General features: G+C 43.3%; 54 protein-coding genes and 1 pseudogene (2 of these 55 cut by a window edge). 30 read left to right on the top strand and 25 right to left on the bottom strand.

Going from position 1 to position 57,671, the window contains the following annotated elements:
• Positions 1–858: the start of a transcription-repair coupling factor gene (gene mfd, locus IDJ76_RS10455; protein ID WP_191163267.1), read on the bottom strand. Its footprint begins 2,493 nt before the window's first position; the window shows 858 of its 3,351 coding nt (coding positions 1–858); the start codon lies at positions 856–858; its stop codon lies beyond the left edge, outside the window.
• 140 nt (positions 859–998) lie between these two features.
• Between mfd and IDJ76_RS10450 the strand changes: the two genes are divergently transcribed.
• From IDJ76_RS10450 to IDJ76_RS10420, 7 genes are all read left to right on the top strand, one after another.
• Entirely contained in the window at positions 999–1,412 is a 414-nt protein-coding gene (locus IDJ76_RS10450; RefSeq protein WP_191163266.1) for a DUF4199 domain-containing protein, read from the top strand.
• Entirely contained in the window at positions 1,405–1,719 is a 315-nt protein-coding gene (locus IDJ76_RS10445; protein WP_224746283.1) for a DUF2752 domain-containing protein, read from the top strand. Before IDJ76_RS10450 ends, IDJ76_RS10445 begins: the two co-directional genes overlap by 8 nt.
• 148 nt (positions 1,720–1,867) lie before the next feature.
• Complete coding sequence (locus IDJ76_RS10440) at positions 1,868–2,227, top strand: TM2 domain-containing protein (RefSeq protein ID WP_191163265.1); 360 nt, start codon at positions 1,868–1,870, stop codon at positions 2,225–2,227.
• A 474-nt stretch (positions 2,228–2,701) separates the two neighbouring features.
• Positions 2,702–3,799 (top strand): Nif3-like dinuclear metal center hexameric protein, encoded by a 1,098-nt coding sequence (locus IDJ76_RS10435; RefSeq protein WP_191163264.1) that lies wholly within the window; start codon positions 2,702–2,704, stop codon positions 3,797–3,799.
• Positions 3,799–4,542, top strand: a complete 744-nt coding sequence (locus tag IDJ76_RS10430) for a zinc ribbon domain-containing protein (RefSeq protein ID WP_191163263.1) — start codon at positions 3,799–3,801, stop codon at positions 4,540–4,542. The genes IDJ76_RS10435 and IDJ76_RS10430 overlap by 1 nt, the downstream gene beginning before the upstream one ends.
• Positions 4,543–4,722: 180 nt before the next feature.
• The gene (locus IDJ76_RS10425) at positions 4,723–4,953 is read left to right on the top strand and encodes a hypothetical protein (protein ID WP_191163262.1); all 231 of its coding nucleotides are present in this window, start codon (positions 4,723–4,725) and stop codon (positions 4,951–4,953) included.
• A gap of 107 nt (positions 4,954–5,060) precedes the next feature.
• Entirely contained in the window at positions 5,061–5,369 is a 309-nt protein-coding gene (locus IDJ76_RS10420; protein WP_224746282.1) for a GIY-YIG nuclease family protein, read from the top strand.
• 96 nt (positions 5,370–5,465) lie between these two features.
• Here IDJ76_RS10420 and IDJ76_RS10415 read toward each other — a convergent pair whose 3' ends face one another.
• The 5 genes from IDJ76_RS10415 to IDJ76_RS10395 all read right to left on the bottom strand — a co-directional run bounded on the left by IDJ76_RS10415 (position 5,466) and on the right by IDJ76_RS10395 (position 9,230).
• Entirely contained in the window at positions 5,466–6,536 is a 1,071-nt protein-coding gene (locus IDJ76_RS10415) for a PA0069 family radical SAM protein (RefSeq protein WP_191163261.1), read from the bottom strand.
• Positions 6,537–6,565: 29 nt separating this feature from the next.
• Positions 6,566–7,207, bottom strand: a complete 642-nt coding sequence (locus tag IDJ76_RS10410; protein WP_191163260.1) for a response regulator transcription factor — start codon at positions 7,205–7,207, stop codon at positions 6,566–6,568.
• Positions 7,173–8,024: a sensor histidine kinase gene (locus tag IDJ76_RS10405; protein WP_224746303.1), complete on the bottom strand. Its 852-nt coding sequence runs from the start codon at positions 8,022–8,024 to the stop codon at positions 7,173–7,175. Before IDJ76_RS10405 ends, IDJ76_RS10410 begins: the two co-directional genes overlap by 35 nt.
• Positions 7,999–8,484 (bottom strand): hypothetical protein, encoded by a 486-nt coding sequence (locus IDJ76_RS10400; protein ID WP_191163258.1) that lies wholly within the window; start codon positions 8,482–8,484, stop codon positions 7,999–8,001. The genes IDJ76_RS10405 and IDJ76_RS10400 overlap by 26 nt, the downstream gene beginning before the upstream one ends.
• Positions 8,485–8,654: 170 nt before the next feature.
• On the bottom strand, positions 8,655–9,230 hold the full coding sequence (locus IDJ76_RS10395; RefSeq protein ID WP_191163257.1) for a hypothetical protein: 576 nt from the start codon (positions 9,228–9,230) through the stop codon (positions 8,655–8,657).
• Positions 9,231–9,442: 212 nt separating this feature from the next.
• On the opposite strand from IDJ76_RS10395, the gene IDJ76_RS10390 reads away from it, so the two are divergent.
• The 4 genes from IDJ76_RS10390 to IDJ76_RS10375 all read left to right on the top strand — a co-directional run bounded on the left by IDJ76_RS10390 (position 9,443) and on the right by IDJ76_RS10375 (position 13,656).
• On the top strand, positions 9,443–10,039 hold the full coding sequence (locus tag IDJ76_RS10390; protein ID WP_191163256.1) for a hypothetical protein: 597 nt from the start codon (positions 9,443–9,445) through the stop codon (positions 10,037–10,039).
• Positions 10,040–10,103: 64 nt separating this feature from the next.
• On the top strand, positions 10,104–10,889 hold the full coding sequence (locus IDJ76_RS10385) for a C1 family peptidase (RefSeq protein WP_191163255.1): 786 nt from the start codon (positions 10,104–10,106) through the stop codon (positions 10,887–10,889).
• Between the two features lie 64 nt (positions 10,890–10,953).
• Positions 10,954–12,438, top strand: a complete 1,485-nt coding sequence (locus IDJ76_RS10380) for a hypothetical protein (protein WP_191163254.1) — start codon at positions 10,954–10,956, stop codon at positions 12,436–12,438.
• A gap of 129 nt (positions 12,439–12,567) precedes the next feature.
• Positions 12,568–13,656 (top strand): metallophosphoesterase, encoded by a 1,089-nt coding sequence (locus tag IDJ76_RS10375; protein WP_191163253.1) that lies wholly within the window; start codon positions 12,568–12,570, stop codon positions 13,654–13,656.
• Between the two features lie 90 nt (positions 13,657–13,746).
• On the opposite strand, the gene IDJ76_RS10370 is transcribed toward IDJ76_RS10375, so the two are convergent.
• The 3 genes from IDJ76_RS10370 to rsfS form a co-directional block, all read right to left on the bottom strand.
• Positions 13,747–14,385, bottom strand: coding sequence for a LutC/YkgG family protein (locus tag IDJ76_RS10370; RefSeq protein ID WP_191163252.1), 639 nt, complete (start codon positions 14,383–14,385; stop codon positions 13,747–13,749).
• A gap of 91 nt (positions 14,386–14,476) precedes the next feature.
• A complete protein-coding gene (gene ftsH, locus IDJ76_RS10365) occupies positions 14,477–16,579 on the bottom strand; it encodes an ATP-dependent zinc metalloprotease FtsH (RefSeq protein WP_191163251.1) in 2,103 nt (700 codons plus the stop codon).
• Between the two features lie 58 nt (positions 16,580–16,637).
• On the bottom strand, positions 16,638–17,012 hold the full coding sequence (gene rsfS, locus IDJ76_RS10360) for a ribosome silencing factor (protein ID WP_191163250.1): 375 nt from the start codon (positions 17,010–17,012) through the stop codon (positions 16,638–16,640).
• A gap of 92 nt (positions 17,013–17,104) precedes the next feature.
• Between rsfS and IDJ76_RS10355 the strand changes: the two genes are divergently transcribed.
• The 4 genes from IDJ76_RS10355 (at position 17,105) to pfkA (ending at position 21,110) form a co-directional block, all read left to right on the top strand.
• Positions 17,105–17,830, top strand: coding sequence for a biotin--[acetyl-CoA-carboxylase] ligase (locus IDJ76_RS10355; RefSeq protein WP_317173961.1), 726 nt, complete (start codon positions 17,105–17,107; stop codon positions 17,828–17,830).
• 2 nt (positions 17,831–17,832) lie between these two features.
• Positions 17,833–18,285 (top strand): protein-disulfide reductase DsbD N-terminal domain-containing protein, encoded by a 453-nt coding sequence (locus IDJ76_RS10350; RefSeq protein ID WP_191163248.1) that lies wholly within the window; start codon positions 17,833–17,835, stop codon positions 18,283–18,285.
• Positions 18,286–18,301: 16 nt separating this feature from the next.
• Positions 18,302–20,008 (top strand): protein-disulfide reductase DsbD family protein, encoded by a 1,707-nt coding sequence (locus tag IDJ76_RS10345; RefSeq protein WP_191163247.1) that lies wholly within the window; start codon positions 18,302–18,304, stop codon positions 20,006–20,008.
• A gap of 124 nt (positions 20,009–20,132) precedes the next feature.
• Entirely contained in the window at positions 20,133–21,110 is a 978-nt protein-coding gene (gene pfkA, locus IDJ76_RS10340; protein WP_191163246.1) for a 6-phosphofructokinase, read from the top strand.
• Positions 21,111–21,268: 158 nt separating this feature from the next.
• Here pfkA and IDJ76_RS10335 read toward each other — a convergent pair whose 3' ends face one another.
• A complete protein-coding gene (locus IDJ76_RS10335; RefSeq protein ID WP_191163245.1) occupies positions 21,269–23,158 on the bottom strand; it encodes an SPFH domain-containing protein in 1,890 nt (629 codons plus the stop codon).
• Positions 23,159–23,450: 292 nt separating this feature from the next.
• On the opposite strand from IDJ76_RS10335, the gene IDJ76_RS10330 reads away from it, so the two are divergent.
• The 3 genes from IDJ76_RS10330 (at position 23,451) to trmD (ending at position 25,392) form a co-directional block, all read left to right on the top strand.
• Positions 23,451–23,981 (top strand): 30S ribosomal protein S16, encoded by a 531-nt coding sequence (locus tag IDJ76_RS10330; protein ID WP_191163244.1) that lies wholly within the window; start codon positions 23,451–23,453, stop codon positions 23,979–23,981.
• Positions 23,982–24,121: 140 nt separating this feature from the next.
• Positions 24,122–24,649 carry a ribosome maturation factor RimM gene (gene rimM, locus IDJ76_RS10325; protein WP_191163243.1) on the top strand — a complete coding sequence of 176 codons (528 nt, stop codon included), beginning with the start codon at positions 24,122–24,124 and terminating at the stop codon, positions 24,647–24,649.
• 68 nt (positions 24,650–24,717) lie between these two features.
• Positions 24,718–25,392, top strand: coding sequence for a tRNA (guanosine(37)-N1)-methyltransferase TrmD (gene trmD / locus IDJ76_RS10320; protein ID WP_191163242.1), 675 nt, complete (start codon positions 24,718–24,720; stop codon positions 25,390–25,392).
• 12 nt (positions 25,393–25,404) lie between these two features.
• Here trmD and IDJ76_RS10315 read toward each other — a convergent pair whose 3' ends face one another.
• Positions 25,405–26,550, bottom strand: coding sequence for a glycosyltransferase family 39 protein (locus tag IDJ76_RS10315; RefSeq protein ID WP_191163241.1), 1,146 nt, complete (start codon positions 26,548–26,550; stop codon positions 25,405–25,407).
• Positions 26,551–26,912: 362 nt separating this feature from the next.
• Here IDJ76_RS10315 and rplS point away from each other — a divergent pair, with 362 nt between their 5' ends.
• Positions 26,913–27,260 carry a 50S ribosomal protein L19 gene (gene rplS / locus IDJ76_RS10310; RefSeq protein ID WP_191163240.1) on the top strand — a complete coding sequence of 116 codons (348 nt, stop codon included), beginning with the start codon at positions 26,913–26,915 and terminating at the stop codon, positions 27,258–27,260.
• Positions 27,261–27,331: 71 nt separating this feature from the next.
• The gene (porN, locus tag IDJ76_RS10305) at positions 27,332–28,555 is read left to right on the top strand and encodes a type IX secretion system ring subunit PorN/GldN (RefSeq protein ID WP_224746281.1); all 1,224 of its coding nucleotides are present in this window, start codon (positions 27,332–27,334) and stop codon (positions 28,553–28,555) included.
• Between the two features lie 311 nt (positions 28,556–28,866).
• Here the strand turns inward: porN and IDJ76_RS10300 are convergent.
• The 4 genes and pseudogenes from IDJ76_RS10300 to IDJ76_RS10285 form a co-directional block, all read right to left on the bottom strand.
• Positions 28,867–29,520, bottom strand: a pseudogene (locus IDJ76_RS10300) (phosphatidylserine decarboxylase family protein); the annotation flags it as partial.
• A 27-nt stretch (positions 29,521–29,547) separates the two neighbouring features.
• Entirely contained in the window at positions 29,548–30,360 is an 813-nt protein-coding gene (locus tag IDJ76_RS10295) for a phosphatidate cytidylyltransferase (RefSeq protein ID WP_191163239.1), read from the bottom strand.
• Positions 30,357–30,569 (bottom strand): putative signal transducing protein, encoded by a 213-nt coding sequence (locus IDJ76_RS10290; RefSeq protein WP_191163238.1) that lies wholly within the window; start codon positions 30,567–30,569, stop codon positions 30,357–30,359. The genes IDJ76_RS10295 and IDJ76_RS10290 overlap by 4 nt, the downstream gene beginning before the upstream one ends.
• On the bottom strand, positions 30,550–31,491 hold the full coding sequence (locus IDJ76_RS10285; protein ID WP_191163237.1) for a CPBP family intramembrane glutamic endopeptidase: 942 nt from the start codon (positions 31,489–31,491) through the stop codon (positions 30,550–30,552). Before IDJ76_RS10285 ends, IDJ76_RS10290 begins: the two co-directional genes overlap by 20 nt.
• Positions 31,492–31,528: 37 nt before the next feature.
• Here IDJ76_RS10285 and dusB point away from each other — a divergent pair, with 37 nt between their 5' ends.
• The 4 genes from dusB to IDJ76_RS10265 all read left to right on the top strand — a co-directional run bounded on the left by dusB (position 31,529) and on the right by IDJ76_RS10265 (position 34,558).
• Entirely contained in the window at positions 31,529–32,521 is a 993-nt protein-coding gene (dusB, locus tag IDJ76_RS10280) for a tRNA dihydrouridine synthase DusB (protein ID WP_191163236.1), read from the top strand.
• 43 nt (positions 32,522–32,564) lie between these two features.
• Positions 32,565–32,951: a Co2+/Mg2+ efflux protein ApaG gene (gene apaG / locus IDJ76_RS10275; protein WP_191163235.1), complete on the top strand. Its 387-nt coding sequence runs from the start codon at positions 32,565–32,567 to the stop codon at positions 32,949–32,951.
• A gap of 73 nt (positions 32,952–33,024) precedes the next feature.
• The gene (locus IDJ76_RS10270) at positions 33,025–34,008 is read left to right on the top strand and encodes a DNA cytosine methyltransferase (protein ID WP_191163234.1); all 984 of its coding nucleotides are present in this window, start codon (positions 33,025–33,027) and stop codon (positions 34,006–34,008) included.
• Positions 33,959–34,558: an HNH endonuclease gene (locus IDJ76_RS10265; protein WP_191163233.1), complete on the top strand. Its 600-nt coding sequence runs from the start codon at positions 33,959–33,961 to the stop codon at positions 34,556–34,558. The genes IDJ76_RS10270 and IDJ76_RS10265 overlap by 50 nt, the downstream gene beginning before the upstream one ends.
• A 297-nt stretch (positions 34,559–34,855) precedes the next feature.
• Here IDJ76_RS10265 and IDJ76_RS10260 read toward each other — a convergent pair whose 3' ends face one another.
• The gene (locus IDJ76_RS10260; protein WP_191163232.1) at positions 34,856–35,572 is read right to left on the bottom strand and encodes a zinc metallopeptidase; all 717 of its coding nucleotides are present in this window, start codon (positions 35,570–35,572) and stop codon (positions 34,856–34,858) included.
• 86 nt (positions 35,573–35,658) lie between these two features.
• Between IDJ76_RS10260 and IDJ76_RS10255 the strand changes: the two genes are divergently transcribed.
• A complete protein-coding gene (locus IDJ76_RS10255; protein ID WP_191163231.1) occupies positions 35,659–36,798 on the top strand; it encodes an NAD(P)/FAD-dependent oxidoreductase in 1,140 nt (379 codons plus the stop codon).
• Here the strand turns inward: IDJ76_RS10255 and IDJ76_RS10250 are convergent.
• The 3 genes from IDJ76_RS10250 to recQ are packed head-to-tail and all read right to left on the bottom strand — an operon-like array spanning position 36,795 to position 41,418.
• Entirely contained in the window at positions 36,795–37,895 is a 1,101-nt protein-coding gene (locus IDJ76_RS10250; RefSeq protein WP_191163230.1) for a TlpA disulfide reductase family protein, read from the bottom strand. The genes IDJ76_RS10255 and IDJ76_RS10250 overlap by 4 nt on opposite strands.
• Before the next feature lie 10 nt (positions 37,896–37,905).
• Positions 37,906–39,228, bottom strand: a complete 1,323-nt coding sequence (locus IDJ76_RS10245; protein WP_191163229.1) for a UDP-N-acetylmuramoyl-tripeptide--D-alanyl-D-alanine ligase — start codon at positions 39,226–39,228, stop codon at positions 37,906–37,908.
• 33 nt (positions 39,229–39,261) lie between these two features.
• Positions 39,262–41,418: a DNA helicase RecQ gene (recQ, locus tag IDJ76_RS10240; protein ID WP_191163228.1), complete on the bottom strand. Its 2,157-nt coding sequence runs from the start codon at positions 41,416–41,418 to the stop codon at positions 39,262–39,264.
• Positions 41,419–41,719: 301 nt separating this feature from the next.
• On the opposite strand from recQ, the gene IDJ76_RS10235 reads away from it, so the two are divergent.
• Positions 41,720–44,221: a M14 metallopeptidase family protein gene (locus tag IDJ76_RS10235; protein WP_191163227.1), complete on the top strand. Its 2,502-nt coding sequence runs from the start codon at positions 41,720–41,722 to the stop codon at positions 44,219–44,221.
• Positions 44,222–44,358: 137 nt separating this feature from the next.
• Here IDJ76_RS10235 and IDJ76_RS10230 read toward each other — a convergent pair whose 3' ends face one another.
• The 3 genes from IDJ76_RS10230 to IDJ76_RS10220 form a co-directional block, all read right to left on the bottom strand.
• On the bottom strand, positions 44,359–46,821 hold the full coding sequence (locus IDJ76_RS10230) for an outer membrane beta-barrel family protein (protein WP_191163226.1): 2,463 nt from the start codon (positions 46,819–46,821) through the stop codon (positions 44,359–44,361).
• Between the two features lie 350 nt (positions 46,822–47,171).
• Positions 47,172–48,863, bottom strand: a complete 1,692-nt coding sequence (locus tag IDJ76_RS10225) for a PspC domain-containing protein (protein ID WP_191163225.1) — start codon at positions 48,861–48,863, stop codon at positions 47,172–47,174.
• Positions 48,864–48,886: 23 nt separating this feature from the next.
• On the bottom strand, positions 48,887–49,222 hold the full coding sequence (locus IDJ76_RS10220; protein ID WP_191163224.1) for a PadR family transcriptional regulator: 336 nt from the start codon (positions 49,220–49,222) through the stop codon (positions 48,887–48,889).
• A 185-nt stretch (positions 49,223–49,407) separates the two neighbouring features.
• Here IDJ76_RS10220 and IDJ76_RS10215 point away from each other — a divergent pair, with 185 nt between their 5' ends.
• The 4 genes from IDJ76_RS10215 (at position 49,408) to IDJ76_RS10200 (ending at position 56,108) form a co-directional block, all read left to right on the top strand.
• On the top strand, positions 49,408–52,626 hold the full coding sequence (locus IDJ76_RS10215; protein WP_191163223.1) for a SusC/RagA family TonB-linked outer membrane protein: 3,219 nt from the start codon (positions 49,408–49,410) through the stop codon (positions 52,624–52,626).
• Between the two features lie 13 nt (positions 52,627–52,639).
• Positions 52,640–54,115, top strand: a complete 1,476-nt coding sequence (locus IDJ76_RS10210) for a SusD/RagB family nutrient-binding outer membrane lipoprotein (protein WP_191163222.1) — start codon at positions 52,640–52,642, stop codon at positions 54,113–54,115.
• Between the two features lie 19 nt (positions 54,116–54,134).
• Entirely contained in the window at positions 54,135–55,001 is an 867-nt protein-coding gene (locus tag IDJ76_RS10205) for a BT_3987 domain-containing protein (protein WP_191163221.1), read from the top strand.
• 156 nt (positions 55,002–55,157) lie between these two features.
• A complete protein-coding gene (locus tag IDJ76_RS10200; protein WP_191163220.1) occupies positions 55,158–56,108 on the top strand; it encodes a carboxypeptidase-like regulatory domain-containing protein in 951 nt (316 codons plus the stop codon).
• A 60-nt stretch (positions 56,109–56,168) separates the two neighbouring features.
• On the opposite strand, the gene IDJ76_RS10195 is transcribed toward IDJ76_RS10200, so the two are convergent.
• From IDJ76_RS10195 to IDJ76_RS10185, 3 genes are all read right to left on the bottom strand, one after another.
• The gene (locus IDJ76_RS10195) at positions 56,169–57,062 is read right to left on the bottom strand and encodes a hypothetical protein (protein WP_191163219.1); all 894 of its coding nucleotides are present in this window, start codon (positions 57,060–57,062) and stop codon (positions 56,169–56,171) included.
• Positions 57,063–57,166: 104 nt separating this feature from the next.
• Positions 57,167–57,574, bottom strand: a complete 408-nt coding sequence (locus IDJ76_RS10190) for a DoxX family protein (RefSeq protein ID WP_191163218.1) — start codon at positions 57,572–57,574, stop codon at positions 57,167–57,169.
• Positions 57,575–57,596: 22 nt separating this feature from the next.
• Positions 57,597–57,671: the final stretch of a S66 peptidase family protein gene (locus IDJ76_RS10185; RefSeq protein WP_191163217.1), read on the bottom strand. 840 nt of this gene lie beyond the right edge of the window; the window shows 75 of its 915 coding nt (coding positions 841–915); its start codon lies off the right edge, out of view; its stop codon occupies positions 57,597–57,599.

The following is a 57,671-nucleotide window of genomic DNA, read 5'->3' as shown; positions in this document are numbered from 1 at the left end:
TTGGTTTTTATCCTCGGCAGATAAAGCCTTCCATAACTGGGTTGCCTTTTTGTGGCCCGTTTGGATAATGTCCAGCGTAAACTGTACATCCTTTATCCATACGCAGGTGTCTGGCTCTACATATTCCAGCAGGGAAATATTGTTCTCTGTTAAAAATTTAGATTGTACGTTAGGGACTATGGTGATATTCTTCACCTGCTCAACAGAAAGTTGGCTCTCTATCTCGAATGTACGGATCGACTCGATAAAATCGCCGAAGAACTCTACCCGGTAGGGCAGGTCATGCGAGAATGAAAAGATATCAACGATACCCCCACGGACAGAGAATTGTCCCGGCTCATAAACAAAATCAACCCGGTCAAAATCATAATCAACTAAAAACTCGCTGATGAATTCGATATTGAGTTTATTGCCTACAGAAATTTCTAAAGTGTTTTTTTCTAATGATGCCCGGTCTATCACCTTTTCGGCAATGGCTTCCGGGTAAGTTACGATCAGCTGACCGTACTCGGTAGAATGGTTCAGCTCGTTCAATACCTCGGCACGTGCCAGTACATTGGCGCTATCGGGCTGGGTAAATTCAAATGGTTTGCGGTACGATGAGGGGAAGAGCAAAACATCCTTGCCGGTAAGGCTCTCCAGGTCGGCCAGAAAGTAAGAGGCTTCTTCGCGCTCGGGCAGCACAAAAATCATGTGCTTGTGCTGCAAAAAATACAATGCTGCCGCCATGGCCGCATCCCCCGACCCGACTAAACCACGCAGTTGTATCCTTGGATTTTTACCGGAATTTAGCGCTTGCGCCAATGCCTTAACCCGCTCGTCTGCCTTGTATCGCTCTAATATATCACGGATGTTCAAATCGGTACAAATATAGATAAAAAAGGGTTTTTAAAGCCCGCAGGTTAATTATCAGATTTTATAGCAAACAATTTGGGGTATTGTTTACTTTTAAATGATATTTCCAAACCACACGCAATTTTAACCAAACTTTATACAATATGAAGAATTCAGTAATTTTCGGGCTATTAATAGGTGTTTTAAGTATCATATGGCTATTTGTGATGCGCTCAACAGAACACAACATAGTTGACAGCCAGGTAGCACCAATAGAATATGCATCGGCATTGATCCCGCTGATAGGCTTATACTTTGGCGTTAAACAATTTAGGGATGGCGAATTAGAAGGCAAAATGGGCTTTTTAGAAGCATTGGTCCAAGCCTTTAAGATTTTGCTGGTAGGCGGTGTAGTAACCATTTTTGCAGGTATTTTATATATTAACTACATGGTATCGGGTAACGATACCAGTTTCCAGAGCTTTAGCGGCCGTATTTTTGGCGCATTGCTGGTTGGTGTAATTATGGCATTTGGTGTATCTTTATTGCTTACCACCAAGAGCAATAAGGTTGATTAAAAAGCTTTTCAGCAGATACTTCGAACTAACATTTTGGATAGTGGCCCTGATATGCCTGGCGTTTATGAACCCGGCAGATCAGGGCCATTTTAGTTTATGCCCCTTAAAACTCATGGGCTTTAAATGGTGCCCCGGCTGCGGGTTGGGACATGCTATTTCTTACCTCTTCCATGGCGACATCAGAAAATCTTTCCGGGCACACTGGCTGGGCATACCCATCGTAGTCGGGTTGCTATACCGCATTTATACGCTTATCTTTTTGAGGCACAGGTATGATATCCCGCATACGGCTTCAAAACCTCTTTAAATCATCTTCGGTGAAAATGTATTACCCGTTTCGCCGAATAAACCGCCGCATTTACCGATAGTTTATTACAGGCTGCCTATATTCTATTGGCGTACGTGCTATTACGCCGTAGTTTTACATCATCAATCACAAACAAAACACTACGACAATGGAAACTTACAATCCTTATATGTCATTACCCGGCATCACTACCGAAGAGATGGCATTTTTACACCAGGCAACAAATGAGTTGAATGATACCCAGAAACAAAGTTTTTTTATGGCCTACTCTGGTAAAAGGAAAAGCGCACAGGATATTTTAATATTTACGCTGCTGGGTTTCGTTGGCATAGCCGGTGTGCAACGGTTCATTACCGGGCAGATATTGATGGGGATCTTCTACTTTTTTACTGCAGGCTTTTGCTTTATCGGTACCATAGTAGATTTAATTAACCATGAAGCTATCGCCACAGATTATAACAAAAAAATGGCTTACGAAAGCTTCCAGATAGCTAAAATGAGCTTCTAATAAATACGCTTAAACCTTATCACATTATATCACTACCATGAAAACGCTAAAAAAATCGACCAGCAAATTAACAGCGCGCTTTGATAAAGAATTGATGAACCTGTTAATGAGCGACCTGAAAGCCGCAAAAGCCAAAAGCCGCTTAAAAGCATAAGTAGCCAGGCTCTACAATATCCAAAGATCAAAACGAGGTAAGAATTGGAAGGTTATGCCATTAATCCGCGCCAAAGAAAATATTACCACCCGTTTTGATCTTTGTTGCGTTGAAATGTTTTGGCTATCGCATAGTTACTCACCCCGCGACCCTTTCTTCGACTGCGGCGAAAAGAGGGTGAGAACAAATTCTACATTACCCTCTTTGCGAAGCAGAGAGGGTCGGCCAGCGAAGCGTAGCCGGGGTGAGTCAACTCGCCGCCAAATAAAATTCCTTTCCAACCTTTCAATCTGCTTAATCGTGTACTATCTTCGGGTTATATGAAATTAGCACAGCTAACCGCTTACCTGGAAAGCCTGGCCCCGCTGGCCTACCAGGAAGATTATGATAATAGTGGCCTTATCGTCGGCCGGCCCGACCAGGAAGTTACCCAAGCCCTGATCTCTTTAGATTGTACAGAGGCCGTGGTTGATGAGGCTATTACCACCGGATGTGAGGTCATCGTTTCGCACCACCCTATTGTTTTTAAGGGGCTAAAAAAATTTAACGGTAAAACCTATGTAGAGCGCGTAGTGGAGAAGGCCATCCGCAACAACATTGCGCTTTATGCCATCCACACCAACCTGGATAATGTAATGGTGGGGGTTAACGCCCGCATTTGCGAAACATTGGGCCTGGTTAATTACCATACGCTGGCACCCAAGCACGGCATCCTGAAAAAACTGGTTACCTATGTGCCCACCGCGCAGGCCGACCAGGTGCGCAACGCCCTGTTCCATGCCGGGGCGGGCAACATTGGCAATTACAGCGAGGTGAGTTTTAACGCAGAAGGTGCCGGCACTTTTAAAGCGGGAGAGGGCACCGACCCTTATATAGGCGAGCCGGGCATCCGACATTGGGGAGAAGAGGTTCGCATTGAGACCATTTATCCGGCCAATTTGGAGAGCAAGATTTTGATGGCGCTGGTATTAGCGCACCCCTATGAAGAGGTAGCCTATGATCTATATAACCTAACCAACCAGCACCAGCAGGTAGGCAGTGGAATGATAGGCGAACTGGACGTGCCCATGAGCGAAGAAGAGTTTTTGCGTGAGGTAAAGCAAAATATGCAGGCCGAAGTGATCAGGCATACGGCTTTTACCGGGAAGCAGATCAGGAAAGTGGCGGTATGTGGCGGCTCTGGAGGGTTTTTATTGAAACACGCTATTGCAGCAGGTGCCGACGTTTTTATTACAGCCGATTACAAATACCATGAGTTTTTTGACGCAGAGGGAAAGATACTTATTGCTGACATCGGACATTTTGAAAGTGAGCAATTTACGCAGCAATTATTGTATGAATTAATTCAAAATAAATTTGTTAACTTTGCCATCCGTTTAACAAAAGTGAATACAAACCCCGTCAAATATTTTATTTAATGGAACAAACCATAGAACAAAAGCTTAAAGCTTTATACGACCTGCAACTTATCCACACAAAAATTGATAAAATACGCCAGGTAAGAGGTGAACTGCCTATGGAAGTTGCCGACCTGGAAGATGACGTTGCCGGCTTAGAAACCCGTATACAGAAAATAAAGAATGAGCTTGATGATCTGGAAGACGAAATTGTTACCCGCAAAAATCTGATCAAAGATTCACAAGCGAACACTAAAAAATACGAAACGCAACTTAACGAGGTTAAAAATAACCGTGAGTATGATGCAATTTCAAAAGAAATCGAGATCCAGGGCTTAGATATACAAGTGAGCGAAAAGAAGATTAGGGAATTTGGTTTTGAGATTGCATCAAAGACCACCGTTTACGAAAAAGCCCTTGCCGATCTGGAAGCCCGCCGCAGCGACCTTGACGCTAAAAAAGATGAGTTAGGCACTATTACTGCCGAAACTGAAAAAGAAGAGAACGAGTTAACTACCCAGGCCGAAGCGTCGACCGGTGGTATTGACGAGCGTTTGTTAATTGCTTACAACCGTTTGCGTAAAAACGCTAAAAATGGTTTAGCAGTAGTTACCATTCAGCGCGATTCATGTTCAGGTTGCTTTAATCAAATCCCGCCACAACGGCAGTCGGATATCCGTCAACGCAAAAAAATTATCGTTTGCGAACACTGCGGCCGTATTTTGGTTGATGAGCAAATGGCTTTGGAAGAAGAGAACGTTTAATCAAGAAACCACGTATAAATTTAATATCGAAAGGCTCCGTTTACGGGGCCTTTCTTGTTTTTAAAACGATCTTGATATTGTTGTAAGGACTTAGTAATCCTATGAGCAATTTATATTTTTTCAAATAAAACGCTACAACCCGCGTTAACGTTTATCTTTACAACCGAAGAGATAAGCGACATGGGACTACCACTACGAATAACATTTAACGACCGGGATTACGTTTACCAGATTATAAATAGCAACCTGATCAACCAAAATACAGTTGAACTGGAGTTGCTGCTCAACGGTGAAAAACTACAACTGATAAAAGAGAAAACCATCTGGATCCAAAAAGACGGCGACCAAACACTCGACCCTAATTTTGTGCAGGCCCTGGGCAGGTCGGTATCGTTACGGTTGCGGATGTAATCAGGAAAATAGAACTTAAAGATCAAACCACTACACACGTCTTTGCGAGGTACGAAGCAATCCCCGCCAGGACGGTAACGAATTATTAAAGATCTTTTCTAATTTGCATGATGGTATTTCAAAGAGGTGGCTGTGTTTACATAATGACCAATCAGCAGCACCTGGTACTATATATCGGCGTTACGTCAGATCTCATCACCAGGATTTGGCAGCACAAAAACAAAATTCATCCAAACAGCTTTTCTGCCAAATACAACTGTAATAAGCTTGTTTACTATGAGGCTTATTCACATATCGAAGAAGCGATTGCCGTTGAGAAAATAATTAAAGGCGGAAATAGGGCAAGTAAAATTAAATTGATCAACGCAATGAATCCAAATTGGAATGATTTGTATGAGGAATTAATGGAACAATAGACTTCATGTCGGCGATAAGCGTATCGGGGATTGCTTCGTACCTCGCAAAGACGTGCGTGATGGGTAACGTGCGCAGAGTTCCACCAAAATCAACGGTCAAAACAAATCCATCTGCTTCCCGCCCCTTGGCGTAAACAAACTCAGGTCATACCCCGGCATTTCGCGGCCGGAGAGGAAGCGGACGCAGGCCATACGGTATAATTGATGAATGGAGCTGGCTACGTGCCCCTCGCCGCTCATCCGGCGGCCAAAATCGCTGTCGTTTAGCTTCCCGTCATGACAGGCCTTTATCATGTTAAGTACCTTCTCGGCACGATCTGGGAATGCTTTGTAGATCCAGTCGGTAAAGATCTCCGCGATGCTGCCGTTCAGCCGAACAATAGTAAACCCGGCAGATAGCGCCCCGCGGTCGGCAGCGGCTTTAATAATATCCGGGATCTCGTTACTGTTTAAGCCCGGTATAATGGGTGCTACCATCACCCGGCAGGGGATGCCTTTGTCTGACAGTTTTTCTATTACCCGCAGGCGGCTCATGCCGGTTACCGTTCGTGGTTCCAGCTTTTGCCGTAGCGACTCGCTGAGTGTAGTTACAGACATGTTTACGTGCGCGAGTTTCATGGCTGCCAGCTCGCTCAAAATATCCATATCGCGCAGTATCACATTGTTTTTAGTGATGATGCTCACCGGGTGTTTGTATTTCAAAAAAACCTGCAACAGCCCGCGGGTAATTTTTAGTTTGCGTTCTATCGGCTGGTAACAATCGGTATTGCCGGATAGTACGATAGGGATGGGCTGATAACCGCGTTTATTAAAATACTTTTCCAGCAGTTCGGGTGCGTTGCGTTTAACGATGATCTTACGCTCAAAATCAAGGCCGGCGCTAAAGCCATAATATTCGTGGCTGTTACGGGCGTAGCAATAAATACAGCCGTGCTCGCAACCCTGGTAGGGGTTAATGGAATGGAAATGGCTCAGGTCCGGGCTGTTAGATTCACTTACGATCTTTTTGGGGTTCTCTTCAAAAAGCTGGGTATGCGTGTTTTCAAGCAACTGCTCATCCAATCCCTCTATATGCTCCTGCACATATTTATTTTTTAAAAACTTGTTGTGGGTGTTAACCTGGGCCCCCCGCCCTTTAAAAAACTCCTCATTCTGCTCATGCGACATAGAGCAAATTTGCTAAAATAATTAGCAAATTACAATTGTACCAAGTTGTTTTTTATGGCATATAAAACCAGGCCCACCCGGCTTTTTATCTGTAATTTTTCAAAAAGCTGGTCGCGGTAGCCATCAACGGTGCGGGCGCTGATGCACATTTGGTCGGCAATTTCTTTATAGGTGAGTTCGGTGCCGGCCAATTTTAAAAACTCCAGCTCGCGGTTGTTGAGTTTAATTGGGTCAACGCCGCGGTTAAAGTTATTCACTAAGTGTCGGGTTACAAATTCGGGATAATATAATTCGCCCTGTGCTACTTTTTTAAGGGCTTGTTCAAATTCATGGGGTTCGGCATCTTTTAACAAATAGCCTTTAACGCCTAACTTCACCATATTTAACACCTTATCGGCATCCTCAAACATAGATAGGATGATGATACAGATATCCGGGTAGTTTGCCCGCAGCCACTGTGCAGTTTGGGTGCCAGCCATCACCGGCATGTTAAGATCAAGCAAGATAATATCGGGTTTAAATTTTGGCGATAGCTTGCGGGAAAGTTCTTCGCCGTTGGCGGCCTCCAGCATAATTGTGTAACCGCTAAAACTGTTGATCAATGATACCAGCCCGCTTCTAAAAAGGCGATGATCATCAACCAGTGCTATCTGGATGTTTTGGGTCGGCATAGGGTTGTTGTAATAAGGGGTCAATAGTTATTTTAACACAACAACCCTTGCCCGGTTCGCTATCAATTGTAGCGGTAGCGCCAATCAAGGTTGCCCTATCCGTAATGTTTTTTAACCCCGAGCCGTTGCCCGTTAAATCGCCGGTTAAAAAACCTATCCCGTCATCTGCGATGGTTAAGTTAAATAATTGCTCAGAATATTGCAAGCTGATTTTCAAATGTTTAGCACCCGAGTGTTTGAGTGAATTATTTAATGCCTCCTGAAAAATGCGGAACAGCACCAGTTCGCGCTCGTCGCCTAAAGACAGTGCATCGCCCGCTACAATAAACATTGCCTTAAGCAGGCCACTTTTATTGATCCGGTCAACATCAAAAGCAATAGTTTTGGCAAGGCCTAAGTTTGCGATGTGTTCAAAGCTCATGCTTTTAGACAAGTCGCGAAGATCGGTAATTACTTGTGCTACCAATTTGCGGCTCTCATTTATTTTATCAGCTTTATCGGTCTCATTCAGGTCGCCAGTCATGGCCAGGTTCAATTTTACAAAAGAGAGCACCTGCGTAATGTTGTCATGAATTTCGCGGCTTACATGGGTGAGTGTTTGCTCCTGAATTTCATTCTGGGTTTTAAGCAGCTCCTGCTGAAAAGCCGCCTGCAGGGAAGCTTGCTCCTGTTTATTCTGAATTTGCTTTTTATTGTAAATAGCTACAAAGTAAACTACAAAGCCCACCAGGCAAATAAAAACCAAAAATGCAGATAGTATCAGTATTTGCATTTCAAGCTCTTCGTTATTATTAATTATGTGGGCTGTTTTCACCATCAAACTTATTGTTTATAAATAACGCATAGCCAAAGAGCCCGTAAAAGGATAGGCTGATGATATAGATAATGCTATCCAGCAGGCTGGTATCTATGTTGTGTTTGTTAAAATAGTTGATCATCCCCAAGTTAAAAAGGGTTACTGCCGAAAAGATAAGCATCGCAATATTAAACCAGAATACACTTTGTTTGTAAAGAGGTATTAACACGGGGTTTAATAACATTTGCCTGAAAAGCAGCAATGTATAAAAAATGTAAACGGCCTCAGATAACAACACACTGTTAGAAGGGAACGATAACAGGAACGATTGGTTGTAAAAGGTATTTACTACTGAAAATGCAATAAACGGGATAATTAAGAGAAGTATTATCTTCCTAAGCGTTGGATCTTTAATGAGGTGATAATATATGATAGAGAACAAAACAAAATGTACAATGGCGATAATGTGATATGCCGGCATGCTGGAGTGAATCGTTTTTATTAAAAGCCTTGTAGCACACTCGCTTACAAAGGAATAAGTTGCCAAAACCGCCAAAAACCTAAAAGGAACGGTTAGCTTTTTAAAGCGAACCATTCCGATTGTGGACGATGTCAATAAAACAAGCAGGTAGATCAAGAAGTGAGGCCGCATTAGTTGCAATTTTTCGGGCAGGTATCAACATAGTCAAATTGCAATCCGGATGTATCACGCCTTGATGTGGCAAGCGGGCCGTATGGCTTTGCGCGGTCGCCCATATAGCTGCCGGATATAACAAAAGTAAAGATCTTTTTATTATCCGCCCTTTTTTTAGCCATTGTTAACCGGATGCCGTCAGGGTCTTTTTTATGCGCGAATAAGGTATCGATGAGCACCTTAGAAATGAAAAAAGATTTGAGGTGGTCATTTCCGTTAGAGTCAGCTTCATTTGTGTGGAGCGATGCGTTATACCATTTTTTATCATACTCCAGATAGTTGTTTTGCATGCTATCGGCTTTACTATACCAAATACGGTGGGCTTTAAAAATGCTGTCTTTCACGGATTGCAGTGCTTTTAACGTATCCTGGTACGTGCGCGGCATAAACTTGTTGTATGCTATTTCGTATTGTATCCTGTCGTTATTCCCGGCGAAGGATTGCTCTTTTGGGGAAACGGCATACACTCCTATCAAAAGGCCACCCATAAGGCCTGTTAATAAGGTTAAGGAAGTTTTAAATAAATTTTTCATGATCAAATTGTTTAAGGTTGTATCACCAAAAATACCTCAGATACAAATCATCTGCACCCCGTGTTTTCACGGTATTTCAAAGTTAAAATAACGCTTAAATCGGGTTTTTCCCTCATTGCCGATCTTGATGCTCCTTTGCAATTTTGTGATGGCAGCCGGATGATCGGTTGTTCCCGTTTAGCCGAAAAGGGGTTAGAGTAAGCACAAATAAAATGAAACAAATTTATATTTTTTTGATCATCAGCTGCTCCGTAACAGGTTCGTATGCGCAGGCCCACTTTTCTGATGCAGCAGTTGGGTCTATTGTAGCATCGGTGCTTGATTATAGCACGTTTTCAAAAGCGAATAAGCAGCCCATCATTTTTAACATCACTAAAAGCAAATGGGCTCCTGCCGACGGCCGGAAAGTTAACGGATCTAAATACGGTGCTTACGCAGGTACAGTGCCTGATTTAAGGGGCGTTTTTTTAAGAGGGTTGAACAAATTTTATGTTGGGATGCCGGATAATATACCCCAAGCCGACCCGGACATCAGAACCGCAGGAAGTTTTCAGCCCGACACCATAAAAAGCCATAAGCATGTATTAAATGATCCGGGTCATACCCATCCGGTGGCCAGCGGATATTCTACCGCTGGTGGGTCGAACGGCAAGCCTGGCGGCGAATTAACCAATGGGGGGAATGGCAACGGCGATAGAAACGTTCATCCGGCATTGCAAAACACTACCGGGATAACTATGAATGAATACGGGGGGGCCGAAACGAGACCTAAAAATGTGGCGGTCTATTGTTACATCAGGATTAATTGATACATACTATAAGTTACCGGGTAAGCCGAAAACGGATTTAGAGTAGGCAAACAATCTTAAAATTATGAACCGCTCAAATGTATACTACGGCTGGAAGCCCGATCTGCCCGATTTTCGCGATTTTAGGTATGCCGCACCGGCACCGGTTTTAGAAGCACTGCCCGCTAAGGCAGACCTTAGAGAAAAATGCCCGCCTGTATATAACCAGGCCCAACTGGGCAGCTGTACGGCCAACGCCATTGCCGGGGCATTTGAGTTCGACCTCATGAAACAGGCCGCCCCGGTATTTACCCCGTCAAGGCTATTTATATATTACAATACAAGGGTAATTGAAAACACGGTGAATACCGATGCCGGCGCTTATTTGAGGGATGGTATGAGCAGTATAAGTAACATTGGCGTATGCAACGAGCAAATATGGCCTTACAACATCAGTGAATTTGCAACCAAACCGTTTGAAAGCTGCTATAAAAAAGCGGCAGGGCATAAAGCCTTGAGTTTTTACAGGGTTGACCGCAGCTTAGATCAAATGAAGGGCTGTTTGGCCGATGGGTATCCCTTTGTTTTTGGGTTTAGCGTTTATGAACAGTTTGAAAGCCAGGAAGCGGCTGCAACCGGCACCGTAAACCTGCCATTACAAACCGACAAATTTAAGGGCGGTCATGCCGTGGTTGCTGTTGGTTATAATGACGCTGCAGAAAGGTTTTTGGTAAGAAATAGCTGGGGCGAAGGTTGGGGGATGCATGGATATTTTACCCTGCCGTATGCTTATTTACTGAACGAGCACCTTTCAGATGATTTCTGGACTTTGAGGCTCGTTAGCGAAGCCCCGGCACTACAACCGGCATAATTTAATTATGTAAACAGTGCTAACCCAGTGCGTTTAGCGGGCCCGGCATTTAAAAAACCATCAAATGAAAAAAGTATTTACCCTAACTGCTATAGCAGCATTTTTTATGAGCGCCGGGCCAGCTTTGGCGCAGCAGGCAACCGGCGATAAATCGGCCATTTTTGAAATTAACCCGGTTGGGCAAGATGTATTTAGTAACAAAGCAAAGTTCAGGAGTTTTTATAAATTCCGTATTACCCATGTAAATGCCATAAAGCTAATTGGCTATACTACATCAAAGCCGGTTAATTTTGAAAGCACAGTGCCAAACATATTTGCCGATACAAATTTACCGGCACTGCCTGCCGGCACCCCGGCCGTTGTGCCCGCCGCCCCGCCAGCACTTGCCTGGGCTGCTATACCAAAACCAAAAGGGCCTAAACCAGAGTTGACTCAGAAACAACTGGACGCTTTAAAAAATACTTTTGCCGACAAATACAATGATTTTACGCATGATTACCGAAACGTGCAATTATATATCGCTGCCGAAGATTCGTTATATAAAATGCTGCCCGATATCATTGTGCCAGACCCTGCAGGCTTACAGCGTAATGTTGAAATGTACATGTTAAACATATACGATGCTGATCATGAATACGAACTTGAAGCAAAGCTTAAAGTCACGTTATCAAATATTTATGACAATTACATCGCACTTAAACAAGCTTATGAGTCGCTTAATAAAATAACCAATACCAGCAATACGGTTTTAACCGGGGCATTAAAAGACAAAACCGGATCGATCACAGTAACTGTTGATAAAGCCAGCGTATTGATAAAAACCGACCCTTTTTTTCTGGATCAATACACCGCAGCCACCAAAATATATGATGAACTTAATAAAGGCGACGCACAAGCTAAGATATTTAACAAAGCTTTTAAAGGGATCAGCCTTTTCAGGCGTATTATACAACCGCATGCCTTTGAACTGTTCACAAATTCATCGCAGATTATGGATGATGAGAATTTGGAAACACCCGTGCTAAAGGATGAAAAGGGCACAATTGTTAAAACGTTTAACCCGGTTAGCATTAGGGCTTACGGGGGTAGCAAGGTTGATTTTTCTACCGGATACCTCGTAACTTTCAGGGGCGACGATAATTACGCCTATTACTATGCAGATGGCAAGATTAAAGGCGTTGCAAAACAATCGCATAATTCAATAACGAACTCCATTGGGGCTCTTGCGCACTGGTACCGCAGAAATGCTACAGGGGCCTCTGTAGCATTAAGCGGTGGATTTAGTTTAACAACAGATGGCGTTATAGGGTTTTACGCAGGCGGCAGCGGCCTTTTCCTTGAAAAGAACAGGCTGGCACTATCGGCAGGGTTATCGTTTGTTAAAGTGAAGGTATTAAACACCGGTAATCTGGATAAGGTGACAGACACTAATAAATACACCTTTAATTCTACCGAAACCACTATAAATTACGATGCGCTTTACAAACCTGGTTTCTTTGTTGGCATAACCTATAACATATTCGGCACCAATAAGTCCGCAGCAAAGTAACCCTAATTCGGGGGGATTAGGGGGTTAGAAAGATTTAGTGGAGGAGTTTACCTTTTCCACTATCTTTCTTAACAGCATTAGGGTAACGGTAATGATAACACAAAAGGGTACCTTGCCTGTTTACCAGCCATGCGCAGATTTTTGCAACGCTTATTATATAAACCGGTATCGCGCCTGGCCGATAAATACTCGTCGCGGCCAAATAAGGCGCGGGTAAACAAAGCGCTGAATGCGCTCCACAAAAGCATTATTACCAAGCCCGGTAAAAAGGGTTTGGTGATCCCGTTCGATAACGCCACCGACAAATTTATCATCCTGTCTGATCAGCATAAGGGGGCTCGTGACGGCGCGGATATCTTCGCTAAATCCGCCAAGAATTACCTTGCGGCATTAGCGCATTATAATCTGGAAAAGTTCATTTACATTAACCTGGGCGACAGCGAGGAGCTTTGGGAAAACCTTTTTATAACTGTTAAGCGGCACAACAAAGCAACTTTTGAAAAGGAAAAGCTTTTTTTAGAGGAGGACAGGTTTGTAAAGATCTTTGGCAACCATGACCTGTATTGGGGTAATGACCCTTTGGCCGCGGTTAGTTTGATGCAAATTTACGGCAAGGCTATCAAAGTTTATGAAGGGGCTATTTTACAAACTACCGTTAACGGCAAGCCTTTAGAGGTCTTCCTCACACACGGCCACCAGGGCGATCTGCAGAGCGATGGCAACTGGTTTAGCAAATGGTTTGTAAGCGAAGTTTGGGGCAAGCTGCAGGGCTATCTGCGCATCAACCCCAATACGCCGGCCTACAACAATCAACTGAAAACAGATCATAACCGGATTATGTATGAATGGAGCAGTAAGCGAAAAAATTTGGTGCTGATAACCGGGCACACCCATCAGCCGGTGTTTAGGTCCATGACGCAATTAGAAAATCTGTATAATTCTTTAGAGATCGCTAAAAAGCAAAATAAGTTAGAGAAAATTAAAGATTTTGAGAAGAAAATAACCGATTTGCACCTGAAAGGCAACGCCCAGCCCAATTTTAACGGCTACCTGGACACTTACTTTAATAGCGGCTGTTGCTGCTTTAACGACGGCGATATTACCGGGATTGAAATAGAAAATGGTTGCATCCGACTCATCAAATGGAGCTACCTAAAAAAGGTAAGCGTACGCACGGTTTTAGAAGAAAGCAAGCTGGAAGATTTAAGGCTGGAGTAGTTAGGATATGAGAATCAAGACTTGAGAGTCAAGACAAAAAGCGTAATTGCCTGTCTTTAATCTTGTCTCTATCAGTCTTATGTCTTTTGACTACCCGTCCAACAAAAATACAAACAGTTCTTTCGGGCCATGTGCACCTAAAACGAGCGTTTTTTCAATATCGGCGGTGCGGCTGGGGCCGGTTACAGTAGTGATCATTGAAGGGATTTGGCTGCCATATTTATGCTTCATTAGTTTAAAGGCGTCCTTCAGATCGGGTACCAGCTGTGAGGTGTAGGCCAGCACAATATGCACCGGCGGATAAATGCTTAACCTGCGGCCTGCGGCGTTAGCATTGGAAAGCATGATGCTGCCGTTACGCGCAATTAAAGCTTCGCAAAGGGTAAAGCCAACATCAGCCTGATCAAAGTCTTTGTCTGTTTCAAAAAAAGGATATTCGTAGGTTTTCAGTACCTCTTGCAGGGCAGTTTCCCAACAGTAAATTTTATGCCATTTACGTTCCTCGGCCAATTCTAATAAATTCTCTATGAATTGTACCTCGTCTTCACAAAAAACAAACTGCCCGCTTACAGCTGTAAATTGTTCGGCAAATGTAACCTCCAATATCTCATCATCGGGCGGGTATAGCGGCAAGTCCTCCAGGTTGGGGTAGGGATTATCCCGCTTCTCTAAAAGTGCCTTACGCACTTTTTTAAGCAGCTTTTCTTTTGATGTGGTATTATCCCTCATGGCAGGTTAAAAGTAAAAAGTCTAAAGTTAAAAGTATAACCCTTGCAGGTTTATCTTTCAACTTTAGACTTTTATTCTGTCTAAAACTATTTTAAATATTAGTATCGGCCGATCCTTCTATCCTCGATAACTCCGGATTGATCAGGTTGTCAGGAATAGCATTATTGTCAGGTACAAGTGCTGCGGGCTCACCATTTACAAATTTATCATAAGCAGTACGGTGTTCAAACGGACGTTTACCCAATATCTCTTCCAGATCTGATTGGAACAACACCTCTTTTTCTAACAATTTAGCAGCTACATTCTCCAACCCTTCGCGGTGTTTGATCAAAAGCTCTTTCGTGCGGCTGTAAACAGAGTCTATCAGGTTACGCACCTCGGCATCAATTAGCTCTGCAGTTGCATCAGAGTAGGGCTTTACAAACTGGTTATCGCCCTGCGGGTCGTAGAAGGAAAGGTTACCTACCTTTTCGTTCATCCCGTAGATCTTCACCATACCGTAAGCAAGGCGGGTAATCCGCTCCAGATCGCTCAGTGCACCGGTTGTAATTTTACCGAATACGATATCCTCGGCAACACGGCCACCCATAGAGAGTGTCATGTCGTCAATCAGTTCCTCTTTGGCAACTAAAAACCGCTCATTTGGCAGGTATTGGGCGTAACCCAATGCTGCAACTCCACGCGGAACGATAGAAACCTTCACCAAAGGATCTGTATGTTCCAGGAACCAGCCTGCAATAGCGTGGCCTGCTTCGTGATAAGCAACAACCTTTTTCTCTTCTGGCGTGATCAATGTATTTTTCTTTTCCAAACCGCCGATCACACGATCGATAGCGTCTTGAAAATCCTTCATATCAACAGCTTCCTTATTTTGGCGAGCTGCTATCAAAGCGGCTTCGTTGCAAACGTTAGCAATTTCAGCACCTGCAAAACCGGGGGTTTGTGCTGATAACTTCTTAGGGTCAACACCTTCGGCCAGTTTAAGGGGCTTTAAATGTACCTTAAATATCTGCTCACGTCCGTTCAAATCCGGTTTATCTATAGATACCTGCCTGTCAAAACGTCCCGGGCGCATTAAAGCACTGTCAAGAACGTCAGGACGGTTAGTTGCCGCCAAGATGATAATACCTGAATCGGTACCGAATCCATCCATTTCTACCAGTAACTGGTTCAGGGTGTTTTCGCGTTCGTCGTTACCACCCATCATATTGTTTTTACCACGGGCACGGCCAATAGCATCAATCTCGTCAATAAAGATAATACACGGCGCCTTATCCTTTGCCTGGCGGAACAAATCACGCACACGTGAAGCGCCCACACCCACAAACATCTCTACAAAGTCTGAACCCGAAAGGGAGAAGAACGGCACCTGAGCTTCGCCGGCAACGGCTTTAGCTAAAAGCGTTTTACCAGTACCCGGCGAGCCAACTAATAGCGCACCTTTAGGGATCTTACCACCAAGGTTGGTGTATTTTTTAGGGTTTTTCAGGAAATCAACAATCTCCATCACCTCTTGCTTGGCTTCTTCCAAACCGGCAACATCGTTAAACGTTACAGAAACCTGCGCCTCTTTATCAAACAGGGTAGCCTTTGATTTACCGATGTTGAAGATCTGGCCGCCGGGTCCACCACCTGCACCGCCACTCATGCGGCGCATAATAAATAGCCAAACACCAACCAGCAACACAGCCATTATAATGCATTGCACCAACCAGTTGCTTAACAGGTTTTCTTTACCTTGCTCATATTTGATGGGCGTTTTGTCAGCATCGGCCAGGTCTTTCTCGGCATTGTTGATAGATTGCTTTAAACTTTCATAGCTGGCATCAGTGAAAAAATACTGAGGGCCATCTGCCGGCATGCCAAAACCGCGCTGTGGTTTAGCTACCTTTTCAAATTTGGGTTTGGTAAGGCTATCTTTTTTAATATAAACCTCGGCCATTACCAGGTCGCCGTTTTTGTAAGCGGTAATATGGTCAACATCATGCGTTTTAAGCATAGTGTTACTAAACGTCTGGAAATCTATTTGGGTGCCGTTGTTACCACCCAACAGTGTAGGTACAACCAATAACCCAATAATTGCTATGGCATAAAGCCACATTAAGTTAAATTTAGGCGGTTTTGGCGTTATTTTTTTATTCGGAACCTTACGGGAAGGCTTAGTGCTTTCAATCTTATTATCGTTATCTTTCATTTTTATAGCAACTCAACTTATCAATAATTAAATTTATGGGGATTTGTTTTGAGCCTGCTTAAGCGCTTTTGTAGCTTTTTATCTCAGCATCACCCCAAAGGTCTTCAACACCATAAAACTCGCGTTTATCTGTCCTGAAGATATGTACAACAACATCTACGTAATCAAGTAATATCCATTCGCCATGCTCTAAGCCCTCTTTTCTCCAGGGATCTTGCTGTATGGCTTTGTAAATCTCTTCTTCTACGCTACCGGCTATGGCTTTAACCTGCGTGGTCGAATCGGCATGGCAAATTACAAAGTAATCTGCCACAGAACTGTTAACACTTCGCAGATCGAGCCTTACCAGTTCATTCCCCTTTTTTTCCTGCATGCCGTGTATGGCCAGTTCGGAAATGTAAGCGGATTCATTTAACACTTTGCTTTTTACCATCAAAAAGAATTAGTTTTGAACGATTTTGGGTTAAAAAATATTATACGTTGCAAAATAACATATTTTCAGGATTATTTGTCGGACAAAATTTAGTGACACTGAAACAGGTCGACTCTACCAACACATACCTCAAAGATATGTTGTCAAAATCCAAGCCAGTACCCGAAGGAACGGTCATTATGGCAGAAGACCAATTTGCAGGTCGGGGTCAGCGCGAAAACACCTGGCATACCGAGCCCGGGAAAAATTTAACATTCAGCATATTATTAAAACCTTCTTTTGTAGACGCACAGGGGCAATACGATGTTACACGCGCCGCAAGTTTAGGTGTATATGACGCTTTGCAACCCCTATTTGGCGGTGGCCTTAAAATCAAGTGGCCCAATGATATTTATTATGGCGACAAGAAGTTGGGCGGGATGCTGATAGAAAATATTTTACAGGGCAGCCAGATAAAGGCGTCAATTGTAGGCATAGGGCTTAATGTAAATCAGGATAATTTTACTGACAATACCGGCAACGCTACATCGATTAAGCAGATATTGCACAGGGATTATGAATTAAAAAATATATTAGCGCAGATTTGTAACCATATAGAAGGCTATTACCTGCAATTAAAGGCTGGCCGGACTGATTTTGTAAGGAATACTTATTTAAGCCGACTATATTGGCTAAACGAAGCGAAGCCATTCCGGTCAAACGGGCAGACCTTTACCGGGACGATCAACAACGTGACGGATAACGGCCTTTTAGTGGTTGAGCATGAAGGAAAAGTGGAGACGTTTAATTTTAAGGAGATTGAATTTTTAAACAAATAATTATGAAACGGATATTGGTATTATTGGCTGTATTGGTGTTAAGCACTGCGGCATTTGCCCAGATCGAGGCACCGGTTAGATGGTCATACGCGGCCAAAAAGTTAAGCAGCACCGAGGCCATTGTATTTTTAAAGGCAACTATACAGCCGGGCTGGCACATTTACTCGCAAAATGTAAAGGATGGCGGGCCTGTGAAAACATCGTTTACGTTCGCATCATCAAAAGATTATACGCCGGTAGGTAAGGCTACCGAGCCAAAGCCGATCAGTAAATTCGAAAAGGTTTTTGGCATGAACGTGGGCTACTTTGAAAGCAGCGTGGTGTTTCAACAAAAAATTAAGTTAAAATCGGCTAAAGCCTCGGCGGTTACAGGTAAACTGGAGTTTATGACCTGTAACGATCAAAAATGCCTGCCGCCAGAAGAGGTTGCGTTTAATATCCCCTTAGGTAAATAATTGCAAGGAAACGATAATGACACAACCTACCAGTCGCAATATATTCCGTAGCGGATTTTTATTACTTACCTTGTTGCTTGCCTTTGTGGTTTTAAGCCCAAACCAAGCAAAGGCTTTTCAAAAACCAGCAGATACGGTATCAACCGGCGATGTGCAGTTTACCGATATCCCTACGGCGGCCGATAGCATTGCCGCCCGTAAAAAAACAACGGCCGATTCTGCCAAAGCAAAACCTGCCAAAGCATTTGCAGCGGTAAAGGAAATGCCAAAATCGTTGTGGCAAATATTTATTGAGGGATTGTTAGGGGGCTTTACGGCTATATTACTGCCTTGTATCTATCCATTATTGCCCTTAACCGTTAGCTTTTTCACTAAAAAAAGTGGTTCCAGGAGTAAGGCAATAGGCCAGTCGTTATTATATGGTTTTTCTATTATTTTAATTTATGTAGGGCTGGGGTTGTTGATCTCGATCATATTTGGATCGAGTGCGTTAAATGAACTGGCTACGAATGGTATCTTTAATATCTTTTTCTTCTTGTTGCTGGTGGTTTTTGGTGTTTCGTTCCTTGGGGCATTTGAGTTGACGCTGCCGAGTTCGTTAGCGAACAAGCTGGATGAGAATGCTGACAAAGGTGGTGTTGCCGGGATCTTTTTCATGGCATCAACCCTTGTGGTGGTGTCATTCTCTTGTACAGGCCCAATTATTGGAACCCTATTGGTGGAAGCAGCATCCAAAGGCGACAGGCTTGGCCCCGCAATGGGTATGTTTGGTTTCTCTTTAGCGCTGGCGTTACCGTTTACCATCTTCGCTTTGTTCCCGTCGTTGTTAAAATCGCTGCCAAAATCTGGCGGTTGGTTAAATAGCGTAAAAGTTGTTTTAGGCTTTTTAGAACTGGGTTTTGCGCTTAAGTTTTTATCCAACGTCGATCTGGCCTATCACTGGAACTGGTTCGACCGCGAGATCTTCCTGTCGCTCTGGATCGCAATCGGGCTGTTATTAGGCTTATACCTTATCGGCAAGATCAAATTTTCGCATGACAGCGACGTGCTATATTTGTCTATCCCGAGGGTTTTCTTCGCCATCATCACATTTGCTTTTGTGATATACATGGTACCCGGTTTGTGGGGTGCGCCTTTAAAATCTATCAGCGCGTTTTTACCACCAGAAGCAACGCAGGATTTTAACTTATCCAGCATACCGGGTGGTGCGGCCCCTGCAGCAAGTGCTCCTGCAGTTGTAACCAGTATTAAAGAGAAAAAATATGAAGCCAATTACGCCCGGATCAAAACCCGCGGCCTAGATGCGTGGTATGATTATGAACAGGCTTTGCAGGTTTCAAAGGAATTAAAAAAACCTATCCTGATTGATTTTACAGGCTTTAACTGTGTTAACTGCCGTAAAATGGAGGCCGATGTATGGTCGGACCCGGTGGTGTTCAATAAAATAAAAAACGACTACGTGTTATTACAATTGGTTGTTGACGATAAGGCAAAGCTGGATATCAAGGATCAGTACGTTTCTAAATTCGACGGAAAGAAAAAGATCACGCTTGGCGATAAATGGAGCGATTTGGAGGCCGACAGGTTCAATTCAAATTCGCAGCCTAATTATGTGCTGCTGGATAGCGACGGCAACCAGTTAGTGCCGGCACAAGGGGCTAATTACAGCATTGATAATTACATCAAATTTTTAGACAGCGGTTTGGCTGCTTACAAAAAATAGGCAGGCACTTGTAAAAATTAATGTAAATTCGCAGAACTTTACGAAAACGATGTAGCTAAAACTGCTTGTTTTTGTAAAGTTCTTTCTGTTTACACTTACAAAGCGATTAGCGCCTTTTACAAAAATGACGCAAATAAAAAATATAGGAGTATTTACATCTGGTGGCGATGCCCCCGGCATGAATGCAGCCATCCGCTCTGTGGTACGTTCTGCAACTTATTACGGTTTTGATGTAACGGGTATCCGCCGCGGATACGAAGGGATGATCAATGGCGAGCTTTTTGCCATGGACCGTAAATCGGTATCAAACATTATTCAGCGCGGTGGTACTATCTTAAAAACTGCCCGCAGCGAGCAGTTTAAAACCCCCGAAGGGCGTAAACTGGCTTATGAGCAACTAAAAAAACACAATGTTGATGCCCTTGTAGCCATTGGCGGCGACGGGACCTTTACCGGTGCCCGTATTTTTGGCCAGGAGTATGACATCCCTGTGGTGGGTTTACCGGGTACTATTGATAACGACTTGTCGGGTACCGATTTCACTATCGGTTATGATACGGCTATTAATACCGTTATCGATGCGGTGGATAAGATCCGTGATACGGCCGAATCGCACGACAGGGTGTTTATTATAGAGGTAATGGGCCGCGACTCTGGCTTAATTGCCCTGCGTACGGGTATCGCATCGGGTGCCGAAGCGATCATCATCCCCGAAACCAAAACAGATCTAAATAACCTGTGCGAGCGCCTGGAACATAGCCGCAAAGACAAATTATCAAAAATTGTTATTGTTGCCGAAGGTGAAGATGCCGGCGGCGCGTTTGAAATAGGCCGCCATGTAAAGGAACGCTTCCCGCATTATGATACAAGGGTATCTATTTTAGGCCATATACAGCGCGGCGGCAGGCCGTCATGTATGGATAGGGTACTGGCAAGCAGAGTGGGTGTTGCGGCAGTTGAAGCCTTACGAGATGGCCATCGTAACGAAATGGTAGGCGTTATCCATAACGAGATCTCCTACACCCCGTTTGAACATGCCTGCAAACATACCGTAGAAATTAACCCTGCCTTTTTAAAGATAGTAGAGATACTGGCTATATAACTTAGTATATCCCAAAAACAAGAAGAGCCGCTGATAATCAGCGGCTCTTCTTGTTAAACATGTCATTGCGAGCGATAGCGCGGCAATCTCATAGGATATGCGGATATGTTGAGATTGCCGCGTCGCTGTCGCTTCTCGCAATGACATTTAGCAATGTACTATACCTCCGGCACAGCCCCGGCCTTTTTAGCATCACCTTCGCGTTGCAGTTTTTTCAGCATTTCGCTACCAATCAGGGCATCTATCATACCGTTGCCGCCGCCATTTTGGCCGTTAACCAAAATTTCGGGTACTAATTTGATGCCGTTGCTGGCTAAGGCTTCGGCTACACGCACAATAGCGTATTGCTCGGTACCCATCGCTTCGGTTTTTTGTTTGGTTACTTCGGCTTCAGCCAAACCTACCGCCTTTATTTTACCGGCATCGGCGTTACCGTTAACCTCGGTAGCCGCGGCATCTGCCTTTGCGTTAATGGTTTTAGCTTCAGCATCCGCTTTTGCAATGATGGTTTTATTCTCCGCATCCGCTTTGGCATTGATCACTCGCGATTCAGCGTCACCCCTTGCAGATGCTACCTTTGAAGCAGCCATCTGCGTGTTGATCTCTACCTGGCGGATCGATTTTACCACTTCGGTTTGCATATCCGCGCCGGCTTTGGCACTTTCAAATTCCTTGCGCTCAATTTGTGCGCCTTTCTGTATTTCGTAAGTAACGCGCTCCTGCTCGGCTATTTTACGATCGGTAAGTGTTTTCATCAAAGCTTCGGGCGGCACTATGTCACCAATCAAGGTATCTACACCTTCAACGTTATAGGCTGCCAATACCTTACTTATTTGTGCACGGGCATCTTCCTGCCTGTCACTCCGATTGGTTAAAAACTCTATCACGCCGCTTTTTTGCGCCGAATTACGGAAGTAGTTGGCTATAGTAGGCTCGAGCACCTGCGAAACAAGGTTTTTCATATTCCCAAACCGCGCGATCACTTTTGGTGCCTCGTTGCGCGGTATGTGGATTATTTGCGATACATCGAGATTAAATGTAAAACCATCATAAGAACGTACGCTAATAGTACATAGGTTTTTATCTAACTCATGAGACTCTGTACGGCTGTTAGCCCAGTTCAATACAATATTGGTGGTTGGTACTATTTCTACCGTGTGGGTATAAATATTTACAGGGTGTTTTCCGGGGTCAAGCGGCTCATCCCATACACCTTTGTCGTACTTTTTAACAATGTTACCATGTGTAAAGCCCAGGCCGCTGGTGTCTTTGCCTTCGGGGCCCACAAATGAGTTGACCACTCCTACATAACCGATGTGGATATGGATCATTTCTACCTGTTCAACAATGGCAAACCAGGGGTTCAGGTAATAAGTGCCCGCCAGGATAACATCTTCCTGCAAACCCTTTTTGCCGCCACTTTGAATAAACGCCATCGGGTCCTGATAGTTACGGTGCCCAACAACAGACCCACCGGCAATGTCACCTTTTTCTAAAGGCTCGCCATCAAGGGTGGTTACAATACCTACCTTGTTTTCATGAATACTGGTAATTGGCACCATCACAATCTCGAACAAGAACGTGTTGATACGGTAGTTACCTGGTGTTAAGAACGCAGCCTGCGGGCCTTTTTGCCCATTATTTTCCAGGAACGCCTGCGCATCCTGAAACTTGTCGCAGCTTACCGGCTTTCCCAATACTCGGCCAATATCCATAGGCGCACCATCCTTAGCTTTTACAAGGCCCAGTTTATCTTGCGGGATAACGGTAAAGCCCTCCATTGTTACGGCGTACTGCCACGGCCACATGCGCCAGTATAAACCTGGAGCCAGTGGTTTGGCCTGCATACCGGCTTCGCCGCTTATGGCTATGATGCGGCCGTCGGGAAGGCGCTTGTCGCCGTAAAGGGTAAATTTTTTAACAACTAAGCCAATACGGTCATCAGGCACGATAATCATCCCGAAAAACACACGAAGCACAAATTTGTACAAAATTAGTGCGGCAATGATGGGGAATACCCACCAAAATTCAAAAATTGGAGCAGACATTTTTTTAAGATTTTTGTTAATTTAACGGGGCCCTTAAGGTGCGGGCTCCTCACAATAACTTATAGCTTTATGAGACCTTGGCTATATAGTATATATAAGATTATGCCCTATTATTGTTGTTACAAAAAATGAAGAAATTATTTTTTTAAGCCATATACTACGCAATTGCCTGCAAAGCCCGGGGCTGATACACAATTAATTATAAGCCTTTTATATTATAAATAATTATTTATACCTTTGCATCCCCGCAGAAAGAACTCCGGGGACATGTTGAATACATAAAAAATAAAAAATGGCAACTAAGATCAGACTGCAAAGACACGGTAAAAAAGGTAAACCTTTTTATTACATCGTAGTAGCAGATGCCCGTGCTCCAAGAGACGGTCGTTTTATTGAGCGTATAGGTTCATACAACCCTAACACCAATCCCGCTACAATTGACATCAATTTTGATAAAACCCTTGATTGGGTAAATAATGGCGCACAGCCAACAGACACTTGCCGTGCAATATTATCTTACAAAGGTGTTTTATATAAAAAACACTTAGAAGGTGGTGTTAAAAAAGGCGCTTTAACTACAGAGCAGGCAGATACTAAATTTGCTGAGTGGTTAGATCAGAAAGACGGTAAGATCACCGGTAAAAAATCAAACCTTAACGCTGCTAAGGATGAAGCTAAAAAATTAGCCTTAATTGCTGAAGCGAAAAAGAAAGAAGATAAAGCTGCTGCCATCGCTGCTAAAAATGCACCGGTTGCCGAAGAAGTAGAAGAAACTGAAGCACCTGCTGAAGACGCTGCTACAGAAACTGAAAACGCAGAATAATTTAATAGAGGCAGGGAACCAAGAACCATGAGGCACGACAATAGTCGCTCTCTTGATTCTTACAATCTTGACTCTTGACTCTTAACAATGGCGAAAGACACAAAGTCTTTCGCCATTGTTATTTAAAAGCATTTAATAAAATGAAGACCGAAGATTGTTTCCGGATTGGGAGTGTTTTAAAGACCAAAGGCCTCAAAGGCGAAATGCAGCTGTATGTAGATTTTGACGGCATTGAAAAGATAAAGTTTACATCGCTGCTGATAGATATGAGCGGCAAATTGGTGCCTTATTTTATCACATCCATCAAATACCTGCAAAAAAGCCAGGCCTATTTGTTTTTAGAGGATGTAGATACCATTGAGAAGGCAACGATGCTGGTTAAGAAAGACCTTTACCTGCCCAACAAGCTCAAACCAAAACGCAATAAAGACGAGTTTACGCTGAAAGATGTAAAGGGATTTTTAGCTGTGGATGAAACCCACGGCGAATTAGGCGAGATAACCGAAGTAGCCGAATACCCCCAGCAACTATTGGCTACGGTGATCTACAAAAATAAAGAAGTGTTGTTTCCGCTCAACGTTGATATCATTAAAGGCATAGATGTAGAAGGTGGCGAAATATATGTTGCCCTGCCCGATGGCTTGCTGGATGTTTACTTGGAGGAATAAGTAAGGCATGCTACACCGTCTGCACATCTGTAATCCGCACATCTGCACATTATAATTATCTTTGCCCCATGCGTTTTGATATCATCTCTGTATTGCCCGGCTTGCTGGAAAGCCCATTTGCCCACTCTATTTTACAGCGGGCGCAAAAAAAGGGCGTAGCCGAGATCGTTGTGCATAACCTCCGCGATTACTCAACCGCCAAGCAAAAAAGCGTCGACGATTACCCGTATGGCGGTGGCAGCGGCATGGTGATGACCATACAACCCTTTGCCGATTGTATAGAAAAGCTAAAAGGCGAACGTACTTACGACGAGGTGATTTTTATGTCGCCGGATGGCGAAACGCTGAACCAGAAGATAGCCAACCAGCTTTCAATTAAAGGTAATATTATTATCCTTTGCGGGCATTACAAGGGGATAGACCAGCGCATCCGCGATATTTACGTGACCCGTGAGATCTCAATAGGGGATTATGTGCTGTCGGGTGGTGAACTGCCCGCAGCGGTGCTGGTTGATGCCGTGGTTAGGTTAATACCGGGCGTATTGTCTGACGAAACTTCGGCCTTGTCAGATTCTTTCCAGGATGACATGCTGGATGCACCGGTTTATACCCGGCCTGCAGATTGGAACGGGCACAAAGTCCCTGACATATTGTTAAGCGGCGACACCCCCAAGGTTGAAAAATGGCGTTTTGAACAAGCGCTGGAACGTACCAAGCAACGCCGGCCCGACTTGCTGGAGTAATGCTTGGGCTTTTTAGTCCGGCTGGGTAAATCTGAGGTTTATTGCGGGTATTTGCCCAAAGGTATAAGCCATCCAAAATAACAGAATAGGTACTACTACATCAAACATCCTTGCGTAAGCACTTAACATACCCGATAGCAAGAAGTATATTGCAAATATCAGCAAGGCAAACTTTACCGGATAGATTATTTTACGCCGGTTTATTATGCTAACTATACCTGCTGCGACAGATGCCCATAGAATAAATGAGCCTATTATTATATTTTGGATAGTTTGAGTAATTTGATAGCTGTATGAATAGGGGAAGTCAAACAGCAACCGGCTAACGTTATAATAGTAGTTACGGATAAATTTTTTAGGATGTGCTTTGATGTTGCGGATAGCCGCTTGTTTAAACAGGCTATCTTGAGTTACCCCGTGATAACTCAATATCCGGGTAATTTGCGCGGAATGATTAGCTTTTAGCATAGAGTCCCCTTCAGTTGTTTTAAACGGGTTAGGGTTTAATGAATTAGTGAGATTAGGGACTTTCCAGTCACCATACTCCAGCTCGCTTGTCGCACTCATCCAATAAAGGCTCATGCCGCCGGCGTTACCCCAATAAAACGGCTTCTTGACAAGTTTATAGGTATACAATAAATAAGGTAAAGTAACCAGCATGCTAATTAAAAGAATAGTTAAGCTTGCTTTCCTGAATTTTTTGCCCCTTCCTGATATAAAAAAAAGGAAACAGCTAAAAAAGGCGATGACGATAACATAACCAAAAATCACCTTAGTTAAAGCAAGGAAACCTATGACGATACCGGTTATAATAAGGTAGTTTTTTTTACCCAACGCATAATAAATAGTGAGGCTATAAATAAAAAGGGATACTAAAAACATTGTAAATATCTCTGTATAGATAGCTGGCAACAAGTAGTACACGTTATGATATAACGCCAGCAGGATAGCAGAAAGCTTTGCCAGCATTGGCTGGGTGATTTTTACGAGGGCCTTGTACAAAAATACTACAGCCAGATAATAAAAAACGGCGTTAAGCAAGGCATAGTAAATATAAGGTAAATTCAATACGGCAAACGGTATCAGGGCGATTGAATATCCAGGACCGCTCCATAAGTTAATATCGGGCGGTGGTGGTGAAAAAAAGCCGTGAAGCATGTTGTTGGCAAACCCAACGTAACGCGGCTCATCTCCATATAATACTGGCCACTTAAATTTTACAATATAATATACATAATAAAGGAAGAAGGGGAAAAACAGGAAAAAAGGAGACCGTTTAAGTTGCGTTAACATTTTATATTTTGCACAGCGCTTGAATAACTAGAATTTACCCGCAATGCGATTTAAAAATAGTTATAATTAGGTATAAAGCAACCCATTAACCCCAGTTAAGGGTATTGCATTGTTGACAAAACAATAAATGTGGAAATTTTTCACATGCGCTTTTTTATTTCAAAAATAATCCCTATAATTGCACTCCGATTTTTACGGGTTAAAAATCGCTTTAAGAGCTAAAAATCATGGATTTAGTAAAATTTGTAGAAGAGCAATCAGTAGTTAAGAATCAATTCCCGTCTTTTAAAGCCGGTGACACTGTTAGCGTGTATTATAAAATCAGAGAAGGTAACAAAGAGCGTATACAGCTTTACCAGGGCGTTGTTTTACAACGTAACAGTGTTGGTAACAGCGAAACTTTTACCGTACGTAAAGTATCAAATGGTATTGGTGTTGAGCGTATATTCCCTTACAATTCGCCAAACATTGATAAAATACAGGTGAATAGTGTTGGTAAAGTACGCCGCGCTAAATTATTTTATCTGCGTGCTCTTACCGGTAAAGCAGCCCGTATCAAATCAAAAAGAGTTTAATTTACATTTTTTGTATATTGAAGGCCTCTCTGCAATGCAGTGAGGCTTTTTTTCGTTATAGCTGTTTACGAATGAGACACCTGTTTTTTTTACTCGCTTTATTAACGGTAAATAACAGTTTTGGCCAAAAGCTAAACCTGACGGGTAAATGGCTGGGCGAGTTGCCGCAGGCCGATAAAAGTATCCACTTTAGGATAGAGATGGACCTTAAGCAAACGGGTAACCAAATTACCGGCTCATCGAACTTCCGAACATTAGATAATCATGCGGTTAGTTTTTTGTTACAGGGGAGCGTAAATGGTAAAGATGTGGTGCTGAACGAGTACAAAACCCTTAACTGCGACTGCAATAACCAGTATATATTTTGTATGAAACGGATGAAGGGCAGGCTGATCATCGATTCGCTTAACTCGCAGCTGGCCATCAGCGGCATCTGGACAAGCGACTCGTCATACAATGGAACCACTTATACTAAAAGCGATTGCGCGCCGGGTACTTTCGCTATTGCCAAACCTGTACAATTGCGCCCGCTAGATGGGGCTTATAAAAAGACTGATTTGGCAAACTCGCATAGTACACCATACGCCAATCTGCGCGAAGGTGATGTTACCTTTGCCAAACGCGTGTGGCGTGATTTTGATGTGCGCGATAAGGCCAACCGCTTTATGGCATCGCCAAGGCAACGGTTTATTGATGTGTTGACAGATGCCATACAAAAAGGGGAAATAACCGCCTACGACGCTGCCGTAAGCAAAGATGACCCTAATGGCGATGGCTTTGTAAAGCGGTTGACACCCGAGCAGGCTAAACGTAAAATGGCCGATAGTACGTTGGTAGACCGGTTTGACAAAGATGGCAACAAAACCGGATCAGTGCTCAAGGCTGGAGAGTTTAACCCTGATAGCATTATAAAGTTCAGGATAAAAGAGGATTGGGTTTATGATAAGCAACGCTCGGTATTTGAGCCACGCATTATTGGGATAGCGCCGATGGTTAAACCAAAAGCTGCTAATTTAAACCTGGAATATCAGCCCGCCTTTTGGATCTATTTTCCTAATGCCCGGCGTGTTTTTGCCAATAAAGAAGTTGCCGGCCGGTTTAATGATGCCACCAACCTTAGCTACGACGATATATTTATCAAACGCTTGTTTACCAGTTATGTCATCAAGGAGTCCAATGTGCAAGACCAGCGTATTCAAGACTTTGCACAGGGGCTGGATAAACTTCGCGAATCTGACAAATTGAAAAAAGCCCTCGCCGAATGGGAAGCCCAATTATGGAAAAACAATAACTAAATGTAAAAGAAAAGCCAAACAAAACGCTTGGCTTAAATATTTACACTCACCACTCACCACTCACCACTCACCACTCACCACTCACCACTCAATTATTCCTTCTTCTTACGTGGTGCCGCTGGTTTTTTTACTGCGGGTTTAGGCGTAACTTCGGCTGCAGGCTTATTTGTTTCAGGTGTTTCTACAGCCCCATCATGCTCAATTACCAATGTAGGTTCCACATAATTATCTTTTGGCTGGCGGGCTAATTCTTCCTGCTGCTCTAATTTTTCGGCTAACTCTTCCTCCTCGATAAAGGTGCCTACAGTAGGCAGTTCGGCTAAAACGGTGCGGCCACCTTTAACAACCTGGTTCAATTCAACATTGATCTTGGTGCCTAAAGGCAAAAATATGTCAACCCTCGATCCAAATTTAATAAAGCCAAATTGCTGGCCCTGCTCAACCACGTCTCCCTCTTTAACATACCATACAATACGGCGGGCCAATGCACCGGCAATCTGGCGGAACAGCACCATGGTGCCTTCGCTATTTTCGGTAACAACGGTAGTGCGCTCGTTTTCTGTAGATGATTTAGGGTGCCATGCCACCAAATATTTACCCGGGTGATATTTAAAATATTTTACCACGCCACTTATAGGGTTACGGTTTACGTGCACGTTTACCGGCGACATAAATACCGATAACTGGATGCGCCTGTCTTTTAAAAATTCCGGTTCATCGGCTTCTTCAATTACTACAACTTTACCATCCGCAGGGCATAAAACCTGTGTTTCGTTAGTGTTGATATGCAATATCGGGCTGCGAAAAAACTGCAGGATGATCACAAACAGTAAAAACGATAAGATATAAAGAATCCATTTTACGGTATGGGCATCCGGGAAATAAAACTGTACCAGTGCATTTAAAACAAAGATAAATAGCACCGTAATCGCAATGGAAGTATATCCTTCTTTGTGGATAGTCATATTATTGATTTATAATTTATTACAAAACTAAGCATTTACAACGAAGTATAAATACGTATAAACAATAGGCGCGGCCATCAAAAAGCCATCGAACCTGTCCAACAAACCGCCGTGGCCGGGCAGAATGCCGCCCGAATCTTTGATATTGATGCTGCGTTTGAACATCGATTCTACTAAATCGCCCAGGGTGCCAAAGCAGCCAATCAGTATTGCGATAGATACCCATTGTTTCCAGGGCAGCTCAGGGAAGTAAATACTAATAACAAAACCTACCGCTGCGCTGATAGCTACGCCACCAATAAATCCCTCCCATGTTTTTTTAGGCGAATGGCGCTCAAACAACTTAGTACGGCCAATAGCACGGCCCACCAAATAGGCACCGGTATCATTGGCCCACAGCATCAGTAAAAAAGCCAGCGGGAAATGGAAATTAAACCCGCCTTTAATAAAGGCCATTGCATGAAAAAATGTAAATGGGATAATCACAAATATCAGCCCGGCGAAAGTGTAGGCAATGTTGGTAAATGGTGCTACCGCTATCTTAAACAATTCCTGTATAAAAACAGCGCTGAAAGTAAGGGTGAGTAAAAAAAGTATCTCCAGGTATTCGGGCTTATAATGAAACGTAATTAGCGCGAAAATAAAATAGATAAATATCGCGTTAACAAAACCTGCGGCCCGGTTGGGTTCTATGCCGCTTTTTATGTTTAATCCATAAAACTCATGCAGGCAAAACAGGGAGAGCAACAGGTAAAATCCGCCGAAAACATAGTGCCCCAACAGTACCGAGCCAAGCATTACGATAATAAAAAAAAAGCCCGTTATGGCGCGTGTCTTCATAAATTTATTTGGTTCAGTATCATTATTTCGATAGCCTGGCTAAAATCTTCCTGGTGGATGTAAACCTCTATATCGCCAAAAGCCTGGTGCGATGATGCCTGCTTATTAAGCATAACGGCATCAATGTGGTTACCGGTAAGCATCTGTTTAACAATCTCTGATTGATAAAAGTTAGTCGAAGTAAATATTTTAACCCAGTTCTTCTCCATTAATTTCAGGGCTTGGTTGTCCCGATGCTATTTTTTTATAAACCGCCAGCAAAATTATAATAATTATAAAGCTAAATACATAGCCCGTGTAATTAAATACATGCTGGTCGTCCGGATCTATCTTTATTATTTTATGCTGAAACAGGTAGGTGACAACAACGATGCTGCCATTATTTATAAAATGCCCCCAAACGGCCGGCCAGATACTGCCGCTCCAGGCTACAAAATAGCCAAAAAGCGCCCCCAGGAACATCCTTGGTAAAAAACCATAAAACTCCATATGGAAGGCGCTGAACAAGGCAGCAGTTATCCAAACCGTAGCGTGGGTATTCTTCGTCCACCGTTGCATAATGGTTTGCAACACGCCCCGGAATAGAAACTCCTCGGCAATGGCGGTGAGCAGGCCTATCAGTATTACATTTTTAATGCAATCGCCTATGTTATCCATCCGCAAGATAATCGCAGTTAGTTTTTTGGCGGCCTCTTCGCTTCGCTTCATCCATTCTTCCAAGCCCTTTAAAAACTCGGGCAAAACCATTTTTTGGTTAATGTTAGCGGATAGCTCGATAAGGGGGGATGAGATGAGCATTACAAAAAACACGACAACGATCAGCATCCACTGAAAACGAAAGGTTGCCTTAAGGTATGCGCGCGGCTCTTTTACAATAACGTTCGCAAAAAATGCAGGTGCTATAAATAAAGGTGCAGTGGCGCCCAGCAACTGTAGCAGGAATAATTCCGACGCGATATTCGGCCCGTTAAAAAGTCCTTTAGTTAAATTAATGCCTTCGTCAAAACCATAAAAGAGCATTATTAAACCAATGGCGAGTAGGTTGCAAATCAGCACAACCAGTATAGTAAACAATAAAATAACAACAAACTGTAACCCCGGAGTCATTTGATTTACAGGCTTTTTTACCATTTAGCTTAAATTTTGTAAATTTGCACGAATATAGCCCATGTCTGTACAAATAGGAAATATTGATTTAGGGGAGTTCCCGCTGTTGCTGGCACCGATGGAGGATGTTAGCGACCCGCCGTTCCGTTACGTATGTAAGCAGAACGGTGCCGATATGATGTATACCGAATTTATATCATCAGAAGGGCTGATACGCGATGCGGCTAAAAGCCGCCAAAAGCTGGACATATTTGATTATGAACGCCCCATTGGCATCCAGATCTTTGGCAGTGATATAGACCATATGCGTATGGCGACAGAGATTGCCACATTAGCAAAGCCCGATCTGATGGATATTAATTACGGCTGCCCCGTTAAACAGGTGGCCTGCCGCGGTGCCGGTGCAAGCCTGTTGCAGGATATTGACCGTATGGTAGCGATGACCAGGGCTGTTGTTAACGCCACACATTTGCCCGTAACCGTTAAAACCCGCTTAGGCTGGGACGATAACACTAAAAATGTTTATGAAGTAGCTGAGCGCCTGCAGGACGTGGGTATTAAAGCCCTTACTATACACGGCCGCACGCGCGCGCAGATGTATAAAGGTGTTGCCGACTGGACGCTGATCAGCGAGATCAAGAAAAACCCGCGAATCCAGATCCCGATATTTGGTAACGGTGATATCGATTCGCCCGAGAAAGCGGCTAACTGGCGCATGGAGTATGGGGTGGATGGAATGATGATAGGCCGTGCGGCGATTGGTTACCCATGGATCTTCCGCGAGGTAAAGCATTTCTTTAAAACCGGCGAACATTTAGATAAACCTACTATTGCCGAACGGATTGAAGTTTGTAAAACCCACCTCGAAAAATCAATGGAGTGGAAAGGCCCCCGTACCGGCATTTTTGAAATGCGCCGCCACTACAGTAACTATTTTAAAGGGGTAGAAAACTTTAAAGAACACCGGATGCAATTGGTTACAGCAGGCACTTATGAAGAAATAATGGACATTTTAGCCGAAGTTGACAAAAAATATACACTGGAAATGGCGTAATATTTATTTGTTACGTATATATTTGAAATAAGACACAATAAAAATGGCAACTACTATAACTGAAGGTGTTAAGGTTTCAGTTGAAACGCTTTATCAGCCCGAGTATTCTAACCCCGCTAATGATCACTTTATGTTTGCTTACAGGGTAAACATCGAGAACATGAGCAACTATGCTGTACGGTTGGTAAGCCGACACTGGTATATTTTTGATTCTAACGGGGCAAAACGAGAGGTGGAAGGAGAAGGTGTAGTTGGCCAGCAACCTATTATTGAACCGGGCAATGCCCATGAGTATGTATCGGGTTGTAATCTAAAAACAGATATGGGCAGCATGAAGGGCGAATACCAAATGGAGCGCCTGCTGGATAATTCGATTTTTAATGTGCAAATACCCGAGTTTTATCTGGTAGCTCCTTATAGGTACAATTAAATAATAACATTTTTGTAGTGTGCATTTTACATGGTATATTTACATGCTAAAAATGTTAGCTAAGTCATTGTAAATGGTCAATAAATATACATCTATCGAAATTTGTGCCGGTGCTGGAGGCCAAGCCTTGGGTCTTGAACAAGCGGGTTTCGAACATGTTGCTTTAGTCGAATTTGAACATTTGGCTTGTCAAACACTTCGCTACAATAGACCAAACTGGAATGTAATTGAAAGAGATGTTAGAGCTTTTTCGGCTACTAAATTTAACGATGTTGATTTATTTGCGGGTGGGGTTCCTTGCCCACCTTTTTCTGTTGCAGGAAAGCAATTGGGAAAGGACGATGAACGCGACCTTTTCCCAGAGGCTATTCGATTAATTAAAGAGTGTCGACCTAAAGCAGTTATGCTTGAAAATGTTAAAGGTATTCTTTCTAAAAAGTTTGAAGATTACCGTAAGCATATTATTCAAGAACTTATTTCTTTAGGTTATAATTGTAGTTGGAAGCTCATTAATTCTTCTGATTATGGTGTTTCCCAACTAAGACCAAGGGCAATTCTTATTGCTATGAGAGAGGAATATTTCGAATTCTTTTCGTGGCCCGAAAAGGATTACTCAAGCCGACGTTCAATTGGAGAACTTTTATTTGACGAGATTAGTTCTTTAGGTTGGGATGCTGCTAACTGGGCAAATAATGCAAAAGGGATCGCTCCCACATTAGTAGGCGGTTCTAAGAAACATGGTGGAGCTGACTTAGGGCCAACAAGAGCGAAACAGGCTTGGGCAGAAATAGGTATAAATGGTAAAGGTCTGGCAGATGCCCCTCCGTTGCCTGGATTTAATTTGATGCCAAAGTTAACATTGCAAATGACGGCCCTTGTTCAAGGATTTCCTGAGAATTGGAAGTTTGCAGGTAAAAAAACACCTGCATATCGGCAAGTCGGTAATGCCTTCCCACCTCCTGTTGCTAGAGCTATAGGGCAATCTATATTTACAGCTTTTGAATTGTATGAAAGAAATAAAACTCAAACAAAAAGGTTCAAAGGCGAAGCTGCGTGAATTTTTTTTAGAAAATGTTGGTGTGATACTTAATAAAGATATTTTAAGTAAAATAGCTGGCAAAACAGAATGGGGTAGAAGAGTACGCGAATTAAGAAACGAAGAAGGTATGAATATCGTAACCCATAACGATAGAAGCGAATTGAAACCTGGTGAGTATCTGTTGGTTGATTTAAAACCCCTTCCAGCTTTTGATAGAGACATTTCTAAAGAAACAAGAGCTTTTGTTTTAGATCGAAATGGATTTACTTGTCAGATGTGTGGTGCCGCTGCAGGAGAACCACACCCATACGATGCAAATCGAAAAACGAGACTTCATTTAGGGCATGTTATAGATAAATCAATGGGCGGAACAGATGACGCTTCAAATTTACGAGCGATATGTTCTGTATGTAATGAAGGGGCATCCAATTTAACATTGAATCGTCCACAAGCAATAAAACTTCTTGCACAAATCAGGCGGGCTCCTACTACCGATCAACTTGATGTTCTAAGATGGATAATAGCGAAATTTCCTAAGCAAGCTCAAAAATTAATTGGAGAAGCATAACTCAGCGTAAACTACAATTCTATTTGGTCTTTTTTAACCAACATGATCACAAAGCTTATCACAAAAAAAACAGCAGCAGTAACAAAAACATAGGTTAACATAATGGCAATATTTTATAGCAGTGTTACAATCGGTTTAGATATTAACATATACGATAATTAATTGTTTAAAGTTTTGTAAACATCAACCCCATAGGTTGTAAGATTGTTTGTTTTCTCGTTATTGCCTAATTTTCAGTTAAATAAAAAAGGTTGCCCGAGAATTGGAGCGACCTTTTTTATTTATATGCTTGTATATTTAGTTGCGCCTGTTAAATAAGAATGAAGCATAATATAATAAAGTAGCCAAGGCACTTAAGGCGGCAACAACGTAAGTCATCGCAGCCCACCATAGGGCATCTTTGGCCTGCTGATGCTCTTCAGCGGTTTGCATAACGCTGTAATTGTTATTTAACCAAGCCAACGCGCGGTTGCTGGCATCAAACTCAACCGGGAGTGTTATAAAGCTAAACAACGTGACCAAAGCCAAAGCACCAACGCCTACAGCCAATACAAGTGGGTTATGCGTAAAAAAGAGTAGTAATATGCCAATCATCAACGTCCATTGGGTGAGTGTTGACGCAACGTTTACTACCGGTACCAGAGTTGATCGTAGGGTTAACCAACTATAGGCTTTGGCATGCTGCACCGCATGGCCGCATTCATGGGCTGCAACAGCAGCTGCTGCAATACTGCGGCTATTATAAACGTCCTGACTCAGGTTTACAGTCTTATCTTCGGGGTTATAATGATCCGTCAGCTGGCCATCAACGGAGATTACTTTTACGTCATAGATCCCGTTGTCGCGCAGCATCCTTTCGGCAACGTCCTTTCCGGATAATCCCGAAAGCAAAGGCATTTCTGAGTATTGCTTGAATTTACTTTTAAAACGCCACTGAACAATAAAACTGATCAGCGCGATAGCTATCATAAACAGCCAGGCCGAATTATAAGAGATCAATAGTAGATGAGTCATTTTTCAATAGTTTTATAAATAATGACGTTCAAAAAGTATTCCACATTAGTAAATGGCAGTGATGCGCTTTTAATTTACATTTGAGTTTGGAACAAACTTATTCATATTGGGAGCGCACTGCATTTATCGACGGTGCCGATGTCATCATCATCGGCAGTGGCATTGTTGGCCTCAGCGCCGCCCTGCATTTAAAAAAAAGCGACCCTAAATTAAAAGTTTTAGTATTAGAGCGGGGCTTTTTACCCACAGGCGCCAGCACCAAAAACGCAGGTTTTGCCTGTTTCGGAACGATGTCTGAACAGTTGGCCGCTTTAAAACATACGCCAGCTAATGAAGTTGCAAAACTGGTTAATTACAAATGGCGTGGCTTGCAACGGTTAAGGGAAAACTTAGGCGACGCCAATATCGACTATCATCAACACGGCGGCTACGAGCTTTTTACGGAAGATGAAGCAGTAGTGGCTGCAGACGCGATAAATCAGATAGCATACTTAAATGATCTGTTAAAACCTGCGGTTGGCGGGCATGACATTTATTCAGTAGCGGATGCTAAAATTGCAGGGTTTGGATTTAAGGGCGTTTCCCGAATGCTTTACAATGCCTTTGAAGGCCAGATAGATACCGGAAAAATGATGCGGGCCTTACTTTACAAAGTTTATGATCTGGGCGTGATGGTTTTAAATAATTGCGCGGTCACAAGTATCGGTCAGCACGATAATGGGGTGCAGGTAAATACATTACAAGGGGTGTTCAAAACAGGTAAGGTGATCCTGGCAACCAATGCCTTCGCCGGTCAGTTATACCCGCAACTGGATGTGAAGCCTGGCCGCGGGCAGGTGCTTATTACGAAGCCTATTGCCGGGCTAAAACTTAAAGGCACCTATCATTTTAACGAAGGCTACTATTATTTTAGAAACATTGATGGCCGCGTATTATTTGGCGGTGGCCGTAACCTTGATTTTAAAGCAGAGGAAACCTGCGAGTTTGGCCATACCGACCTGGTAAAGCAAAAGCTAACAGATTTTCTCCATAAGGTGATCCTACCCGGCCAGAATGCAGAGATAGATTACTGGTGGAGCGGTATTATGGGTTTTGGCGAAGAAATGAGCCCAATTGTTAAACAAGTGGAGTCCAACGTATTTTGCGCCGTGCGCTGCAACGGCATGGGTGTTGCCATGGGCAGTTTGGTTGGCGAAGAAGTGGCGGAGCTGGCGTTGGATAGTTAATCTAACAATTCCTTCAATTTATCACGTAGCGCCTGGCCGCGTAAGTTGCGTGCGATAATCACACCCGCCTTATTGATCAGAAAGTTATCCGGGATCCCGTTGATGCCATACATCAGTGCTGCGGTGTTTCGGTCGCCGTTTAGTTCGCTCACGTTTGGCCAAGTTAATTTGTCTTTTTTAATAGCCGCTATCCAGTCTGCCTTTTCTGATGCTCGGTCAATAGATACGCCTACGATCTCAAAGCCTTTATCATGATATTTTTGGTAAGATTTGACTGCTTCGGGGTTTTCGGCCCGGCACGGGCCGCACCATGATGCCCAAAAATCAATCAGTATAACTTTGCCAGCATAATTGGAAATCGAGATGTTTCTGCCTGACGAATCGGGTTGCGTAAAATCAGCATATATATCGCCAATATTTAGGTCTTTGTTATATTTTAAATATTCAGCAACGCCCTTGCCCATAGCCGTTTGTTTCATTTCTGTCGATAGCGCATCATAAAGCTTTTGTGTTTTTGTTTTACCCATTGATGATCCGTAAACATTTAAGTTATGGACACTTACAAATGATGCCGGATGCGCCAGTATAAAATCGGCAGTTTTTGCGATCTCTTGATTCCTCACTTCATTTTGTTGACCGCTGATCTTTGCCGCTTCGGCCTTTGATGTGTTTTTGGTGTATAGTTTATTAAGACTGTCTGCTTTTAGATCAAAAGGTGATGTTATTTCAGCCAGTTGATTATCATCATCCTGGGTTTTGGAGCCAGTAATTATAGCTTGTCTAAACTTACCCTTTTTGGCAGTAAAGGTCATTGACGCTTTTTCCATATAAAAGAAACGGTAATCGCTACCATCTGCTGTGCGGATACGGGCGTTAAGTACAGGACTACTTAGCGTATCGCTAAAGCTAAACGCATTATTAGTAATGCGGGCCGAATCAATGATCTTAATATCTTCGCCTGAAACATCTTCGAGATAAAGCACAGTGCCATCCTTAAAACCCGTAACTTTTCCCGCGATGGTGACGTTGTTATTTTTCTGCCCGCATGCGGAAATCAGAATGGCGAAACTAACTATAAGTAAAAGTCTGTGTTTCATAAGATAAGTTTCAAAATAATTCAACCAACCGTTCCAACGCCATACCGCGCGAACCTTTGATTAACACCGTGGCGTTTGTGACGCGGTCTGTTTTTAACCCGGTAATGGCATCTTCTGCGGATAGATAAAAGGTGGTGTTGATCAAATTGGTATTAGCCACTTCGGTTTGCTGGCTGGCAAATTCCTTACCAATGAATATACATTCATTTACCTGTGCAGCTAAGGCCTTCTCAATCACGGCGGTATGTTCAATCGCGGCATCGTCACCCATTTCAAACATGTCACCCAGTATCAATATTTTGCGATCAGCCTGTAGTTTGTCCATATTATCGATAGCTACAAACATGCTGCTGGGGTTGGCGTTGTAAAAATCGCAAATGAGCGTATTGGTGGCCGTTTGCATAATTTGCGAGCGGCTGTTTTTGGGTTGATAACTTTCGACGCCGCTGTTAATCTCTTCAGAATTTAGACCGAAAAAGCAACCGATGCTTATAGCAGCCAATATATTATGCAGATTATATATTCCTGTTAAGTTCGTTTTTATGTTTTGTCTTGCCTTGTTTTTCCATCCCCACCATAAAGAGAGATAAGGAGCGTTGCTCGTAAGGTCGCCATAAACGTAATTAATATCTTCCCTTACACCGTAATCATAAGCGCCCAAGCCCCTCTCCTGTTGCATTTTAATTAAATCGGGACTGTCAGTATTTATGAATAGGACGCCTTTGGTCTGTGCTAAATAATCATACAATTCGCCTTTGCCTTTTTTAACCCCCTCTACACCGCCGAAACCTTCTAAATGTGCCTTACCCACATTGGTAATCAAACCGTGGCTGGGCTGCGCAATGCTGCAAAGCAGTTCAATTTCTTTCTGATGATTGGCCCCCATCTCTATTACCGCCATTTGATGCGTGTTATTGATAGACAGGATCGTTAAGGGCACGCCAATGTGGTTATTCAGGTTGCCCTGTGTGGCCAGCGTCTTAAACCGCTGCGATAACACTGCGTTAATCAGTTCCTTGGTGGTGGTTTTTCCGTTAGAACCTGTAAGGCCAATAACCGGGATGGTTAATTTACTGCGGTGATAACGTGCAAGATCTTGCAGCGCTGTCAGCACATCATCAACCAGCAAAAATTTATCGCCGGTAGCAAATTCAGGATTATCTATCACCGCATAGAATGCGCCCGCTTCTACCGCTTTTTGTGCAAAGGTATTGGCGTCGAACTTATCGCCCTTTAATGCAAAGAACAGGCTCCCCACGGCTATCTTACGGGTATCCGTACTGATAACAGGGTGCTGCAGGTATAGCTGGTAAAGTTGTTCGGTAGTGGTCATGGTGTAAACTTAAGGCTTTAAATATAATAGCTTTTAGCTTTCAATATTAACTTTCTGTTTGTAATTCATCCAGGCAATTACGGCTTTAATTTCGCCGTAGCTGTAATTCTCTCCTAAAATTTCTTTCAGAGGCGATAAGCGCTCACTGCCGTAGCTTTCAACAGCGTCCTTAATTGCAGGGATCTTTTCTTTCACCACAAATTCAGATACATCCAGTTCGCCGGTTTCTACAAAATTACTCAAGTGGCCCTCGATAGTAGTGGGCGACAGGCCCCTTTCCTGCGCAATCTGGGCAACCGTTTTACCGGCTTTGTAGAGGCTATAGGTAACACCGGAGGTATCTGAGGTACGCGCCGTTTTTTTCGTGGTGGTAGTTCGTTTTTTAGACTTTTGACTAATTTTAGATGCCAGCCCGTTTTGTGTGCTGTAACCGTTAATGGTTTTTAAGAACTCGCGCCCGTACCGGGCCAGTTTAACATCACCAAAACCCGAGATCAGCCTCAACTCATCCATGTTTTGCGGCAGGTAAGTGGCTATCTCCAAAAGGGTAGCATCCGATAAGATGATGTAAGCAGGCAGATTTTCGCCAACGGCGATATCTTGTCGTTGCTTGCGTAAAAGGTCCATCAAACCGGCATCAAAAGCCAGTTCCTGCTGATCTTTTTCTTCTACAGATTGTGAAGCGATTAGTTCAACCTTTTCTAAACCTTTTAAAACCGCTTCGCTTTTACTGGTTAATTTGAGGGCCGAATAACCATCGTCGCTTAATTTTAAATAACCCAAAGCCATCAGCTCGCGGATGTAGCGCATCCAGTCGGCGCGGCTTACTTCTGCCCCGGCACCGTAAGTTTTAAGCAGTTTGTGTTCGCCCCAGATCTTTTCGCGTTTAGACCCGCGCAGAAAATCGATCACATAGGCACTGCCGAAACGTTCTCTTAAGCGTGATACTGCCGATAAAGCCTTTTGTGCGATAAGTGTACCGTCGAATTTCACAAACTCGCTCAGGCAGTAATCGCATGATCCGCAATTATCAGGGAAGGGCTCGTCGAAATAGTGCATCAGGTATTGGCGGCGGCAGGCATGCAACTGGCAATAATCTACCATATCGTCCAGCTTTTTCAGCATAATGGCACTTTGCTCTGCATTATTCTCTACCATAGCAAAGCCTTTCAGTTTCATGGCGTCGCCGGGCGAGTAGAGCAGCAGGGCATCGCTTGCCAGGCCATCCCGGCCTGCACGACCGGTTTCCTGGTAGTAACCCTCAATGTTTTTGGGCAGGTCGACATGCACTACATAGCGCACGTTTGATTTATTGATCCCCATACCGAAAGCGATGGTGGCCACCATGATCTTCACATCATCTTTCAAAAAGGCTTCCTGGTTGCGGGCCTTTACCTCATTGCTCAAACCTGCGTGGTATGCTTCGGCAGCGTAACCGGCATCTTTCAGGTCATCGGCCAGGGCTTCTGTCGATTTGCGCGACAGGCAGTAGATGATACCCGAATCGTCTTTGCGGTCTTTCAAAAAATGAAGCAGCTGTTCAAAGCTTTTCTTTTTGGGATGCACCCGGTACGTAATATTCTCACGGTTAAAGGAAGAAATGAAAACTGCCGGTTCTTGCAGATTCAATTTCTCTAAAATGTCCTTCTGCGTCAGTTTATCGGCAGTAGCTGTAAGCGCGATGACCGGCACACCGGGGAATTGTGTTTTTAACCCGGCCAGCATCAGGTACTCGGGCCTGAAATCGTGCCCCCATTGCGAGATGCAGTGCGCCTCGTCAATCGCTATCTGCACAATGTTGAGGGTGCGTAAAAAGGTCATCAGCCTGTCGTCCTTACCCAAAAGGCGCTCGGGGGCAATGTAAAGCAAACGCAACTGGTTGTTTTGTAATTGAAGGGCAATGTCCTTTTGCTCCTCGGGATTTTGGCTCGAATTTAAAAAGGCCGCCGGGATGCCGCTCAGGTTCAGGCTGTCTACCTGGTCCTTCATCAAAGCGATCAATGGCGAGATCACCACAGTTAAACCGTTCAGCAGCACAGCCGGCAACTGGTAACATAATGATTTACCGCCGCCTGTTGGCATCAGCACCATTACATCTTTCTTATCCAACACCCGCTGGATAATGGCTTCCTGCGTGTGCCTGAAATTACTGTAACCGAAATATTTTTGGAGTGCCTGTAGTGGTGTCATGGATAGGTGTGCAAATTACAAATAATGAAGAAATGAGTTGCGCGTTAAGGCAACTATTTGATATCAGCAATAACACAATTTTTGTGTAAACCCACTGTTTTTGCAAGTAACTGATTGTCATTTGTTTAAATGATTTTTCTTCAAAAACATGTAAACCTTTGTAAACCCAAAATGCACTTTTAACAGCGTACGCAGCTATGTTATCCGCATGTCCACGCTTTCAAAAATCTATTCCGGGTCAACGCATGCATCCAAAAAAAATCTGCATATTAGCCTTTGATACCCGCTAACCTCTTATTCAATGATAAAAAAGCTACTTGCCGTTTTTCTTATATCACTTTTTGTTTCGACAGGCTTTGCGCAAAGCATCCAGTCGCCCGAGCAGTTTTTGGGCTATAAATTGGGCGAGCAATACACCCCGCACCACCGCATTGTTGATTATTTTAAATATATAGCCGGTGCAGCCCGGAACACCAAACTACAGCAATTTGGTACTACCAATGAAGGCAGGCCACTGTTGGCAATGTTCATCGGATCTGACGAGAACATTGGCCGTTTAGAAGAGATCCGCCATAATAACATGCGCCTGGCAGGTATGGAAAGCGGCGCGCCGTTAGCCAACGCACCTGAAATTACGTGGTTAAGCTATAACGTTCATGGTAACGAACCGGCATCGAGCGAGGCCGCGATGTGGGTGTTGTTTGATTTAGTCGACCCGGCTAACACCCGTACCAAAGCCTGGTTAAAGAACACGCTGGTTGTGATAGACCCCTGTTTGAACCCCGACGGCCGCGACCGCTACGTTAACTTTTACAACTCGGTTAAAGGATTAACACCCGATCTATACCTGGCATCGCGCGAGCATGCCGAACCCTGGCCGGGTGGCCGCGTAAACCACTATTACTTTGACCTGAACCGCGACTGGGCATGGCAATCACAAAAAGAAACGCAGGCACGTGTTGGCCTTTTTAATCAATGGCTGCCGCAGATCCATGTAGATTTTCACGAGCAGGGCATTAACGCGCCCTACTATTTTGCACCTGCTGCCGAGCCTTACCATAAAGACATTACACAATGGCAGCGCGATTTCCAGGTGACCATTGGTAAAAACAACGCGAAAGACTTTGACAAGAACGGTTGGATGTATTTTACCAAGCAGGAGTTTGACCTGTTGTATCCATCATACGGTGATACCTATCCGCTGTATAATGGGTCTATAGGCATGACCTATGAGCAGGGCGGTATCAGCGGTGGGTTGGCAGTGGTAACCCGCAACGGCGATACTTTAACCTTGGTGCAACGGGTAGCACACCACCACTCTACCGGCATCAGCACTATTGAAACGGCTTCTGAGAATGCGGAAAAGCTAAAAACCGAGTTCAAAAAGTTTTATGATAACAGCCGTACCAACCCGCCAGGCGAATACAAAACTTACGTGATCAAAAACGACAATAACGAGAAAACCGATATGCTGGCAAAAATGCTGGGCCGTAATGGTATCCAATACGGATTTGGTTTAGCTAACAAATCGGTAACGGGCTATAATTACTTTAATGGGAAGACAGAAGCATATAACGTAGGCCCGAATGACCTGGTGATCAACGCCTACCAGCCAAAATCGGTATTACTGCATGTACTGATGGAGCCCAAAACCTTCATTCCCGATTCTGCCACATACGATATTACCGCCTGGGCCTTGCCCTATGCCTATGGGTTAAAGGCTTATGGTTTAAAAGAGTCATTGAAACCGGCTAACAGCAGTTGGAGCATCGTTAAGCCACAGCCATTAGCCAGCAGCCACGCTTATGCCTATGTATCGGCGTGGCAATCTGTTGCCGATGTGCGCTTTTTAGCGGCGCTATTAAAAAAGGGTATTAAGGTACGCTATACTGATAAGCCATTTGAAGCTGGCGGTAAAAAGTTCACGGCCGGGTCGTTAGTAATTGCGCGCACCAGCAACGACCGTACAGATTTTGACCAGACAGTAATCCAAACGGCGAATGAATTGGGGCACGAGTTGATGCCGCTCTCATCAGGCTTTGTTGATAAGGGCAACGATATTGGTTCGGATGCTATCCACCTGATTAAACAACCGCGTGTATTGTTGGTTGCCGGTGATGGTGTTAATTCCGAAGCGATGGGCGAGGTGTGGCACTTGTTTGAGCAGCAATTGAAATATCCGGTTACGCTGGTGCGCTATCAGGATTTGGGCCGGGCAAAAATGTCCGACTTTGATGTGGCTATCTTCCCTGACGGGCGCTACCTGGATTTCCCTTCAGAGAAACTGCAAAGCTGGATCCGTGATGGAGGCAGGCTTATCGCTATTGATAATGCAGTAGCTTTGTTAGCCGATAAAAAAACCTCATTCCTAAAACGTAAAGAGGATAAGGACAAAAAGGACGATGCCAAGGACAAATCATTCACCGTTAAAAAATACGGCGACCGTGACCGCGAGGCAATCTCTGGCACCATACCCGGCGCAATATTTAAGCTAAGTATCGATAATACGCACCCTTTAGCCTTCGGCCTGCCCGATTATTATTACTCGCTTAAAATGAATGATGATATCTATGAGCTTTTGGGCGACGACGACTGGAATGTGGGTACAGTCAAAAAAGACAGTTATGTATCAGGTTTTGCCGGGTACAAATCCAAACAAAAAATAGCCAACGGCATGTTGCTCGGTGTACAGAACATGGGCCGCGGCCAGGTTGTTTATTTAACTGACGACCCGCTGTTCCGCAGTTTTTGGGAAAATGGCAAGTTGCTGTTTAGCAACGCGGTATTTATGGTAGGGCAGTAGTGAAAAATAAGCAAGACTTTTAGAGGCAGGATTTAAGACTACATTTGTAAAAAGAAAAGCCCGGCAAGTGCCTGGCTTTTCTTTTGTTGTAGTTTTTTCTTGTTCTTACGTCTTAAAGTCTCGACTCTCCTCAAAAATTATCCTCCGCTCTTCACCCGGCCCTTTTCATCGTCAGAGCCGGTTTGGTGCTGGCGCATTTTTATTTTGCTGTTCCCAAAGTTGTAAGTGACGGTTAGGCGGCCCAGTCGGGTTTCGTTCTTTTGGCGGATATCCAGGTTTACACTTTGGAAACGCGTACTTAGGTTGTTACGGCGGGTATTAAAAATGTCTGTTACCGCAAATTTTACGTTTAATTTCTTGTTCAGGAACGAGTGGCTTACCCCGGCATCTACAGAATACTGCTCTCTTAACTTAAAGATACTGTACGTTTGCGGCGACTGGTAATTGGCACTCACTTCTGCCTTATAGCCTTTACCAAACAAAAAGGTTTGTGTGGTACGGATGTTAAAGGCAGCCTGGCCGTTATTTAATGTACTGCCCAAAAGCGAATCAGATTTAAAGCTGTTGTAAAAGCCATTGATATTAACATTACCCGTCCACCATTTAGCTATCGTATAAGGCGAGTTAATATTGATATTATAAGAGTCTTGTGTTTGCAAATTTACACGCGTTTGGTAGGTTGCCTTTGTTAAGGTATCGGTTAGCAGTACTTCGGCACTCACATCGGTGGTGCGGCTATAGCCTAAAGTTACGTTGATGGTTTTATTATAGGTGTAGCTTAATTCGTAAGAGTTGGTGTATTGCGGTTTCAGGAAGGGGTTACCCTGCTCATAAGTATACTGGTCCAGGTAAAAGCGGAAAGGGTTAAGGTTGTCATAGTTCGGCCGGTCTATCCGGCGGCTGTAGCTCACGCCAATCTCATGCTTATCAGACAAAGTATGGTTGATAAATAAGCTCGGGAAGAAATCAAGATAACTGCGGATTACTATCTGGTTTTGTGTGATCAGGTTACCGTTAGATGTGGTTTGCTCGGCGCGTAAGCCTGCTTGTATAGACGTGCTTTTGTAAGTTTTGCCCAAGTTAATGTATCCCGCGCTTACCTTTTCATCATATATAAAACGGTTAGTGCGGGTAGGATCATTAACAAATATGCTGCCGCTGTTAATTTGCGCCTGCAAATCGTTATCCGTTTTAACAGAACTAAACTTAACGCCGGTTTCCAGCTTAAGCGATTTAGATAGCGGGAGCGTATAATCTGCCTTTTGGGTATAGATCGTAATGTCTGACGGGGTTTGGTTACGCAGGAACAATGCAGGCATTAAACTGCTGCCATCCGGGCGGTAAAAGTAAGTATCGTATTTGGCGTTAGAGTTGTTTTTAAACTTAGAGTAATCCAGGTCGATGCTTAATTCCTGGCCGGCTGTGTCTATCTGCCATTTATCGTTCAAATTCAAGGCTATGTTGCGGTAGGTTTGCAGCATATCTGTAAAGGTTTTTTGGTAGGAATCGTTCGCCGCCGGGGTTTTACCTAAATAGGTGGTACTTATATTATTATTGTATTCGTTGGTGTAATCGCCGTTTACTACAAAGCCCAGCGTATTGCTCTTAGATGTATTGTAATCTGCACCCACACGGTAATTGTTGTAATGTACCGTGTTTAGCATTTTGGTGTTCTGTTTAAAATATGTGCTGCTGCCGGCGCTATCTATAACCCGGTCAATATCGATGTTGTTCTCACGGGTCTGGTCGCCGCGGCTCAGGGTACCAAATATGTTTAGGTTGCCTTGCTTATGGTTTAAGGTGAGGCTGGTGTTATCCCTGAAGTTTTTACCATAAGCAGCGTTGGCGGTTAAGCTGCCATTGGTGCCGCTCATTTTATTCTTTTTAAGCTTGATATTGATGATACCGGAATTGCCCGATGCATCATACTTAGCAGATGGGTTGGTAATGATCTCGATAGATTGGATAGTCGACCCGTCGGTAGATTTCAGCATGGTAGCTAGTTGCGAAGCCGACATGTAGGTAAGCTTATCATTGATCATTACGGTAACACCCTGTTTCCCTTTCAGGCTGATGTTGTCGTCTTTATCGATAGTTACACCCGGCGCGCGCTCCAGAATTTCCATGGCCGAGTTTCCTGCCGCCAAAACGCTGTTCTCTATGTTCATTACCGTACGGTCAAGCTTGCGTTCTATCAGCGGTTTTGATGAGGTGATGGTAACTGTTTGCAGGGTACGGCTACCGGCTGCCATTTTTATAACGGGTACAAGCACATTAGTTTGTGTGCCTGTTACCTCAAAGGTAGGGCTGCAGCTTTTAACGTAACCCATATTGGTGGCGGCAATAATATAGGTACCAGCAGCAATATGGTCTAAAGTATATTTACCCGCATCATTACTTAAAGTACCTTTAACTACCGATGAGTCTTTTGCCCGGAGTAAAGTAACGGTGGCATAATCAAGCGGTTTGCCTTGTTCTGTTTGCAGCGAGCCGGTTACTATAGTGTTGCCGGTTTTTGGCGCTTGTGCATATGTTGATACTGTAATTAAGGTTAACAGTAGTAATAAGAGTTGATATGTTTTTGTGATAAGTGTGTTCATGATAAAAAGTTTAGGCAATAGGAATCCCGGGAAGGTTACCCTTCAATTTTTTAAAAACCGGTAAATTGTGTTTAGTAATAGCGGTATTAAGCGCCCGGTGAATGTTTAGATAGAAATGAATTTACGCATAAGCAGATAGTTTAGATGAAGTGCCTTTTAATGCTGCAGGCAACCCTTTTGTTATTTATAAGATGCGTAAAGGGTGGCAAAGGTTACAGATAAATTTAAATTTTTATATGGAAGGGGTGCTATTTGGGCAGTATTTTCCCTGCTGATGCGATGGTTGCAAACAGGTAATATAAACCTGCTGAAATACAGCAGGTTTATATAATTTGATATGTGGTTTAAGTTTAGTTGCGTTTGATAATCCTTTTAATAACAGTATCTACAAGCACAGTATCTGTTACATTAGTTTTGTTAGCGAGCGGTGGTAATACAAGGGTATCTACCTTACATTGCAAGCCGTTATCGGTCATGATGAATGTTGCGGATGATGCGTCGTCCTTTTTATTGATGCTTTTGCAATCCCGTACACTTACATCCCTTACAAAACGTTCTACATGATCGTCAACAACCACTTTGTAGTTCATGGGTACTTTAAGGATCAGGCGCAATTCCTGAGCACGCCATAAGCGGTTTTCAGGTTTCTCTAACCGGCGGTTAAACTTCAGGATGTTGCCGGTCTGTACAAACTGATAGGTTGTGCCGCGGGCGTTAAGCAAAGCGTCCTCGTAATCAGAGCCACGCGCACTGAACGACTCGACCAATACAGGCTGTGAAACGTCACTCTTCTCCACATAAATTTCTATGTTCTTATCAGGCATATCCTGATTATTGTCCTCGTCATCGTCTAAAATAACTTTTCCGTTAAAATCTTCGGTTACCTTCAGGCGGATGCTATCCTCGCGGGTCAGATATTTAATATCGTTAAGCTTCAGGTAATAAGTACTGTCGGCAGCAGGTTTTAAATTGATGGTTTGGCTAAAGCTTGCGCCGGTTTTAAAGTCGGCACTGGTTTTGGCCGTGTAATAGATAACCACACAAAGCGCAACTACCCAAACCATTAGCATTGCCGTGCCCGCTGAGCGGTTCATGACGTTACCTTTAAATACGTAACCGATAATTGCGAGTATAATGGCCAGCAAAGGCAATATGAGCATTAACATGGCGCACACAATAAATATGTTGTTAACCTGGTGGTTCACAATGTTAAAAGGGAATATGTGATACACGCCCATATTTTGGTTGCCATACACAAACGCGGTGATAACAGTAATAACAAGCGCGATTATCCCTGCAAAGCAAGCTACCAATATCGCAAGGGCAATGATCTTGAAAAAAACTTTACCAGCTCCACCCAAAAACTTACCCAGGTGACCAAAAAAGTCCCCTGCAAAATCTCGGGTTTTGTAAATGAGTGGCCTCGCCTCGTGGCTAAAATCGGTAAGTTTACCGTGTACGCTATTCAACTCTTCTTCAAAGTTGTTTTTAAAACCCTGTAAATTTAACTTTTCGCCCTTCATGGCCATCCGGTCGGCACGGCTAACTGCTTTAGGCACAACTATCCACAAGATCACATATAGTATAAAGCCCGATCCGCCGATTGCAACAAAAAACGCGAACAGAAGCCTTACCCAAACCGGGCTGAAATCAAAATAACTGGCAATGCCTGAGCACACACCTGCAATCAGGTGGTCATCCGGGTCGCGAAATAGTCTGCGGCTTTCGGTGCCGTAGCTAAAAGGCGGTTCAGTAGCCGGCCTTGCGCCATCCTCTTCTTGTTCAAAATCTTTTACTGAGCCCATTTGCTCTACAACAGCTTTTACATCCTGCTCTATAATTACCTGCTTGCCGTCGTGTAGCAACATTTCGGTAAACATTTCGGCAATGCGGTTCTCAATATCCGTGGTTATTTCCAGGCTATCGGCCGAGTTCATGAAGTGGCGTTTCACTTCGGTCATATAAGCTTTAAGTATCTCGTAGGCGTCTTCTTCTATGTGGAAGATGATGCCGTTCATATTTATGATGATGGTTTTATTCATGATGATGGTGGTTTTTAGGTAGATTAATTTTTTCTGTCGCCGATGGCGGTTTGTACGGCAAATGACAGTTCGTTCCAGGTGCCGTCCAATTGTTCTAAAACTTTGCGCCCTTCGTCGCTGAGTACATAATATTTACGTGGCGGCCCGGAAGTAGACTCTACCCAATTATAGGCCAGCAGTCCATTATTCTTTAACCGGGTTAAGAGCGGGTATAATGTACCCTCAACAACAAGTAAGCGGGCCTTCTTCAGTTCGGCAATTATATCTGAAGCGTAGATCTCCCCCTTAGCTATAACAGAAAGGATGCAATACTCCAGTATGCCTTTCCTCATTTGGGTTTGTGTGTTTTCGACAATCATAATACAAAGATATATGTTTTGGAATGTATTATGCAATACATAGTACTATATTTTTTAAATTATTTATGATTAATGAAATATTTTCAATGAAATGCATATTTTTTTCACAAATCATTTGATTTAATGATAACGGAACATTACTTTTATGATTAATTAACTATTAACTGATCTTATTATTAACAAACATGAAAAAACTTCTACTAGTAAGTTTGTGTTTCCTGGTGTTATGCATAACACAGGTATCTGCACAAAGTCGTACAGTTACCGGAACGGTACTGGCCAGTGATGACGGCCTGCCTATCCCCGGTGCAACTGTCAAGGTAAAAGGTACCACCATTGGTACCCAAACAAACTCTTCAGGTAAATTTACCATTGCCGTATCGCCAAGCCAAACACTTTCAGTGTCATTTGTTGGCTACACCACACAAGATGTAAGTGCTGGCGGCAGTGTAATTAATGTAACCCTGCAAGCGTCAAGAAGAGAGCTTGGCGAGGTTACCGTTACAGGCGCGTTAGGTGTAAAGCGCCAGGCTAAAGAATTAGGTTATGCGGCTACTAACGTTTCCGCTAAACAATTAACCGAGGCTCACCCTACCAACTTTACAAATGGTTTAACTGCAAAAGCACCGGGTTTGGTTGTAAGTACTGTTAACAACGGTATCAACCCAGACACTCGTTTTACTTTGCGTGGTAACCGCCACATTGTTGGTAACAACTTTGCATTGGTAGTATTAAACGGTACGCCGATATCTCCTAATGAGGTTTCGACAATTAACCCGGATGATATTGAAAGCGTAAACATTTTGAACGGTGCGGGTGCAGCAGCGCTTTATGGTTCTGAAGCATCTAACGGTGCATTGGTTATCACAACCAAGCGCGGTAGCTCAACCGGTACTCCTCAAATCACTTATTCAAACACTTACCAGTTAGAGAAAATCTCTTACATGCCGGCTTTGCAAAGCAAGTTTGGTGGTTACGGTGGCGAGGGTGCTCCTTTTCAGGATCCGGTTACAGGTTTCATCACTACTACTGCTCCTTTCGAGAATCAGTCTTACGGTCCTGCTTATGACGGTCACTTGCAACAATTAGGTATCCCGTTGCAAGATGGTACTATTCAGTCTTACCCTTACCAGTCTCCAAGCGGACAAAGCTACGCCCGTCGTTTCTTCGAAACAGGCCACAGCGATCAGCACAGTCTTAGCTATTCTTCCGGCGATGCTGCTAACTCTTTCAATTTAACAGCGTTTCGTTTAGACCAAACAGGTGTTGTTCCTAAAGACAAGTTTAACAAAACACAATTACGTGTTTCGGGTACTAAAACTGCCGGTATTTTCAGAGCTGATGCAACTGCCAGCTTCTCACAAAACAACACGGATACTTATGGTAACTATGGTGACATCTTATCTACCATTTACAATACACCATCATGGGTGCCATTAACTAACTTTAAAGATCCTACCCAGCCATTTGCTGATCCAAGCACTTACTTCAACTCTTATGGTATCAACCCATACTGGAGTATCAACAACTCGAGGTTAAAAAGACGTTCTGATGTAATGAATGGAAGTATTTCAGGTACGTTAACACCAACCAAATGGATGGATGCAACTTACCGCTTAAGCTACAATGGTGGTTCATACCAGTCACAAAATACCCGTGCGCAAATTAACTACTCGGCTTACGCATTAAGCGATCCAACAGGTGGTTACAGCACTGTAGGTGCTTCTTACGGTACTGCTGTAAACCCGGGTACTGTATCTAACTACTCAGGCTTTGGTGATGGTTCTGCAAACATCGGTTACGGTGGCCCTCAAGGTTACAACCGTATCCAGCAAGACGCGTTAGTAAACTTCCACCACTCATTTGTTGGTGATAAGTTGAAAGCTAACTTATTGGTAGGTAACACTATCTGGCAAGAATATGCAAATGTGGTAACTAACGGATCAAACAACTTGCTGATCGCTGATTATTACAACGTTAACGCCATATTAGGTGTAGTTAATGCTGGTCAGGATACACGTAAGATCCGCCAGGTCGCTTACTTTGCCGACCTTACCTTAAACTGGAAAGATTGGGCGTTCTTAGAAGGAACTATCCGTAACGACCACGATTCAAGGCTTTCTGCTGCTAACCGTTCCATTTACTACCCTTCAGTAAAAGGTTCATTAGTATTATCAGATGCAATCCAGGCTTTAAAAGGCAATAACACCATCAGCTACTTAAAATTAAGAGGTGGTTACAGCCAGGTAGGTGATGTGAACGTTGATCCATACAGTTTGATAAGCACATTTAACGCTACGGGTGGTTTCCCTTATGGTAACTTAGGTGGTTTAAGCCAAAGCACAACCTTAAATAACCCTAATCTTAAGCCCGAGTTAACCAGTGAGGTTGAGGTAGGTGCCGATTTAGGTTTCTTAAATGGCCGCATTAACTTAGCCGCTACTTATTACAATACGCACACTAAAAACCAAACCTTACCGGTAAGTGTGTCGCCTACTACAGGTTACTCAAATACTATCCTGAATATTGGTGAAACCCAAAATACCGGTTACGAGTTTAAGTTAGACGTTGTGGCCGTACAAAAAACGCCTACAGGTGTTGGTGTTAACTTGAGCGGTAACTTCTCTATCCAAAATTCAAAAGTATTATCATTATTTGGCGATACCAAACAACTTACGATAGGTGGTTATACCATAGCTACTACAAAAGCAGCTGTTGGCTTACCTTACAGCGCGCTTTATGTGAATGACATTATGCGTGACGATCAAGGCCGCGCAATTGTTAATGCTACAACAGGTTACCCTATTGCAAACCCTAACCAGGTTTACGCAGGCCAAACTACTCCTAAATACATTTTAGGTTTAACACAAACCATCAGCTATAAATTCATTACTTTGAATGTAACTGAAGAGTACCGTGCCGGTAACGTTATCTTTAGCCAGAGCTTACAAGCTGCTACAGCTGCGGGTGTATCTGCATTCTCTACGTCTTCAGATCGTCAGCGTTTTATCTTCCCTAACTCTGTTATCAACACAGGTACTACTGCAAACCCTGTTTACACACCAAATACTACGGTAAGTGTTCAGGATGGTGCATTGAATTTCTGGGATGCTGGTGCCTTCTATTCTTCAGGCGCTGCTTACGTATCAAGCGGTGCATTCTGGAAAATACGTGAAGCAAGTTTAGCTTTCGACCTTACCAGGTTCATCAAAAGAACAGGTTTCGTAAAAAGAGCGTCTTTCTCTCTTAACGGCCGTAACTTATTTATGTGGAGACCTAAAACTAACAACTGGGTTGATCCTGAGTTTGCTAACAGTTCAAGCAATGGTGATCTTGGTGTTAACAGCACTAACCAAATACCTCCAACCCGTATATTTGGTGGTAACATAACTATTACATTTTAATTAATATAAAACGATGAAAAAGTTTTTATCTATATTAACTGCAGCGCTTGTCCTAACGGCGAGTAGTTGTAAAAAAGATTACCTGGAGTTAAATAAAAACCCCAACGCGCCCAGCGTTACCACACCACAGCTTGCTTTAGCGGGAGCGTTAAAAACATCTGCCGATATTGTTAACGGTGGCGGTTATGTACAGTATGCGAGTTGGATGGGTTACTTAAGCTGGAGCACAAGTTTCCAGGCTAACGTTGCCTTGTTATCTTACCAGATCCAACCAACTACTTATGACATCTGGACACCGCTTTACCAAAACATCACTAACTATGATGCTTTGCGTAAATCAACAACAGAACCATACTTCCAGGCAATTTCTGAGATCATGACGGTATTTAGTTACCAGGCTTTGGTTGATAACTACAATAACGTAGCTTACACCGATGCTACAAAAGGTACTGCAGTATTAAACCCGAAGTATGACAAAGGTTCTGATGTTTATGATGCTATTTTGAAACGTTTGGATGCTGCTATTGTACAGATCCAAACCGGGCAAAAAGCAGCCATTGTACCAACATCACCAGGTTCATCAGATGTTATGTATGGCGGTGATATGAACAAATGGTTAAAATTTGCTAATACGCTTAAATTACGTATCGCATTACGCCAGAGTAATGTGGCTGCTAAAACAGCCGCCCTTAAAGCTGCTGTTGCTGCTACACAGGCGTTGGGTTACATCGATAACAATAGCCCGGCTTATGTAAACCCGGGTTACCTGAACAGTGATGCATTTGGTGGTCAGCAAAGCCCGCTTTGGAGAAACTATGGTACTACCCAAAATGGTGGTGTACAAACCAACAGGAACCAGTACCAGGCAAACTCTTATGGTGCTACCAAGCTTACTGCAAATGGCGACACCCGCGGCCCTAAAGTTTACACAACTACAGGTGCCAACGTGATTACTGCAACTGCTTTAGGTGTTACCACACCACCGGCTGTCGCCCCAAGTAAAGTGGGTACCGGTTTATTGTCATCGCCAACGCAAAGCGCTATTGTAATTTCTCCTTCAGAGTCTTACTTTTTGCAGGCAGAAGGCGTTAAGAGTGGTTATATAACCGCAAGCACGCTTACTGCACAGCAGGCTTACAATGCAGGTGTTACTGCATCGTTTACCTACCTGGGTGTAGCTGCCGATGCTGCTAATTACCTTACTTTGAATCCTTACCCGGTAGCGGGTAGCGATGCTGTACAACAGCAGGCTATCATTAACGAAAAATGGAAAGCGTTAGCTGTTTACGGTGCGTTTGAAGCATTTAACGAGTTCCGCAGAACAGGTTACCCTAACGATATCCCGTTGTCGGTATTCCCTGGTGCTAACCCGCCAAACCAGGTTACACGTATCCCTTACCCTCAGGTTGAGTACACAACCAATCCTGGACCAGTAGCTGGAGAAGGTACGATATCTGTGTTTACCTCTAAAATATTTTGGGCTAAATAACATTTAAAGCAAAAAGAAAATGAAAAGAAGATTTTATATTAAAACAGCTTTAGTTGCCCTTATAGCGGCGGCGGGCTTTAGTTCATGCCTAAAAGATGACAAGAACTATGTAGATTTTGCAGGTGCCAAACCGTTAATCGAACTACCTTCTGCCGCTAACGTTGGTGGTAGCGGTGGTTTGCTACAGGCAGCTGCCCTATCACTATCAGCTGCACCTGTGCCTATTAACCTTGCGGTAAACCTGGCTGCTCCTAAAACGTTAGGAACCGATGTTACTGTTAAGCTATCGGTAGATCAGGCTGCATTAACCGCTTATAACACAGCAAATGGTACATCCTATATTTTGTTACCAGCTGCTGCATATAGCAGTACGTTTTCGGCGGTAATCAAAGCGGGTACTAACCTTAGCAACCTGGTAATTAATATTAATACAGGTGTAATAGATCCGTCTATCACTAATTATGTTTTGCCGATATCTATTACAGATGGTGGAGGCCAGCAAATTAGTAACTACAAAACGGTGTTGTACAACGTACAGGTTAAAAACCAGTATGATGGAAGTTACAGGGCTGATGGTACGATTACTTTCCCTCCTCCAACCGCAGGTAGGTCTGAAGTTAATGTAACTAAAGCGTTAACAACTATTAATGCTAATACAGTTCAAACTACTGTATTTGATTTAGGAGGTAATGGCTTTATTATGTGGTTAACAGTTAATGCTGATAATACGGTAACTGTAAAACCATCGCCTGGATCTGCTAACCAAACTATCCAAAACAATGGTCCTTGTACATATAGCCCAACAACTAAAACATTTACATTGAATTACAAGTATGTAGGTGGTACCGGTGACAGGGTTATATTTGAAACATTTAAATTGAAATAGTCTGTTCTTTTATAATAAAAGCCGCCTCGTGTTTCATGAGGCGGCTTTTTTGCGTTTGGTAATTGTTTTGCGTCAAATATGTTACAATTTAATTTGTTCTTTCAGTTAAAAAAGCGGTAAATTTTCCGCTTGTAATAAGTAAAAATTAACCATCACATGAAAAAACTGATTTTTTTAGGGCTTGTGCTATCAAGCGCGGTAACCCTTGCGCAAAACGTACGGGTAAGCGGCACCGTTGTTGATCAAAAGGGCGAGCCCATTCCGTTTGCGTTTGTAAGTGATACGCAGCACCCTTATGCCACCTATACCGATTTGAGCGGTAAGTTTACACTCATGGCCGATCCTGCTTCTAATCTACTGGCATCGGCCAATTTTCATACAGAAACAAAGGTTAAAATTGATAACCCGGCGGCCGTTAAAATAGTGCTTGGCGATGGTGCCAGCCAGGAGGCCACTAATAGCAAGGGTAAATCTAACAGCTTTTTCTCGCCCGATGAAAACCGTATCGACCATGTGACCAGTATCAACAGGGTAGGCGCCGGTGAAGGTGGCGTACACGGCAGTAGATACCTTTTTGCCGACTGGGTACATGGCTTTGCCATTAGCCCTAAAGACTCCATTAAACAAAGCGACGTATACCTGTTCAATTATGATAAAGTTGCCGGTAATCTTTTGTTTACCCGTAATAAGGCCACAGCCATGCTTGCTGTAAAAGATGAAGTAAAAAGCTTTATCTTATATGATGAAAACGCCGCTCCCTGGAAGTTTGAACAAATGCCCGCTATCGACGCGAAACATTATGTACAGTTGCTGGTGTCGGGCCCTAAATACAACATCTATAAAACCTTAACTACCGAGTACATCAAAGCAAACTTTGTGACCAATGGGATCAGTTCATCGGGCAATACTTATGATGAATATAAAGACAATAGCACCTACTATGTAGTGAAAGCAGGGGGTGCACCTCAAAAGTTAGATCTAAAAAGCAAATCTATCAAAGCCGCCTTTGCCGCAGAGCCCGATAAACTCAAAAAATTCATGTCAGAAAATGATACTGATATTGATGAGGGATATGTTAAGTTGCTTGGAGAGGCGATGAATAAATAGGGAAATGATCTATTATAACAGAACATTGTCATTGACAGTGTTCTGTTATAATTTTTAATTTTAATATATATCTTGTGTGACGTCATAATCAAAATAGGTACCATCTCTTCTAAATATTTTACCGACACAATGAAAATTTGTACTATTGTTAGGTATAGGAGTAAAGATACCTGTTGCAGATGCCCCAAGTTCAGCGAATTGATTGTTTTGACTACATGATACTCCAGTCACAATTGAATTGGCTCCATATAATTCGTATTTAATAGTGGCGTCCCAAGGGTCTTGAATTAGGGCTAAGGCGTTTGGATTTCCAAGATTATTTGACGACCTCGGAGCGTATGGATAATCGGCTGATGCTAATGCAAAATTGGATCCAGTGGTACAGCGAATAAGGCGTACATTAGTGGTTGTCCGACTGCAGCCTGCTCGTCCATAATCACCGCTCAAATAGTTGTTAAGAATTGGAATCGGAATTGTTGTATACGTATTTGCAAGTGATGATAGGTCATCAAAAAACCTCTTAATATCTGCGGCTATTTTGGCCGTAGGCACTCCGCACAGTCCACCTGATAATATTGCAAATTGACTTCCCCCTAAGCCGTTTCCGGCCACTGGGTAAACATCGTATACTGTTGTAGCTGGATCTAATGACATAGTTCCATAAACAGGTGTGCCATTCACAAGATTTGGATATGTAGCACTATCCCAATATAAGTTGCTCACTTTGAACGAAATTCCATTTAATGTAACATGATAAGTATCGTAAGATTGTCCAGCAGGTCTTGGGTCAATTGTTAGGTCAACGTAATAGTAAGATGGTGTATTTACCAAAGACATATTTGGCGTTAGAATAGCACTGTTAAGTACAGGCGTTGCTTGTGATACTGTTTCTTTTTTACAGGAATAAAAGGCTACAGACATCAATAATGTTAACAGCAATAAAATTTTTTTCATAATTATGTTTTTAATTGGTTTGAACATAGTTATACGTATCGGGCAAATCAAAGTTGCCTGATATTTAAACATTAACTATCTGTTTAATTAAAATTAACTTCAGCTTATTTCTTGTCCAAACTATAACTGCCCGGCCCTACAAAGAACAAGCCTGCAAACATAACGGCATCTTCAATAGCGTGTGCTGCCCCATCCATTCCATCGCCTTTACCAAAGTGCATGGCTGCTGCTACAATAAGATTAATCACCATGAGCAAACAAAGCGGCCTGAAAAATAACCCAAGCGCAATCAGTAAACCGCCTACAGTTTCTACCACGGCGGCTAAAAAGCCCCACATCACCGGTAAAAAGGTAATGCCAACATATTTGGTAGACGTACCTAACCCTGCCCAGGCTTCGGGCCCGCCCAGTAGTTTAGGGTAACCATGATAAATAAACATAGCGCCTAAGCCAACGCGTATAAATAATAAGCCGAAATTGCGGTGGTTGCCCAGTTTGCCTAAATATGCCATTGTGTTTTATGTTAAGTGTTTACTAATAACTCATACTAACCCCCTGGGTTTTAACGGATAGATTTATTTTTTTACCCAATACCAGGCTACAGTTGTT

The organism is Mucilaginibacter glaciei (assembly GCF_014773245.1).
Lineage (GTDB): Bacteria > Bacteroidota > Bacteroidia > Sphingobacteriales > Sphingobacteriaceae > Mucilaginibacter > Mucilaginibacter glaciei.
The sequence above is the reverse complement of the archived record's forward strand: the minus strand, read 5'-3'. Positions and strand labels throughout refer to the sequence as shown.

Bases quoted from the DNA above. Each gene is read 5' to 3' on its own strand.
- IDJ76_RS10450 (WP_191163266.1), top strand. From the start codon at position 999: ATGAAGAATTCAGTAATTTTCGGGCTATTAATAGGTGTTTTAAGTATC.
- IDJ76_RS10440 (WP_191163265.1), top strand. From the start codon at position 1,868: ATGGAAACTTACAATCCTTATATGTCATTACCCGGCATCACTACCGAA.
- IDJ76_RS10435 (WP_191163264.1), top strand. From the start codon at position 2,702: ATGAAATTAGCACAGCTAACCGCTTACCTGGAAAGCCTGGCCCCGCTG.
- IDJ76_RS10430 (WP_191163263.1), top strand. From the start codon at position 3,799: ATGGAACAAACCATAGAACAAAAGCTTAAAGCTTTATACGACCTGCAA.
- IDJ76_RS10425 (WP_191163262.1), top strand. From the start codon at position 4,723: ATGGGACTACCACTACGAATAACATTTAACGACCGGGATTACGTTTAC.
- IDJ76_RS10420 (WP_224746282.1), top strand. From the start codon at position 5,061: ATGATGGTATTTCAAAGAGGTGGCTGTGTTTACATAATGACCAATCAG.
- IDJ76_RS10415 (WP_191163261.1), bottom strand. From the start codon at position 6,536: ATGTCGCATGAGCAGAATGAGGAGTTTTTTAAAGGGCGGGGGGCCCAG.
- IDJ76_RS10410 (WP_191163260.1), bottom strand. From the start codon at position 7,207: ATGCCGACCCAAAACATCCAGATAGCACTGGTTGATGATCATCGCCTT.
- IDJ76_RS10405 (WP_224746303.1), bottom strand. From the start codon at position 8,024: ATGGTGAAAACAGCCCACATAATTAATAATAACGAAGAGCTTGAAATG.
- IDJ76_RS10400 (WP_191163258.1), bottom strand. From the start codon at position 8,484: ATGCCGGCATATCACATTATCGCCATTGTACATTTTGTTTTGTTCTCT.
- IDJ76_RS10395 (WP_191163257.1), bottom strand. From the start codon at position 9,230: ATGAAAAATTTATTTAAAACTTCCTTAACCTTATTAACAGGCCTTATG.
- IDJ76_RS10390 (WP_191163256.1), top strand. From the start codon at position 9,443: ATGAAACAAATTTATATTTTTTTGATCATCAGCTGCTCCGTAACAGGT.
- IDJ76_RS10385 (WP_191163255.1), top strand. From the start codon at position 10,104: ATGAACCGCTCAAATGTATACTACGGCTGGAAGCCCGATCTGCCCGAT.
- IDJ76_RS10380 (WP_191163254.1), top strand. From the start codon at position 10,954: ATGAAAAAAGTATTTACCCTAACTGCTATAGCAGCATTTTTTATGAGC.
- IDJ76_RS10375 (WP_191163253.1), top strand. From the start codon at position 12,568: ATGCGCAGATTTTTGCAACGCTTATTATATAAACCGGTATCGCGCCTG.
- IDJ76_RS10370 (WP_191163252.1), bottom strand. From the start codon at position 14,385: ATGAGGGATAATACCACATCAAAAGAAAAGCTGCTTAAAAAAGTGCGT.
- ftsH (WP_191163251.1), bottom strand. From the start codon at position 16,579: ATGAAAGATAACGATAATAAGATTGAAAGCACTAAGCCTTCCCGTAAG.
- rsfS (WP_191163250.1), bottom strand. From the start codon at position 17,012: ATGGTAAAAAGCAAAGTGTTAAATGAATCCGCTTACATTTCCGAACTG.
- IDJ76_RS10350 (WP_191163248.1), top strand. From the start codon at position 17,833: ATGAAACGGATATTGGTATTATTGGCTGTATTGGTGTTAAGCACTGCG.
- IDJ76_RS10345 (WP_191163247.1), top strand. From the start codon at position 18,302: ATGACACAACCTACCAGTCGCAATATATTCCGTAGCGGATTTTTATTA.
- pfkA (WP_191163246.1), top strand. From the start codon at position 20,133: ATGACGCAAATAAAAAATATAGGAGTATTTACATCTGGTGGCGATGCC.
- IDJ76_RS10335 (WP_191163245.1), bottom strand. From the start codon at position 23,158: ATGTCTGCTCCAATTTTTGAATTTTGGTGGGTATTCCCCATCATTGCC.
- IDJ76_RS10330 (WP_191163244.1), top strand. From the start codon at position 23,451: ATGGCAACTAAGATCAGACTGCAAAGACACGGTAAAAAAGGTAAACCT.
- rimM (WP_191163243.1), top strand. From the start codon at position 24,122: ATGAAGACCGAAGATTGTTTCCGGATTGGGAGTGTTTTAAAGACCAAA.
- trmD (WP_191163242.1), top strand. From the start codon at position 24,718: ATGCGTTTTGATATCATCTCTGTATTGCCCGGCTTGCTGGAAAGCCCA.
- IDJ76_RS10315 (WP_191163241.1), bottom strand. From the start codon at position 26,550: ATGCTTCACGGCTTTTTTTCACCACCACCGCCCGATATTAACTTATGG.
- rplS (WP_191163240.1), top strand. From the start codon at position 26,913: ATGGATTTAGTAAAATTTGTAGAAGAGCAATCAGTAGTTAAGAATCAA.
- porN (WP_224746281.1), top strand. From the start codon at position 27,332: ATGAGACACCTGTTTTTTTTACTCGCTTTATTAACGGTAAATAACAGT.
- IDJ76_RS10295 (WP_191163239.1), bottom strand. From the start codon at position 30,360: ATGAAGACACGCGCCATAACGGGCTTTTTTTTTATTATCGTAATGCTT.
- IDJ76_RS10290 (WP_191163238.1), bottom strand. From the start codon at position 30,569: ATGGAGAAGAACTGGGTTAAAATATTTACTTCGACTAACTTTTATCAA.
- IDJ76_RS10285 (WP_191163237.1), bottom strand. From the start codon at position 31,491: ATGGTAAAAAAGCCTGTAAATCAAATGACTCCGGGGTTACAGTTTGTT.
- dusB (WP_191163236.1), top strand. From the start codon at position 31,529: ATGTCTGTACAAATAGGAAATATTGATTTAGGGGAGTTCCCGCTGTTG.
- apaG (WP_191163235.1), top strand. From the start codon at position 32,565: ATGGCAACTACTATAACTGAAGGTGTTAAGGTTTCAGTTGAAACGCTT.
- IDJ76_RS10270 (WP_191163234.1), top strand. From the start codon at position 33,025: ATGGTCAATAAATATACATCTATCGAAATTTGTGCCGGTGCTGGAGGC.
- IDJ76_RS10265 (WP_191163233.1), top strand. From the start codon at position 33,959: ATGAAAGAAATAAAACTCAAACAAAAAGGTTCAAAGGCGAAGCTGCGT.
- IDJ76_RS10260 (WP_191163232.1), bottom strand. From the start codon at position 35,572: ATGACTCATCTACTATTGATCTCTTATAATTCGGCCTGGCTGTTTATG.
- IDJ76_RS10250 (WP_191163230.1), bottom strand. From the start codon at position 37,895: ATGAAACACAGACTTTTACTTATAGTTAGTTTCGCCATTCTGATTTCC.
- IDJ76_RS10245 (WP_191163229.1), bottom strand. From the start codon at position 39,228: ATGACCACTACCGAACAACTTTACCAGCTATACCTGCAGCACCCTGTT.
- recQ (WP_191163228.1), bottom strand. From the start codon at position 41,418: ATGACACCACTACAGGCACTCCAAAAATATTTCGGTTACAGTAATTTC.
- IDJ76_RS10235 (WP_191163227.1), top strand. From the start codon at position 41,720: ATGATAAAAAAGCTACTTGCCGTTTTTCTTATATCACTTTTTGTTTCG.
- IDJ76_RS10230 (WP_191163226.1), bottom strand. From the start codon at position 46,821: ATGAACACACTTATCACAAAAACATATCAACTCTTATTACTACTGTTA.
- IDJ76_RS10225 (WP_191163225.1), bottom strand. From the start codon at position 48,863: ATGAATAAAACCATCATCATAAATATGAACGGCATCATCTTCCACATA.
- IDJ76_RS10220 (WP_191163224.1), bottom strand. From the start codon at position 49,222: ATGATTGTCGAAAACACACAAACCCAAATGAGGAAAGGCATACTGGAG.
- IDJ76_RS10215 (WP_191163223.1), top strand. From the start codon at position 49,408: ATGAAAAAACTTCTACTAGTAAGTTTGTGTTTCCTGGTGTTATGCATA.
- IDJ76_RS10210 (WP_191163222.1), top strand. From the start codon at position 52,640: ATGAAAAAGTTTTTATCTATATTAACTGCAGCGCTTGTCCTAACGGCG.
- IDJ76_RS10205 (WP_191163221.1), top strand. From the start codon at position 54,135: ATGAAAAGAAGATTTTATATTAAAACAGCTTTAGTTGCCCTTATAGCG.
- IDJ76_RS10200 (WP_191163220.1), top strand. From the start codon at position 55,158: ATGAAAAAACTGATTTTTTTAGGGCTTGTGCTATCAAGCGCGGTAACC.
- IDJ76_RS10195 (WP_191163219.1), bottom strand. From the start codon at position 57,062: ATGAAAAAAATTTTATTGCTGTTAACATTATTGATGTCTGTAGCCTTT.
- IDJ76_RS10190 (WP_191163218.1), bottom strand. From the start codon at position 57,574: ATGGCATATTTAGGCAAACTGGGCAACCACCGCAATTTCGGCTTATTA.